At 72.3% G+C, this 56873-nt stretch carries 51 protein-coding genes (2 of these 51 running past the window's edge); 17 read left to right on the plus strand and 34 right to left on the minus strand.

Going from position 1 to position 56873, the window contains the following annotated elements; genetic code table 11:
• Together ABZ321_RS24310 and ABZ321_RS24315 are read right to left on the minus strand one after the other, a co-directional pair.
• On the minus strand, positions 1-706 hold the 5' portion of the coding sequence (locus ABZ321_RS24310; protein ID WP_354894860.1) for a phosphotransferase family protein. Its footprint begins 329 nt before the window's first position; only the first 706 of its 1035 coding nucleotides appear in the window; its start codon is at positions 704-706; the stop codon falls past the left edge of the window.
• A 4-nt stretch (positions 707-710) separates the two neighbouring features.
• Positions 711-1769 carry a methyltransferase gene (locus ABZ321_RS24315; protein WP_354894863.1) on the minus strand — a complete coding sequence of 353 codons (1059 nt, stop codon included), beginning with the start codon at positions 1767-1769 and terminating at the stop codon, positions 711-713.
• A 117-nt stretch (positions 1770-1886) separates the two neighbouring features.
• On the opposite strand from ABZ321_RS24315, the gene ABZ321_RS24320 reads away from it, so the two are divergent.
• A complete protein-coding gene (locus ABZ321_RS24320) occupies positions 1887-2729 on the plus strand; it encodes an NAD(P)H-binding protein (protein WP_354894866.1) in 843 nt (280 codons plus the stop codon).
• A 168-nt stretch (positions 2730-2897) separates the two neighbouring features.
• On the opposite strand, the gene ABZ321_RS24325 is transcribed toward ABZ321_RS24320, so the two are convergent.
• Positions 2898-4415 (minus strand): MFS transporter, encoded by a 1518-nt coding sequence (locus tag ABZ321_RS24325; RefSeq protein WP_344511034.1) that lies wholly within the window; start codon positions 4413-4415, stop codon positions 2898-2900.
• Positions 4416-4538: 123 nt separating this feature from the next.
• On the opposite strand from ABZ321_RS24325, the gene ABZ321_RS24330 reads away from it, so the two are divergent.
• The gene (locus ABZ321_RS24330) at positions 4539-4838 is read left to right on the plus strand and encodes an antibiotic biosynthesis monooxygenase family protein (RefSeq protein ID WP_344511036.1); all 300 of its coding nucleotides are present in this window, start codon (positions 4539-4541) and stop codon (positions 4836-4838) included.
• A 46-nt stretch (positions 4839-4884) separates the two neighbouring features.
• Positions 4885-5778, plus strand: coding sequence for an MBL fold metallo-hydrolase (locus ABZ321_RS24335; protein WP_354894871.1), 894 nt, complete (start codon positions 4885-4887; stop codon positions 5776-5778).
• A gap of 61 nt (positions 5779-5839) precedes the next feature.
• Here ABZ321_RS24335 and ABZ321_RS24340 read toward each other — a convergent pair whose 3' ends face one another.
• Positions 5840-6925 carry a glycoside hydrolase family 19 protein gene (locus ABZ321_RS24340; protein ID WP_354894874.1) on the minus strand — a complete coding sequence of 362 codons (1086 nt, stop codon included), beginning with the start codon at positions 6923-6925 and terminating at the stop codon, positions 5840-5842.
• A gap of 315 nt (positions 6926-7240) precedes the next feature.
• On the opposite strand from ABZ321_RS24340, the gene ABZ321_RS24345 reads away from it, so the two are divergent.
• Positions 7241-10327 carry a hypothetical protein gene (locus ABZ321_RS24345; RefSeq protein WP_354894877.1) on the plus strand — a complete coding sequence of 1029 codons (3087 nt, stop codon included), beginning with the start codon at positions 7241-7243 and terminating at the stop codon, positions 10325-10327.
• A gap of 45 nt (positions 10328-10372) precedes the next feature.
• Here the strand turns inward: ABZ321_RS24345 and ABZ321_RS24350 are convergent, their stop codons facing one another.
• On the minus strand, positions 10373-11032 hold the full coding sequence (locus ABZ321_RS24350) for a response regulator transcription factor (protein ID WP_354894880.1): 660 nt from the start codon (positions 11030-11032) through the stop codon (positions 10373-10375).
• Complete coding sequence (locus ABZ321_RS24355; protein ID WP_354894883.1) at positions 11029-12993, minus strand: histidine kinase; 1965 nt, start codon at positions 12991-12993, stop codon at positions 11029-11031. The genes ABZ321_RS24350 and ABZ321_RS24355 overlap by 4 nt, the downstream gene beginning before the upstream one ends.
• A gap of 194 nt (positions 12994-13187) precedes the next feature.
• Between ABZ321_RS24355 and ABZ321_RS24360 the strand changes: the two genes are divergently transcribed.
• From ABZ321_RS24360 to ABZ321_RS24370, 3 genes are all read left to right on the plus strand, one after another.
• Positions 13188-14120, plus strand: coding sequence for a septum formation family protein (locus ABZ321_RS24360; RefSeq protein ID WP_354894886.1), 933 nt, complete (start codon positions 13188-13190; stop codon positions 14118-14120).
• Positions 14117-15067: a septum formation family protein gene (locus ABZ321_RS24365; protein ID WP_354894889.1), complete on the plus strand. Its 951-nt coding sequence runs from the start codon at positions 14117-14119 to the stop codon at positions 15065-15067. Before ABZ321_RS24360 ends, ABZ321_RS24365 begins: the two co-directional genes overlap by 4 nt.
• Positions 15068-15169: 102 nt before the next feature.
• Positions 15170-16111 (plus strand): septum formation family protein, encoded by a 942-nt coding sequence (locus ABZ321_RS24370; protein WP_354894892.1) that lies wholly within the window; start codon positions 15170-15172, stop codon positions 16109-16111.
• 6 nt (positions 16112-16117) lie between these two features.
• Here the strand turns inward: ABZ321_RS24370 and ABZ321_RS24375 are convergent, their stop codons facing one another.
• The 10 genes from ABZ321_RS24375 to ABZ321_RS24420 all read right to left on the minus strand — a co-directional run bounded on the left by ABZ321_RS24375 (position 16118) and on the right by ABZ321_RS24420 (position 25089).
• Entirely contained in the window at positions 16118-16540 is a 423-nt protein-coding gene (locus ABZ321_RS24375; protein WP_344511054.1) for a nuclear transport factor 2 family protein, read from the minus strand.
• Entirely contained in the window at positions 16537-16965 is a 429-nt protein-coding gene (locus ABZ321_RS24380) for a nuclear transport factor 2 family protein (RefSeq protein ID WP_354894895.1), read from the minus strand. Before ABZ321_RS24380 ends, ABZ321_RS24375 begins: the two co-directional genes overlap by 4 nt.
• Complete coding sequence (locus ABZ321_RS24385) at positions 16962-17870, minus strand: aromatase/cyclase (protein ID WP_354894898.1); 909 nt, start codon at positions 17868-17870, stop codon at positions 16962-16964. The genes ABZ321_RS24380 and ABZ321_RS24385 overlap by 4 nt, the downstream gene beginning before the upstream one ends.
• A 16-nt stretch (positions 17871-17886) precedes the next feature.
• Positions 17887-18696 (minus strand): SDR family NAD(P)-dependent oxidoreductase, encoded by an 810-nt coding sequence (locus ABZ321_RS24390; RefSeq protein ID WP_354894901.1) that lies wholly within the window; start codon positions 18694-18696, stop codon positions 17887-17889.
• Positions 18693-20057, minus strand: a complete 1365-nt coding sequence (locus tag ABZ321_RS24395) for an acetyl-CoA carboxylase biotin carboxylase subunit (protein WP_354894904.1) — start codon at positions 20055-20057, stop codon at positions 18693-18695. Before ABZ321_RS24395 ends, ABZ321_RS24390 begins: the two co-directional genes overlap by 4 nt.
• 5 nt (positions 20058-20062) lie before the next feature.
• Positions 20063-20545, minus strand: a complete 483-nt coding sequence (locus tag ABZ321_RS24400; RefSeq protein ID WP_354894907.1) for a biotin/lipoyl-containing protein — start codon at positions 20543-20545, stop codon at positions 20063-20065.
• Positions 20542-22182, minus strand: a complete 1641-nt coding sequence (locus tag ABZ321_RS24405) for an acetyl-CoA carboxylase carboxyltransferase subunit alpha/beta (protein WP_354894910.1) — start codon at positions 22180-22182, stop codon at positions 20542-20544. Before ABZ321_RS24405 ends, ABZ321_RS24400 begins: the two co-directional genes overlap by 4 nt.
• On the minus strand, positions 22179-22442 hold the full coding sequence (locus tag ABZ321_RS24410) for an acyl carrier protein (protein WP_344511068.1): 264 nt from the start codon (positions 22440-22442) through the stop codon (positions 22179-22181). The genes ABZ321_RS24405 and ABZ321_RS24410 overlap by 4 nt, the downstream gene beginning before the upstream one ends.
• Entirely contained in the window at positions 22439-23686 is a 1248-nt protein-coding gene (locus ABZ321_RS24415; RefSeq protein WP_354895170.1) for a ketosynthase chain-length factor, read from the minus strand. Before ABZ321_RS24415 ends, ABZ321_RS24410 begins: the two co-directional genes overlap by 4 nt.
• Before the next feature lie 80 nt (positions 23687-23766).
• Positions 23767-25089, minus strand: a complete 1323-nt coding sequence (locus ABZ321_RS24420; RefSeq protein WP_344511070.1) for a beta-ketoacyl-[acyl-carrier-protein] synthase family protein — start codon at positions 25087-25089, stop codon at positions 23767-23769.
• A 107-nt stretch (positions 25090-25196) separates the two neighbouring features.
• Here ABZ321_RS24420 and ABZ321_RS24425 point away from each other — a divergent pair, with 107 nt between their 5' ends.
• From ABZ321_RS24425 to ABZ321_RS24435, 3 genes are all read left to right on the plus strand, one after another.
• Positions 25197-25898, plus strand: a complete 702-nt coding sequence (locus ABZ321_RS24425) for an SDR family NAD(P)-dependent oxidoreductase (RefSeq protein ID WP_354894916.1) — start codon at positions 25197-25199, stop codon at positions 25896-25898.
• Positions 25899-26027: 129 nt separating this feature from the next.
• Positions 26028-26642, plus strand: a complete 615-nt coding sequence (locus ABZ321_RS24430; RefSeq protein WP_354894919.1) for a TetR/AcrR family transcriptional regulator — start codon at positions 26028-26030, stop codon at positions 26640-26642.
• A gap of 202 nt (positions 26643-26844) precedes the next feature.
• Entirely contained in the window at positions 26845-27645 is an 801-nt protein-coding gene (locus ABZ321_RS24435) for an AfsR/SARP family transcriptional regulator (protein ID WP_344511076.1), read from the plus strand.
• On the opposite strand, the gene ABZ321_RS24440 is transcribed toward ABZ321_RS24435, so the two are convergent.
• The 13 genes from ABZ321_RS24440 to ABZ321_RS24500 all read right to left on the minus strand — a co-directional run bounded on the left by ABZ321_RS24440 (position 27623) and on the right by ABZ321_RS24500 (position 47222).
• Positions 27623-29245: an ABC transporter ATP-binding protein gene (locus ABZ321_RS24440; protein ID WP_354894921.1), complete on the minus strand. Its 1623-nt coding sequence runs from the start codon at positions 29243-29245 to the stop codon at positions 27623-27625. The genes ABZ321_RS24435 and ABZ321_RS24440 overlap by 23 nt on opposite strands.
• Positions 29242-30078 (minus strand): ABC transporter permease, encoded by an 837-nt coding sequence (locus ABZ321_RS24445; RefSeq protein WP_354894923.1) that lies wholly within the window; start codon positions 30076-30078, stop codon positions 29242-29244. The genes ABZ321_RS24440 and ABZ321_RS24445 overlap by 4 nt, the downstream gene beginning before the upstream one ends.
• The gene (locus tag ABZ321_RS24450; RefSeq protein ID WP_354894926.1) at positions 30075-31019 is read right to left on the minus strand and encodes an ABC transporter permease; all 945 of its coding nucleotides are present in this window, start codon (positions 31017-31019) and stop codon (positions 30075-30077) included. The genes ABZ321_RS24445 and ABZ321_RS24450 overlap by 4 nt, the downstream gene beginning before the upstream one ends.
• Complete coding sequence (locus tag ABZ321_RS24455; RefSeq protein ID WP_354894929.1) at positions 31004-32641, minus strand: ABC transporter substrate-binding protein; 1638 nt, start codon at positions 32639-32641, stop codon at positions 31004-31006. Before ABZ321_RS24455 ends, ABZ321_RS24450 begins: the two co-directional genes overlap by 16 nt.
• A gap of 314 nt (positions 32642-32955) precedes the next feature.
• Positions 32956-33813: a metallophosphoesterase gene (locus ABZ321_RS24460; protein ID WP_354894931.1), complete on the minus strand. Its 858-nt coding sequence runs from the start codon at positions 33811-33813 to the stop codon at positions 32956-32958.
• A gap of 86 nt (positions 33814-33899) precedes the next feature.
• Positions 33900-35387, minus strand: coding sequence for a family 43 glycosylhydrolase (locus ABZ321_RS24465; protein ID WP_344511088.1), 1488 nt, complete (start codon positions 35385-35387; stop codon positions 33900-33902).
• A 9-nt stretch (positions 35388-35396) separates the two neighbouring features.
• Positions 35397-37853 carry a beta-L-arabinofuranosidase domain-containing protein gene (locus ABZ321_RS24470; RefSeq protein ID WP_354894934.1) on the minus strand — a complete coding sequence of 819 codons (2457 nt, stop codon included), beginning with the start codon at positions 37851-37853 and terminating at the stop codon, positions 35397-35399.
• Positions 37854-37927: 74 nt separating this feature from the next.
• Positions 37928-38710, minus strand: coding sequence for a carbohydrate ABC transporter permease (locus ABZ321_RS24475; RefSeq protein WP_344511092.1), 783 nt, complete (start codon positions 38708-38710; stop codon positions 37928-37930).
• A 12-nt stretch (positions 38711-38722) separates the two neighbouring features.
• Positions 38723-39649 carry a sugar ABC transporter permease gene (locus tag ABZ321_RS24480; protein WP_354894937.1) on the minus strand — a complete coding sequence of 309 codons (927 nt, stop codon included), beginning with the start codon at positions 39647-39649 and terminating at the stop codon, positions 38723-38725.
• A gap of 102 nt (positions 39650-39751) precedes the next feature.
• Positions 39752-41023 carry a sugar ABC transporter substrate-binding protein gene (locus tag ABZ321_RS24485; RefSeq protein WP_344511096.1) on the minus strand — a complete coding sequence of 424 codons (1272 nt, stop codon included), beginning with the start codon at positions 41021-41023 and terminating at the stop codon, positions 39752-39754.
• Positions 41024-41061: 38 nt separating this feature from the next.
• Positions 41062-42093, minus strand: coding sequence for a LacI family DNA-binding transcriptional regulator (locus ABZ321_RS24490; protein WP_354894940.1), 1032 nt, complete (start codon positions 42091-42093; stop codon positions 41062-41064).
• A gap of 18 nt (positions 42094-42111) precedes the next feature.
• Positions 42112-45420: a discoidin domain-containing protein gene (locus tag ABZ321_RS24495; RefSeq protein WP_354894943.1), complete on the minus strand. Its 3309-nt coding sequence runs from the start codon at positions 45418-45420 to the stop codon at positions 42112-42114.
• 26 nt (positions 45421-45446) lie between these two features.
• Positions 45447-47222, minus strand: coding sequence for a beta-L-arabinofuranosidase domain-containing protein (locus tag ABZ321_RS24500; RefSeq protein ID WP_354894946.1), 1776 nt, complete (start codon positions 47220-47222; stop codon positions 45447-45449).
• Positions 47223-47415: 193 nt separating this feature from the next.
• On the opposite strand from ABZ321_RS24500, the gene ABZ321_RS24505 reads away from it, so the two are divergent.
• Both ABZ321_RS24505 and ABZ321_RS24510 read left to right on the plus strand, forming a co-directional pair.
• Complete coding sequence (locus ABZ321_RS24505; protein ID WP_344511104.1) at positions 47416-48441, plus strand: LacI family DNA-binding transcriptional regulator; 1026 nt, start codon at positions 47416-47418, stop codon at positions 48439-48441.
• A 13-nt stretch (positions 48442-48454) separates the two neighbouring features.
• Entirely contained in the window at positions 48455-48628 is a 174-nt protein-coding gene (locus ABZ321_RS24510; protein WP_354894949.1) for a hypothetical protein, read from the plus strand.
• On the opposite strand, the gene ABZ321_RS24515 is transcribed toward ABZ321_RS24510, so the two are convergent.
• The 4 genes from ABZ321_RS24515 to ABZ321_RS24530 all read right to left on the minus strand — a co-directional run bounded on the left by ABZ321_RS24515 (position 48622) and on the right by ABZ321_RS24530 (position 51755).
• A complete protein-coding gene (locus ABZ321_RS24515; protein WP_354894952.1) occupies positions 48622-49746 on the minus strand; it encodes an SMI1/KNR4 family protein in 1125 nt (374 codons plus the stop codon). The genes ABZ321_RS24510 and ABZ321_RS24515 overlap by 7 nt on opposite strands.
• 364 nt (positions 49747-50110) lie before the next feature.
• Positions 50111-50542 (minus strand): GntR family transcriptional regulator, encoded by a 432-nt coding sequence (locus ABZ321_RS24520; RefSeq protein WP_344505712.1) that lies wholly within the window; start codon positions 50540-50542, stop codon positions 50111-50113.
• Positions 50539-51327, minus strand: coding sequence for a hypothetical protein (locus tag ABZ321_RS24525; protein WP_354894955.1), 789 nt, complete (start codon positions 51325-51327; stop codon positions 50539-50541). The genes ABZ321_RS24520 and ABZ321_RS24525 overlap by 4 nt, the downstream gene beginning before the upstream one ends.
• Positions 51328-51383: 56 nt before the next feature.
• On the minus strand, positions 51384-51755 hold the full coding sequence (locus ABZ321_RS24530) for a helix-turn-helix domain-containing protein (protein ID WP_344505714.1): 372 nt from the start codon (positions 51753-51755) through the stop codon (positions 51384-51386).
• Positions 51756-51909: 154 nt separating this feature from the next.
• Here ABZ321_RS24530 and ABZ321_RS24535 point away from each other — a divergent pair, with 154 nt between their 5' ends.
• The 5 genes from ABZ321_RS24535 to ABZ321_RS24555 all read left to right on the plus strand — a co-directional run bounded on the left by ABZ321_RS24535 (position 51910) and on the right by ABZ321_RS24555 (position 55908).
• The gene (locus tag ABZ321_RS24535; RefSeq protein ID WP_354894958.1) at positions 51910-52467 is read left to right on the plus strand and encodes an NAD(P)H-dependent oxidoreductase; all 558 of its coding nucleotides are present in this window, start codon (positions 51910-51912) and stop codon (positions 52465-52467) included.
• Between the two features lie 177 nt (positions 52468-52644).
• A complete protein-coding gene (locus tag ABZ321_RS24540) occupies positions 52645-53928 on the plus strand; it encodes a sugar ABC transporter substrate-binding protein (RefSeq protein WP_354894961.1) in 1284 nt (427 codons plus the stop codon).
• Between the two features lie 2 nt (positions 53929-53930).
• A complete protein-coding gene (locus tag ABZ321_RS24545) occupies positions 53931-54773 on the plus strand; it encodes a sugar ABC transporter permease (RefSeq protein WP_354894964.1) in 843 nt (280 codons plus the stop codon).
• Positions 54770-55561 (plus strand): carbohydrate ABC transporter permease, encoded by a 792-nt coding sequence (locus ABZ321_RS24550; protein WP_344505718.1) that lies wholly within the window; start codon positions 54770-54772, stop codon positions 55559-55561. The genes ABZ321_RS24545 and ABZ321_RS24550 overlap by 4 nt, the downstream gene beginning before the upstream one ends.
• 17 nt (positions 55562-55578) lie before the next feature.
• The gene (locus ABZ321_RS24555; RefSeq protein ID WP_354894967.1) at positions 55579-55908 is read left to right on the plus strand and encodes a hypothetical protein; all 330 of its coding nucleotides are present in this window, start codon (positions 55579-55581) and stop codon (positions 55906-55908) included.
• Between the two features lie 8 nt (positions 55909-55916).
• Here the strand turns inward: ABZ321_RS24555 and ABZ321_RS24560 are convergent, their stop codons facing one another.
• Positions 55917-56873, minus strand: the 3' portion of a protein-coding gene (locus ABZ321_RS24560; protein ID WP_354894970.1) for an Hsp70 family protein. 2232 nt of this gene lie beyond the right edge of the window; 957 of the gene's 3189 nt are visible here — the last part of the coding sequence; its start codon lies off the right edge, out of view; it ends in the stop codon at positions 55917-55919.

Below are 56873 nucleotides of genomic sequence, written 5' to 3' on the forward strand. Positions count from 1 at the left end.
GGACCGCCGCGACTGCGGCACCGTCGAAGACGATGTTGCCGAGCCGCGCGTCACCCCACAGCAGCACTGGCGGCCCGGCCTGCGCCGGCACGGTGGCCCGGAGCACACCGATCCCGGCCCGGATGTGCGGGTTCGTCGCGCAGCCGTAGAAGTCGAGGTCCGCGGCGAGCTCCTCGACCTGCGACGCGGGGCCGAGATCGAGCGGCAGCGGGGGCACGCGATGGATGCGGGCGAGCACCTCGACGGCGTTGCGCCACGCTGCCGCCCGCATGGGTGCGGGCGCGTCGTGCAGCCAGCCTTCGCGATGGTACGAGGGGAGGTCCGCCGGGACGACCCCGGCGACGTGGCCGAGCACGCAGAACGGCGCGCCGAGGACCTCCGGGTCGGGCTCGAAGCCGAGTGCTGGCGCGACCGGCACGTCGGTGCGCTCACCGAGGAGTCGCTGCACGTGGTACTGCTGCCAGAACCGCGGCCGGGGATGCAGCTGATAGGTGGTGGGCGCGACGCGCACGACCAGCCGTCGCCGGGCCGGACCCCCGGGGCCGGTCCAGGTGGCGTTGACGACCAGGTTCTCCGCGGAGAAGCCGGTCGACGGCGGCACCGTCACCGGCCCGAGCCGCAGGTCGGGCGCGCCGAACCGGCCGGCGAGCCACCCGGTGAGGGTCTTGCGCGTGACGTCGGGGTCACGGGCGACGCGGACGGCCACCGCCTCACTCCTTCCGCGCCGTGAGCAGGCTCGTGGTCGCGACGAGCGGGGCGTGCGACACGGTGGCGAACCCGGCGTCGGTGAACCAGGTCGCGGCGTCGGCGAAGGTGTACTCGGCGCCGCCGGCGGACCAGACGAGCATGTTGAGGCTGGCGAGGACGTTGGGCAGCTGCGGGCGGTCGGGGTCGAGCATCGGGTCGTAGACGAACGCGGCGCCGCCGGGCCGAACGGCGCGGAAGGCCGCCTGTGCGAGGAACCGGCGCCGCTCCACGGGCCAGTTGTGCAGCACATGTCCGAACAGCACCGCGTCGGCGGCCGGCAGCGGGTCGGTGAAGAAGTCCCCGCCGGCGAAGGTGACCCGGTCGTTGTCGACGACGTGCGCCTCGAAGGCCGGCCGTACGTCCGGCAGGTCGAACACGGTGACCCGCAGGTGCGGGTGCGCCTTGACCAGGTGCACGGCGATGTTGCCGCGGGCGCCGCCGACGTCGACGACGTGCTCGAAGCCGCTCCAGTCCAGCTCGGCGAGGGCCGCGCCGATCGGCGCGTTGAGCACGTCCATCGCGTCGAAGAACGCGGTCCGCGAGGTGGGGTCGGCGTGCACCGGCGCGTAGGGGTCGCCGGCGCCGGCCTGCGCGTTCGCGGGTTCGCCGGAACGGAGGCTGGTGGCCAGGCCGTCCCAGGCCGGGTGCAGCGTGTGGTCGAGGAAGTCCAGGAACCCGCCGAGGAACTCGGGCCTCCCGGGCACCAGGTAGCGGCCGGCGGCGGGACCGTTGTGGTAGCGGCCGTCGCGGCGCTCGACGAGCCCGAGCGCCTCCAGCCCGGCGAGCAGGTCGCCGGCGCCCTCCCGGTGCAGCCCCAGCCTCGCGCGGACCTCCTCGGCGGTCGCGGGCGCCTCGGCGAGGGCGCCGAAGACGCCGACGTCGGCGGCGGCGAACAGCAGCCGCGCGCGGCGGGCACCCGACGCGATGTCGAGGATCGGGGCGGGACTCAGCTCCACTGTGGACTCCCAGGTGTCGTCGGACGCGGCTCCCCCGACGCTAGGAGCGGCCACTGGAGCTGCCATGGAGCCCGGCTCCACTCCGGCCACGCCGCGCGAGACCCCAGCCACGCCGCACGAGACTCCGGCCGCGCCGCACGGGGCTCCAGCGGAGCTGGAGGGGGTGCGGTTAGACACGGACGCATGACGATCCTGTTGACCGGTGCCACGGGCACCGTCGGACGCGCGGTGGTGCGGCAGCTGCTGGAGGCGGGCGAGCCCGTGCGCGCCCTGACCCGGGACCCGGCACGGGCGGCGACGCTGCTGCCGGATGTCGAGCTCGTCGCCGGCGACCTGGGCGACCCGGACAGCCTCCCGTCCACGTTGGACGGTGTGGACCGGGTGTTCCTGCTGTCGGTGGGGCCGGACAAGGCCGTGCACGACGCGAACCTGGCGCGGGCCGCCGCGAAGGCAGGGGTGACCCGGCTCGTCGCGCTCTCGTCCCTCGCCGCCGAGGAGGACCCCGACGGGGTTCTGGGCCGCTGGCACGCCGACGGGGAGCGCGCCGTGCGGGACGCCGGGCCGGCCTGGACGATCGTCCGGCCCGGAGGGTTCATGTCCAACGCGTCGGAGTGGGCGCCGTCGGTGCGGCAGGCCGGCGTCGTCCGTGCGCCGTTCGGGGACCTGCGCGCGTCCATCGTGGACCCGCGGGACATCGCCGCGGTGGTGGTCGCGGCGCTCGGGGGCGGGCACGACGGTGCGGTGCTGCCGCTGAGCGGACCGGCGGCGATCAGCCCCGCCGAGCAGGTCGCGGTCCTCGCCGAGGTCCTGGACCGGCCGCTGCGCTTCGAGGAGCTCAGCCTCGAGCAGGCCCGGACTGCGATGGCCCGGCGGGTGCCCGCGGAGGTGGTCGACGCGGTGCTGTCCGCACGCGCGGTGGCCGGCCCATTCCGCGCAAGAGTCCTGCCGACGGTCGAGGACGTGACAGGCCGGGCGCCGCGCAGCTTCCGCCAGTGGGCCGAGGACCACGCCGACACCTTCCGTTAGAGACGGCCGTTCAGGGATGGCGGTGCCGGCCGGCGAGGCACGGCCGGCACCGGGCTGTGGAGCGATGGCACCGGGCACTCGCGTGCCCTGCCGGTCGCGGGCTGTCGCGGCCGGCGGCACCCGGCCCGGGAAGGCCGGCAGGACCCGGCCCGGGCAGGTCCGGGCGGGTCAGGACGCGGACTTGGCCGCGGCGGGCTCGGCGGCGGCGGGCCCGGAGGCCGGTTCGGCCGCCGGTTCGGGGGCCGCGGCAGGCGCCGGGGCCGGGCCGGGGGCCGCGATCGACGTGAGCGCGCCGACCACCGCGAACGCCGCACCGACCAGAAACGCCAGGCGGTACCCGGAGACGACCGCGTCGGCCTGTGCCGTGCCCGCGGCGAGCAGGTGCTGTGCCCGGGTCGCGCCGATCGTGGCGAGCACCGCGAGGCCGAGCGACCCGCCGACCTGCCGGGTGGTGTTGATGACGCCGGAGGCGAGGCCGGCCTCGTGCCGCGGGATGCCCGACGTGGCGGTGATGGCGAGCGGGGTCATCGCGATGCCCGCGCCGAGCGTCACCAGGATCATCGGCACGAGCAGGTCGGCGGCGTACGAGCCGCGGACCGGGATCACCGACAGCCAGGCGAGGCCGATCCCGGACAGCAGCGGCCCGCCGATCAGCAGCGGCCGGACGCCGACCCGCTTGAGCAGCACCGGCCCGGCGTAGGCACCGGCCGTCATCGCGATCGCGCCGGGCAGGAACGCCAGCCCGGCGGCGAGGGCGTCGTAGCCGAGGACGTTCTGCATGTACAGCGACAGGAAGAAGAAGTGGGCGATGACGGCGCACCCGAGCCAGAACATGACGAGGTTGGCCACGGTGATGCCGCGGGAGGCGAACAGCCGCAGCGGCACGACCGGGGCCTCGGCGACCTTCGCCTCGTGCAGGACGAACCAGGCGAGCAGCACGACGCCGACGGCGAGCGGGCCGAAGGTGACCGGGTCGCCCCAGCCGTGGGCCTGGCTGTTGACCGTGCCGTACACGACGGCGACGAGACCGGCGGTGACCAGCAGCGAGCCGAGCAGGTCGAGACGGCGCGGGCCGGCGGCCGGGTCGGGGCGGCCCAGGGGCAGCACCCGCAGCGACGCGACGATCGCGGCGAGGCCGATCGGCACGTTGACGAACAGGATCCAGCGCCAGTTGATGAGGTCGGTGAGCACGCCGCCGAGCAGCGAGCCGATCGCGGCACCGCCGCCGGAGACCGCGCTCCAGGCCGCCATCGCCCTGGCGCGCTTCGGCGCCTCGACGAAGGTGGTGGTGAGCAGCGTCAGCGTGGCCGGCGACAGGATCGCGCCGCCGAGGCCCTGCGCGCCGCGGGCGATGATGAGGGTGAGCTCGTCCTGGGCGAGGCCGCCGACGAGGCTCGCGACGGTGAAGAGCACCAGGCCGGTGATGAACATGCGGCGCCGGCCGAAGAGGTCGGCGGCCCGTCCGCCGAGCAGCAGGAAGCCGGCGAAGGTCAGCGTGTAGGCGTTGACGACCCACTGCAGGCCGGAGTCGCTGAAGCCGAGGTCCGCCCGGATGGCGGGCAGTGCGACGTTCACGATCGACACGTCGAGCACCACCATCACCTGCCCGAGGCAGAGCAGCGACAGCACGGCCCAGTCCGGTCCACGGTGCCCGGTCTCCCCCGGTGGGGCCTCGGCGACTGCCATGATCACTCCCGTTGGTTCAGTTGGACTTGATAGTCCATTACGTTAGACCTACGCGTCTAGTAGGGCAAGCATGGTGCAGCGTGACTCCAGGGCGACTGGAGGGGAACGGTCCAGGGTCGGTCCATGACCACCGTCGTGTTCGTCAACACGTTGCGGCTCACCGGGCCCGCCGAGGACCTCGAACGGCTCTACGCCGGCGTCGCCGCGTTCTTCCGTGCCCAGCCGGGCCTGGTCCGCTACCAGTTGGTGCGCTCCACCACCGACCCCGACGTCTACGTCAACATCGCCGAGTGGCGCGACCTCGCCGCGTTCCGGACCGCCACGTCGCAGGAGGCCTTCCGCACCGCGCTGCGGGTCTCCACCGTCTCCACCGGCGACCCGCACGTCTGCGAGGTCGTCGCCGCCGGCACAGGGCCGGCGTGAAGCGGCCTGATGCCGGACCTGGGGCCGCCACGGCGGAGGTGACGGCATGGCGCTGATCGAGGTGGGCGACGGCGTGCACGCGTACGTGCAGCCGGACGGCGGCTGGTGCGTCAACAACGCCGGGCTCGTCCACGACGGCACCGCCGCGCTGCTCGTCGACACCGCCGCGACCCTCGCCAGGGCATTGGCGCTGCGCGACGCGGTGCGGCGGGTCACCCCGGCACCGCCGGGCGTCGTCGTCGACACCCACCACCACGGCGACCACACCCTCGGCAACGCCGTCTTCGCCCCGCCCGCCACGATCGTCGCCCACGCCACGGCCCGCGCGGACATGGCGGCCCGCGGCACCGCGCTGCGCCAGGTCTGGCCCGGCGTCGACTGGGGCGACCAGCCGCTGCTCCTGCCGGACCTGACGTTCACCGACCGGCTCACCGTCCACGTCGGACGGACCGAGGTGCGCCTGTGGCACCCGGGCCCGGCCCACACCACCGGCGACGTCGTCGCGTGGCTGCCCGTGCAGCGCGTGCTCTTCACCGGCGACGTGGTCATGCCGGGGCACACGCCGTTCGTGCTGATGGGCTCCGTCCACGGCAGCCTGCACGCCGTCGCCGCCCTCGCCGCACTGGAGCCCGAGGTGGTCGTCGGCGGGCACGGCCCGGTCGCGGGCGCCGCGGCCCTCGACGCGACGACGGCCTACCTGCGCTGGCTCGACGACCTCGCCGACCGCGGCCTCGCCGCCGGCCTCACCCCGCTGGAGGCGGCCCTGGAGGCCGACCTCGGCGAGTTCGCCGGCTGGGGCGAGCCGGAGCGTCTCGTGGCCAACCTCCACCGCGCCTACGCCGAACGCACCGGCACTCCCGCCGGCGCCTACCTGCCCTCCGCCCCCGTCTTCGCCGAGATGGCGAGCTGGAACGGCGGGCCCCTTCCCTGCGCCGCCTGAGGCGTGCCTGCCGGGTGGGGTCCGCTGCGGCTCGACCCCACCCGGCAGACGCGCCCGGGGCTCAGCAGGTGAGGTTGCCGCCGGCGGGGACGCCGAGGATGGCGGTGAACTGGTTGTACAGGTTGACCCGGCTCTGCACCTGACCCGGGTTGCCGCCGTTGCACTCGATGCTGTTGATCGCCCGGATCGTGGTGCCGAAGCCCTGGCCGTTGACCATGGCGTTGTGCGAGGTCGTGCCGGCGTTGCCGGTGCCGGTCATCCAGTACCAGAGGCCGGTCTGCCAGGAGATCGACGAGTTGGTGGCGACCAGGTCCGGGTTGTTGAGCAGGTCGACGCCGAGCGCGTCGCCCGCCGCCTTGTAGTTGAAGTTCCAGCTGAGCTGGATCGGGCCGCGGCCGTGGTACGCGGACTGGCCGGCCGGGCAGCCGTAGGGCTGGCTGTAGTCGCAGTAGTGCGGCCAGTTGGCGGTGTTGATCTCGTTGATGTAGACGAGGCCGCCGGTCTCGTGGCCGACGTTGGCCAGGAACGCGGCCGCCTCCTGGCGCTTGACGGTGTCACTGCCGGTCTTGGCGAAGGCGGGGTACTTCGCCATCGCGTCGGTCAGGCCGGCGTAGGTGTAGAAGCCGTTCCGGCTCGGGAACATCTGGTTGAACTGCGCCTCGCTGACCACGAACCCGGTGGTGCCGCCACCACCGCCACCGCCACCGCCGGAGCACGCGTACGGGCTCCAGAACCACGTGCTGATCGTCGGGTCGTAACCGGGGTTCTCATGGGTGGCCTGGTAGTAGAGCCCGTTGGTGTAGCGCACGATCGCGCCGACCGCGTAGTACTGCCCGGCGACCCAGGCGGGGTAGTTGCAGGCCGTGCCGCCACCGCCACCGCCGCCGGACCCGCCGCACGAGCCGTTGTCGGCCCACACGCCGGAGCCACCGGTGCTCGGCGCCTCGTACTGCGTCCACCACTTGGCGGTCCAGTTGTGGCTGTTGTACGAGACCTGCATGCCGCCGGTGTAGACGGCGGAGTTGTTGTACGCGGCGGCGCAGGCGGTGGCCGCGTTGGACGCGGTCGCCGGCAGGATCGCGGCACCGGCGGCGGCCAGCGCTATGCCGGCCGCGGCGAGGAGCGCAAGAACACGTGGTCTGGGCATGGGGGGTCACCTTCCGACCATGGGGCTACCACAGATGGACGTCTGTCCATGCCTATTTGTAAACAAAACTTCTTCAGTTGTAAATACTGTTGCCAGAAGCGTCTATGGTTGCCTGCGATTCGTGTCCGCCAGCCGACAGCGGCGGTCCGGGGTGGCAGGGACAGCCGTCCCTGGTGCCCGGGCCCACTCCCCGCTCAGGGTCGGGCTGGCCTGCGGCGAGCGGCGCCCGACCGGGCACGCCGCCGCGGCCGGAAGGGAAACACGATGGTCAGAACACGACGGCAGCGGCCGCGGTCGAGATTGTTCACCGGGCGAATGCGGCTTCTGCTCGCGGCGATGCTGACGCTGGTGACGGTCGCCGGTGGCAGCGTCGGGGACGCCGGTGCCGCGTACGCGGCGGTCCAGGTACAGATCGACCCCCTCGCACTGAGGGATCGGCTCTTCTCGGCGCACATGCGTAACCGGGCGCAGGGCGTGCAGGGGCTGGAGCACATGTTCCTCAGCGCCGAGATGGTCGGCTACCGCCAGACGCACCCCAACGCCACCGCGAAGGACCTGATGGACCACGCGGTCATCATGGGCAACTGGTACGACAGCCAGCTGCGGGTGGAGGACCTGGAGCGGCCGGCGTACGAGTTCGTCGTGAAGCTGATCGAGCTGTCGGCGAACCACCCGGCCGGGGAGGTCACGGCGCCGATCATGCAGGCGCTGATCGAGTCGACGCTCGGCCCGCAGCTGAGCGTCCATGGCAACATGGTCGACCAGGTCGCGGCGTCGCAGTTCATGTACTCGTTCTTCGACCAGGTGTACGCGGTCGAGGACCGGGTTTGGGGAGCCGTGGCCCGGCTCGGCATGGACGATCCGACGTTCGCGGCGGCCTGGGACGGCCAGTTCGGCGTCAGGTACAACGTGTCGTCCAAGGCCGGCTCGGACCAGTTGCAGGCCGACCCGGTCATCGCGACCTACGTCAACGTCAAGGGCCTGCTGGACCACGGGTACAACGCGCAGGACTACGTCAACGACGGCAACGGCCAGCTCAAGCAGCTGCTGGACAAGATCAACGCCCGGCTCGCCGAGTCCACCGCGGCGGCCAACGCGCTGAACGCGCAGTTCCCGATCAACGGCGGCAACCCGACGCAGGCGGCGCTGGACCAGGCCAAGGCGCAGGCGGCCCAGCGGCAGCAGTGGATCCACGGCGCCGCCGGTGCGGTCCAGCTGCTGTCGACGCTGATCGGGTTCGCCGACTATCGGGCAGGTCAGATCGCCGCCGTCACCGGGAAGGCGGCGGTCCAGATCGCCACCGCGGTCAACGCCTGGCTGCCGACGATCGCGTCCAAGGGACTCGTCGCGGCGCTGACGTCGATGAGCGCGCTGACGATGGCGGGCAACGTGCTCGGCGCCGTCCAGACGCTGGTGCCGCTGTTCAGCGGGTGGCCTTCGCCCGACCAACAGATCTGGGACGAGCTGTGGCAGCTCCGCCAGGAGGTGGTCACCATGTCGAACCAGATGAGCGAACGGTTCGACCGGATCGAACCCGCACTCACCGAGATCTACAGCCAGATGCTGTCGCAGTTCGGAATCCTGCTGCAGCTGCACGACGCGACGAGCCAGCAGCTGGCCGACATCACCAGCCGGCTCGCTGCCCTGACGTACAAGGTCGAATTCTGGGGACTGGCGATCTTCGAGGCGGAACGAGCCGATCGCTCCATCCCGGTCGCCGACTGGTTCAACGGGGCGGTCGGCTTCAAGGCGATGCACGGGTACGACCTGCCGTGGAATGACAAGAAGCCCGCCACCTATCTGGGCGCGGCCACCGACCTCTTGACGTCGGCCGACACCGTCGCCAAGAACGAGCCGATGGCCCGCACGATCCCACTGAACCTCAACGATCCCGACACGGACGCCAACACGGTCCTGGACGGCTACCACGCCTCCGGAGCGATCCAGTACCTCAACGCCTATGCCCGCCAGTATCTGGGCATGCCCGGCACCGACGAGGTGGGCCTGACGCCCAACGCGGAGTTCTGGCTGGGGGCCACGGAGCCGTACAAGATGCTGATGACGCAGAATCCAGGCCATTCCAGAACCCAGCCGGGCCTATCGGACGGATTCATCAAGTCGGGCAACGCCATCCTCAGCGGTGCGGCGACGTTCAGCAAGCCGCGCACGCCGACCGGCGACAACCCGGCCCGGCTGAACCCGATCATCGAGAGCCTGATCAAGCGGTACCGGGCTGGATCGGACGGGCTCCTCACCGAGCTCGAAAAGCTGCGGGACGTGCCGCGGGTGGGGCACCCGGCGTACAACCAGTTCGGCCCGGCGAACCAGGCGGTGCCGAACAAACCGACGGCCGAGCCGACCATCGTCGAGGACTGCACGCGGGCGGGCGCCCCGAAGCGGAACCGACCGGCCAACGTGCAGCTGCTGGCGCTTCCGCAGGAGCTGTGGGTCGCATCGTACGCACGGGCGAACACCTCGGTCCGCGTGTGCTACGACACCAACTGGGAGAACATGGTCCAGCCGGAGGAGCCGGGCGGCGACAAGCCGTACGCCATCTACGCAGACCTGAAGGTGACCATGCGCATCCAGCAGGGCTGGGACGGTCAGTTCAGCACGGTCCGGCAGTGGGAGAAGGTGTTCCCGTACGGCAGGATGGGCCAGTACTACCCGCCGCGGTCGGGACAGACGTCCTGGCAGACGTCGCCCGACCAGGCGCTGAGCGAGAAGTGGGACCCGACCTACAAGGCGCAGTTCGAGACGTCGGCACCGATGACGGTCTCGGCGGACGCCGCCGCCATCACCCGGGTCCGCAACTGGCACAACTCGGTCGCCGGCAACTACTACGCCGAGGTCGAGCGCAGGATGACGACGGCGGGTGATCAGCTGAACACGTACGTACGCCAGATGACGACGGCGGCCCGGCTGCTCGACGCGTACGTGCGGCTCGGGTTCGGCCGCTCGCTCCAGCAGGACGAGCAGCTGGCCCTGTACCTGGTCGGCGTGGACAAGCTGCCGTCCGAGTACCGCTGGTCGCAGGTCGTGGCGCCGTTCAGCAAGGCGCGCAGCACCTACTGTTCGGCGGTCCAGAACAACCAGTGCGTCGTGCGGCCGGACGGGACGTTCGACCCGCGTACGGGCCAGAACGAAGGCAGGTACAAGCTGCTGTCGTGCGGCTGGACGACCAACCCGGACCGTCCCGTGGTCAACCCCGACCCGGTGGCGGACTGCGTCTGGTGGCTGTCGGCCTTGCGCTCGAACCGCGTCCGGGACTCGCTGGAGGCCGCGAGCGTGCGCCTGGCCACGCATCCCGGCTACACCGAGGGCATCCCGGCCGTGGAGATGATGATGCAGAGCCTCGAAACGGCAAAGGCCATCGCTCAGCACGCCGCACCCAGTTCCTGAACGGCACCGCGTGGGGCGGGCGAGCGCCCGCCCCACGCGGTGGGACTACCGTCCGCCGAGACCGGCCTCGCGGGCCCGGATGATGGCCTGGCCGCGGTCGGTGGCCCGGATCTTCGTCAGTACCCGCGACAGGTGGTTGCGCACGGTCTTGGTGCTCAGCGCCAGCCGCCGGGCGACCGCCGTGTTGTCCAGCCCGGCCGCGACCAGGTCGAGGATCTCCAACTCGCGCCCGGTGAGCTGCGGAAACGCCGCCGGCGCCCGGTGCGCGGCCGGGCTGAGCAGCCGCACCGCCCGCGCCGCAACCCCGCGGCCCAGCAACACCTCGCCGTCCGCGACCGCGTGCACCGCCCGCTCGATCTCGGCGGGTGAGGCCGTCTTCAGCACGTAGCCGCGGGCGCCGGCGCGGAGCGCGGCGAACACCGAGTCGTCGTCGTCGAGCATCGTCACCACCAGCACACCGAGCTGCGGGTCCGCCTGCACGGCGGCCCGCGTCGCCACCACCCCGGACCCGTCGCCCAGCCTCAGGTCCATCAGCACCACGTCGGGCCGGTGCTCGGCGATGACCGCCGCGCCGGTCGCCGCGCCGTCGGCCTCCCCCACGCAGCTGATGCCGTCGAGCGTGGACAGCAACGCGACCATGCCCATCCGGAACACCGGGTGGTCGTCGACGACGACCACCCGCACCGGCGAGCTCACCGCGGTCATGGCCGCCGCACCGGGATGGTCAGCCGGACGGCGGTGCCGCCGGCTCGGCCGTCGACCGTCAGCACGCCGCCGAGGCCTTCCGCCCGTTCACGCATCGACTGCATGCCCACCCCGGCACGCGCCCGCGTCCCGAAACCGTTGCCCTGGTCGAGCACCGACACCTCCACACATTCAGACTGCCTGTGCACCGCGACCGTGCACGCGTCGGCACCGGAATGCCGGTGCACGTTGCGGACTGCCTCCGTCACGACCGCATAGATCGCCACGACAGCGTCCTCCGGGAGCGGCACCGCCTCCGCGTCCACCCGGACCGTCAACCCGGCGGCGGCGTACCGGTGACTCAGCTCCTGCAGCGCGGGCAGCAGCCCATCCGTGTCCAGCACCGGCGGGACCAGGTCACGGGCGAGGTCCCGCACCTGTCCCGCGTAGCGGGCGGCCTCGTCGCCCAGCCCCGCGAGCAGCCTGTCGGCCGCCGCGACTGCGGGCCGGTCCAGGTCGGCCCGCAGGAGGTTGCGCGCCCCCGCGAGCGCGAACCCCATCCCGCTCAACGCCGGGCCGAGGCCGTCGTGCAGGTCGCGGCGAAGCTTCCGCCGCTCCGAGTCGCGCGCCTGCGCCACCCGGGCCCGCGACCGGGTCAGCTCGCGGTCCAGCCGGGTCAGGTCCACGAGCGCGGCCACGACCGGCGCCAGGCCGGCCAGGGTCGCCGCGGACCGGCCGTCGAGCCGCTCCCCGGCCGGGGGCCACGCCACGAGCTCCCCGATGGTCCGCCCGTCGCGGGCCAGGGGCACGCTCATCGGTTCACCGGCCAGTCCCGTCACCAGGACGCCCACCGCCGCGCCGTCCACCGTCACGACGCACCCGACGAGCCGCATCGACGCCGCGATCCCCTCCGCGACGTCGCGGAGCTGCCGGCCGGGCTCCGCCGCGCCGTGCAGGCCGTCGCTGACGGTGCGGATCAGGTCGGCGGTGCGCTCGCCGTACACCAGCCGGTCGACGCGACGCTGCGCCCACTGGCGCACCGGCGAGAACGCGATCGCGACCGCGGCCGTCGCCAGGATCTGCGGCGTCGGCGCGCCGGTGGCACCGACCAGCGCGACCGAGCCGGCGTAGCCCGCCACGACGAGCGTGGTCATCAGCAGCCACAGCATGGTGCGCCGGACGGCGATGTCGACCCGCCACAGCCGCAGGCGGAGCACGACCGCGAAGACCGCCGCCGGGAAGAGCGCCTGGGAGGCGAGCATCAGCAGCGGTGGCGCGACCCCGCTGGCCGCCGGCGCGACCGCGAGCGGCAGGAACGCCAGCGACAGCAGCACGGTCGCGCACGCGAGCCAGCCCAGGCCGCCCTGCTCGGTGGCCGGGGCGCGGTGCCGGCGCAGGAACACCCCGGCGGCGGCGGCGAGACCGAGCAGCACCAGCACCGGCTCGCTCCACCCGAACACCGCCAGGCGGAGCCCCTGCGGCACCGCACCGCCGGCCCGGGCGATCCACGGGTCCGTCGCCACGACCACGGTGACGATCCCGATGAACGCGACCCCGCAGGCCAGCACCGCCCGGACCCCGGCGGTCGGCCGCCGCGGCGGCAGCAGCCACGGCAGCAGGATCAGCAGGCCGAACAGTCCGGGAATCCAGGCCCACGACCAGGCGTCGGTCAGCAGGCGATGGGTCCACAGCCCCGGCATTCCGGCGGCGAGCAGCCCCCAGGTGCGGCTGAACCCCGACACCGCACCGCCGACCCCGGCCGCGACGAAGATCCAGCCCGCCGCGTGGGAGGCCCGGCGGAGCACCACCCATGCGGCGGCGCCGTAGACGGCACCGTCCAGCACATCGACGAGGACGTAGAGCTGGACCGTGTCCAGCGGCGGCCGGGCCACCGACCAGGCCGCCACCGTCGCGGCGGTGAGGCCGAGGGTGAGCACGAGGACGGCCCAGGCCAGCGCCGGGCGGCGTCGAACGATCGCCATGTACGGCAGCGCCTCCTGCGGACTGTGACTCGATCCGGCGGCCCGAGCGTAGACCGCGGCGCAAAACCGTCGCGGGCACGGCGATCTCTTCGGCGGCGACATCGACCCGCACGGCTGTTGACATCCCGGCCGGCGACCGCAGACAGTCATCATCTCCACCGTCCGGGTGGAGATCCACGGGGGAACGAGAGTCGATGAAGCGTGCTGTCCGGGCGGCTGCCGCCGCCGTCCTCGCCGGGCTGCTGCTCGGCACGTCCGGCTGCGGCCTGACCGCCGCCGGTGTCGACGGCGAGCTCACCGACGACTGGCCGCCGCTCGCCGCGCCGAAGTTCGACCTGCCGGCCGTCGGGGCGTGCCTGAGCACCACGACGAAGACCCCGTTCGACCCGGCCTACACCGTGGCCACCCCGATCGAGTGCGACCGGGCCCACACGCTCGAGGTCGTCCTGGTCGGCACCGTGAAGGGCAGCGCCGCGCAGGCGCCGGCGCCCCCGAAGCCGGGCAGCGAAGGCTTCCAGGCGTCCTACACGGCCTGCGGCAAGGCGGTCGCCGGCTACGTCGGCGGCGAGTGGCACACCGGCCTGCTCGGCATCGATGTGCGGCAGCCGACCAGCCAGGCCTGGCAGGGCGGGCTGCGCGACTACGTCTGCTCCGTCGTCGCGCTCAGCGACGCCTACGGCGTCATGCAGATGAACACCGGGTCGCTGAAGGGCTCGCTGACCGGCGCCGCGCCGAGGGCGCTGCGCTGCCTGGCGGCCACGGGCACCACCAGGTCCGACGGCTGGTGGGAAGACATGTCGACGCTGACCCCGATCGACTGCGCGCAGCCGCACGAGGCCGAGTTCGCCGGCACCATCCAGGTGGGCCCGGCCACCGGCTCCCTTCCCGCCTCCGACGTGCTGCGCAAGCGGTCGCTCGGCCCGTGCTGGGACGTCGTGGCCAGGTTCGTCGGTCTCAGCGGCAACGAGCTCGACGCCCGCGAGGAGTTCTGGGCCGCCTGGGACGGCATGGGCAGATACCAGTGGGAGGCCGGCGACCCGTACCAGCGCTGCTTCGCCCTCTTCCGCCCGGGCAAGAAGGCCCGCGCCACGGTCAAGGGGCTCGGCAAGAAGGGATTCCCGGCATGACGGCACGTACCCGGGCGGCGATCGCCGCCGTGCTGGCCGGCGTGCTGCTCGGCGCGTCCGGCTGCACCCTGCCGCCCGCCGGCGCGGACGGCGACCTGATCGACGACTGGAAGGCCCTCACCGCGCCGAAGTTCGACCTGCCGGCCGTCGGGACGTGCCTGGAAGGCAGCGCGGCGACGACGACCTTCAGCCCGTCGACGGTGCGCGACGCCGAGACCCCGTGCGACCGCGACCACACGTTCGAGGTCGTCCTGGTCGGCACCGTCGACGGCAGCGCCGCCCAGCGGGCCGTGCCACCCGAGCCGGGCGGTGGGCCGGGCGGCGAGGCGTACCGGGCGGCGTACAAGACGTGCAGCCCGGCGGCGGACGCCTACGTCGGCGGCGACTGGCACACCGGCCTGTTCGGCGTCACCATGCAGATGCCCGCGCGCCGCTCCTGGGAGGGCGGGCTGCGCTCCTACGTCTGCTCGGTCCTCGTCCTCAGCGACTTCTTCGGCCGGATCGGGTCGTCCACCGGCTCGTCGAAGGGCTCGCTGACCGGCGCCGCGCCGAAGGCGATGCACTGCCTCGACGTCAACGGCGACAAGGGCTCCGACGGCTGGTGGGAGGAGGTCCGTGCGATGACCCCCGTCGACTGCGCGCAGCCGCACGAGGCCGAGTTCGCCGGCACCGTCCAGGTCGGCGCGGACATCGCAGGCGAGCTCCCTTCCACCGATCAGCTGCAGAAGCTGGCGGGCGAACGCTGCTGGCCCGCCGTGGCGAAGTTCATGGGGCTCACCGGGGCCCAGCTGGACTCGCGCCGCGACATCGGGGTCTTCTGGGACGGCTTCGACAAGGCGATGTGGGACGCGGGCGACCGCACCCAGCGCTGCGTCGCCCTGTCCTACCCGGGCAAGAAGCTCCGCGCGTCCGTCAAGGGGATCGCGACGAAGGCACTTCCGGTCTGACCTGGGCAGGTGTGACCGGATCGGCATTGACATCCCGTCGCGCGGCGAAGACAGTCGTGGTCGCCACCGAACGGTGGCGCTGCAACGGGGGAACGAGAGAAGATGTTGACGCCTGCCCGGACGGCGATCGCCGCCGCCCTCGCCGCCGTGCTGCTCGGATTGTCCGGTTGCGGCGTCAAGGTCCCGGGAGTCGACTCCGACCTGGTCGACGACTGGCAGCCCCTCGCCGCGCCGCGGTTCGAGCTGCCGGCCACCGGGGCGTGCCTGGACCGGGACGCGCAGCCGTCCTACAACCCGTCGTCGCTGCTCGGCGCCCGGGTCGCGTGCGACCGCCCGCACTCGCTCGAGGTGGTCATGACCGGCACCGTCGAGGGCGGCGCCGCGCAGGCCTCGGAGCCACCCGCAGCCGGCAGCGAGGACGCCAAGGCGGCGTACGCGGCCTGCGGCAAGGCCGTCAGCGACCACGTCGGCGGCGACTGGCACACCGGCATGCTCGGCATCAACGTCCAGATGCCGAACCGGACACCGTGGAGCGGAGGCCTGCGCACCTACGTCTGCTCCGTCTACGCGACAAGCGACGTCTACGTCTACAGCTCCGGCTCCCTGGTCAGCTCGTCCCTGAAGGGTTCGCTGACCGGCGCCGCACCGAAGGCGCTGCACTGCATCGAGGTCAACGGCGACAAGGGCAAGGACAACTGGTGGGGTGACATCCGGGCGCTCACCCAGATCGACTGCGCGCAGCCGCACGAGGCCGAGTTCGTCGGCACCGTCCAGGTCGGCGCCGGCGTCGGCGGCGCGCTGCCCTCCCACGATCTGCTGAAGAAGTGGACGACCGACCGCTGCTGGCCCGCCATCGCGAAGTTCATGGGCCTCACCGAGTCCCAGCTGAACACCCGCAGCGACATGGGCATGGCCTGGGACGGCTTCACCAAGGCCGACTGGGACGCCGGCGAGCGCAACCAGCGCTGCTTCGCCCTGTTCAACCCCGGCAAGAAGGCCAAGGCCTCGATCAAGGGCCTGGGCAAGAAGGCCCTGCCCGTCTGATCACCGTCAGCTGACGGCGTCGTGGGTGATCCGGCGGGCGGCGACGAGCCAGCCGCCCGGCGCGGGCACCAGCAGGTCCTCGCCGGTGGTGCTGTTGTGGACCACCGGGCGGCCGGCGGCGGGCGTCTCGACGTTAAAGGCGGCGAACCTCGTCCGCAGCGCACCGCCCGGCGCGGGGTCGACGACGAGCATGTCCAGCCAGTACCGGCGGACGACGGCGGAGCCGGCGCGCTTCGCCACCGCGGCCCGCAGCGCACCGGCGATCGCCGCCCGCCCGCGACGCTGCGCCGGTGCCCCGCCGGCGAACGTCCTGCCGGCGGGGGCGACCTGGGTGAAGACCGCGTCGACGGTGAAGGTGGCCGCCCACGCGTCCACCTCCCCGGCGTCGAGCAGGTGCAGCTGCCGCACGTAGAAGGGGAGCAGCGTCACGGGGTCCAGCCGTCGTGCACCACGTGGCGGCGGCGGACCAAGAAGGTGTCGCCGTCGGGGACGAGGACGTCGTCGGCCGCGGTGCTCAGGTGCAGCGCGGACTGCCCGCCGGCCGGGGTCTCGATGACGAGCGCGTAGTAGCGGGTGGTGACGGTGCCGTCGGGCTGCGGCTCGACGGCGAGCATGCCGAGCCAGTGCCGACGGACCACGCCGCGGGCGGCCAGCGCGTCGGCGGCCTTGCGCAGCCGCCCCCCGATCTCCGCCCGGCCCCGGCGCGGTGCGGGGCGGCGGTCCTGGCCGAACTCGCCGTCCTCGGTGAAGGTGTCCGCCCACTCCTCGGCGCGGCCCTCGTCCAGCAGCCGCATCTGCACGGCGTAGAACTGCTGCACCCGCTGGTAGAGACCGGTGTCGACGGCGGTCGTCATGCGGTCACCCCGGCGACGTGCCGCAGGGTGGCGAGGCTGTTGGCGCCGAGCGCCTCGCGCACGAAGGTGCGGGCATCCTCGACGGTCCTGCCCTCACCGAGCACCGGGACCACGGCCGACGGCCGCAGCACCACCCGGTGCTGGGACGTGGCGGTCACGTGGCCGTCGCGCTCCTCGAACGTCCATCGTCCCGTGTGGACGCTCAGCAACGCCGGCGGCCGGGTCTGCTTGTAGACGATGCGCAGGCCCGGCAGGCCGACCCGGATCGACTCGGTCGTGTGGCTGGAGCCGTCCTTCGCCAGGGTCTCCATCCGCAGGCGCTGCACGCCGGCCGGCTCCTCGCCCAGCTCGACGCCGACGACGTGCGGCAGCCGTGCGGGCCAGTGCTGCGCGTCCCAGATGAAGGCGTGCGCGTCCCGCGCGGAGCCGGCGAACTCGACGGAGTCGGAGAACGTGAAGTCGATGCCGGGGTCGGCGAGCGCCCCGGCCTCCAGCGCGGTGAGCTCGGCGACGCTGTTGCGTTCGACCGCCTCGGCGATCCACGCCAGCCCCGACGGGTCGTCGTCGATCGCGCGGTACGTGTGGGTGAGCACGACCCGGCTGTGCCCGTCAGCGGCTTCCTCGACGTGCCACTCGCCGCCCATCGACGCCACCGGCGGCGCCGACACCTCCTGCCGGAACGTGATCCTCCGGGCGACGGGGTCGAGGGTGCGCAGCGAGGTCCACGACTTCACCGCACCGTTCGCGGTCGCCCACAGCTGCAACCGCTCCTCACCGTCGGACAGCGGGGTCGCCACGGCGTGCACGGTCGGCGGGAACAGCGCCGGCCATCCGGCCGCGTCGGCGAGCAGCGCGTACACCCGGTCCGGCGGCGCGGCGACCGTGATCTCATGGGAGACAGTCATCGTCGGTCCTCGTTTCCTAGTAGTTGCCGAGCCCGCCGCAGACGTTGATCGCCTGGGCGGTGATGGGGTCCGCGGCCGGCGTGACGAGGTACCCGACGAGCGCCGCGACCTCGTCAGGCGTCGAGTACCGCCCGAGCGGGATCTTCGCCTGGAACCGGTCCAGGACGTCGTCCTCGGTGGTCTGCCACGCGGCGGCGTAGCCGGCGCGGACGCGCTGCGCCATCGGCGTCTCGACGTAGCCGGGGCAGACGGCGTTGACGGTCACCCCGGTGCGGGCCAGCTCCAGGCCCAGGGCCTTGGTGAAGCCGATGACGCCGTGCTTGGAGGCGGAGTAGGGCGCGCCGAGCACGACGCCCTGCTTGCCACCGGTGGACGCGATGTTGATGATGCGGCCGCCGGGGCGCCTCTCGAGCCCGCCGGCGGTGAGCGCCTCCCGGGTCACGTGGAAGACGGCGGTGAGGTTGGTGGCGATGACGTCGTCCCACAGCTCGTCGGCGATCGCGGAGGTGACGCCGCCGCCGCTGCGGCCGGCGTTGTTGACGAGCACGTCGACGGGTCCGAAGCGTTGCACGGCGCCGGCGACGAGGGTGCGGATCTGGCCGGTGTCGCGGACGTCGGCGGCCTGCCCGTCGACGTCGAGGCCCTCGTCGCGCAGTTCCTTCACGGTGAGGGCGACGGCGTCGGCGTCGCGGGCGCACAGGTACACGCGATGGCCGGCTCCGCCGAGGGCACGGGCGACGGCCAGGCCGATCCCGCTGGTGGCCCCGGTGACCAGCGCATGCCGGGGCCCGGCGGGCGCCTTCGGCTTCGCCGCTGTCTCGGTCATGAATCCTCCTGAGTCTCGGGCTGGGACTGCAGCCGGGCGACGAGCCCGGTGTCGTGGGTGCCGGCGCGGAACGACGCGTCGGCAAGGACGTCGCGGAGAAAGCCGGCGGTGGTGTGCACGCCCGGCCCGTCGACCCGGAAGTCGGCGAGGGCCCGGCGGCCGCGCGCGATGGCGGTGTCCCGGTCGGGCGCCCACACGATGAGCTTGGCGAGCAGCGAGTCGTACGCCGACGGGACGCTGTAGCCGGGGTACGCGTGCGTGTCGACCCGCACGAACGGCCCGCCGGGCACGGTGAACGCGTCCAGGCGGCCAGGTGCGGGCGCGAAGTCGCGGGCCGGGTCCTCGGCGTTGACGCGGCACTCGATCGCGACGCCGCGGGGCGCGACGTCGGCCTGGGTGAGGCCGAGCGGCTCCCCCGCGGCGATCCGCAGCTGCTCGGCGACCAGGTCGAGGCCAGTGACCGCCTCGGTGACCGGGTGCTCCACCTGGATGCGGCAGTTCACCTCGAGGAAGAAGAAGTCCCCGGCGTCGTCGAGCAGGAACTCGAAGGTGCCGGCGCCGACGTAGCCGGCCGCGAGCGCGCCACGGACGCTGGCCTCGCCCATGCGCGCGACGACGTCCCGCGGTACACCGGGCGCCGGGGTCTCCTCGATGAGCTTCTGGTGCCGGCGCTGCACGGAGCAGTCGCGCTCGCCGAGGTGCACCGCGTTGCCGTGGGCGTCGGCGAGGACCTGGATCTCGACGTGGCGGCCGTTGGGCAGGTACCGCTCGATGTAGACCCGGTCGTCGCCGAACAGCGCCTGCGCCTCGGCACGGGTGCGCAGGTAGGCGTCGGCGAGGTCGGCCGCGCGCTCCACGACCCGCATGCCGCGCCCGCCGCCACCGGCCGCTGCCTTGATGATGACGGGGTAGCCGACACCGCCGGCGACGGCGGCGGCCCGCGTGACGTCGTCGACCGGCTCGCCGGGCAGCAGCGGCAGGCCCGCCGCCGCCATCAGCGCCCGCGCCGCGGTCTTGTCGCCGAGCGCGGCGATGACCTTCGGGGGCGGGCCGATGAACGTGAACCCCGCCGCCTCGCACGCCTCGGCGAACGACGGATCCTCGGACAGGAAACCGTATCCGGGGTGGATCGCGTCGGCGCCGACCCGTTCGGCGGCGGCGAGCACGGCGGCGTAGTCGAGGTAGCTGCGCCGCGCCGGCCCGGGCCCGATCTGGACTGTCTCGTCGGCGTACCGCACGACCGCCGACTCCCTGTCCACTGTGGAGTGCACGGCGGCGACGCGGATGCCGAGCTCCCGGCAGGTCCGGGCGACCCGCAGCGCGATCTCGCCACGGTTGGCGACGAGGACGGTCCCGAACACCGCCGTCACCCGCCGTCGAGGGCGAAGAGCGGCTCGCCGTACTCGACCGGCGCACCGTCGGCGACGAGCGCCTCGGCGATCCGGCCGGCGCGCTCGGCGTGGACCGGGATCATCAGCTTCATCGCCTCCACGATGCCGATCTGCTGCCCCTCGGTGACGGTGTCGCCGACCGCGACGAACGGTGCGGCGTCGGGCTCCGGCGCCCGGTAGAACACGCCCACCGCAGGCGAGGTCAACGCCGCTCTTGTCGGCGTTTGCGGCGTCGGTACGACGGAACCAACGTTGCGGTCCGCGGTCGGCACGGCGGCCGGGACGGGCGGCACGGCGCCGAACGAGATCTCCACCGCGACGTCACCGACGGACACCCGCACCAGCTCCGGTCGCGCCCCTGCCTCGTTGGCGAGCAGCAGGACGGTCCGCCGGACGGCGTCCAGCACCCCTGCCGCATCCGGCCCGGCGCCGTCCCGGGCCTCCGCCAGGGTCGTCATGCCGCGACCTGGTCGACCGGGGCGCCGAAGCGGCGGAAGCGGGCGTGGCGGCCGACGATGAGCCGAGGCGCGTTCAGCGGCAGGAGCGACCGCAGCTCGGTGACGAGCGCGGCCCGCAGCAGCCGCGCCGCCTCCGCGTGGTCGGCGGCCGCACCGTCGGGCGGCTCCGGCACGACGCCGTCGACGACGCCGAGGCGCAACAGGTCCGCCGGGCGCAGCCGCAGCGACCTGGCCGCCCGCGGTGCCTGCGCCGGGTCGTTCCACAGGATCGCCGCGCACCCCTCGGGGCTGATGACGGAGTAGACGCCGTTGGCCAGGACGAGCACCCGGTTCGCCAGGGCCAGGGCGAGCGCCCCGCCGCTGCCGCCCTCGCCGGTGACGACGGCGACGACGGGCACGGGCAGGCCGGCCATGAGCCGCAGGTTCTCGGCGATCGCGACCGCCTGCCCCTGCTCCTCCGCCTCCGGACCCGGATACGCGCCTGGAGTGTCGACGAGCGTCACCACGGGCAGCCCGAGCTTGGCGGCGAGCCGCATCAGCCGGGCCGCCTTGCGGTAGCCGGCGGGCGTCGGCATGCCGTACCGGCTGCGGGACAGCTCCTTGGCGGTGTGCCCCTTCTGGTGGCCGATGACGACGACCGGGATCCCGTCGAGCCTCGCCAGTGCGCCAATGACGGCCGGGCACTCGCCGGAGATCCGGTCGCCGTGCAGCCGCACGACGTCGGTGAAGATGCGGTCGAGGTAGTCGGCGGTGCTGGGCCGGCCGATGTCCCGCGCCAGCCGCACCGTGTCCCACGCGTCGCGGTCCTCCAGGTGGTCGGCGTCGCGGATCACGACGTCGCCGGCGGGCACCGGGTGCGGCGGCCCTTCGCGGCGGCTGCCGATGGCGACGATCCGGGCGATGGTGTCGCGCAGGGTCGCCCGGGGCCGGACGGCGTCGACGAGGCCGTGCTCGAGGAGGAACTCCGCGGTCTGGAAGTCGGCGGGCAGCCTCCGGCCGATGGTCTGCTCGATGACGCGCGGCCCGGCGAACCCGAGCCTCGCCCCCGGCTCGGCGATCGTGACGTCGCACAGCGAGGCGTAGGAGGCGGCGACGCCACCGTACGTGGGGTCGGTGATGAGTGCGACGGTCAGGATCCCGGCCTCGTCGAGCTGACCGATCGCCTGGCTGGTCTTCGCCATCTGCATGAGCGCGACGGCGCCCTCCTGCATGCGGGCGCCGCCGGACGCGGGCACCAGCAGCAGCGGGCAGCGCTGTGCCAGGGCGGTCTCGGCGGCCCGGGTGACGAGCTCGCCGACGGCTGAGCCGAGGCTGCCGCCGAGGAACCGGAAGTCCATGACGGCCGCGACGACGGCGACCCCGCCGATGGTGCCGCGCACGCAGACGACGGCCTCGGCGAGCCCGGACGCGGCGCGCGCCCGATCCACCTTGCCGCCGTATGAGGGGAACTGCAGCGGGTCGGCGTCGGACACCGGCGCGTCGAGCGCGTGCATGCTGCCCGGGTCCAGCAGCTGGGCGATCCGCTCGTGGGCGGTGAGCCGGTGGTGGTGCCCGCATTCGGGGCACACCCCGAGGTTGCGGGCGAGCTTCGGCTCGTACAGCGGGATCCGGCAACCGGCGCACAGGGCGAAACTCACCGCGCACCGGCCCGGGCCTGGTTGACGATGCCGACGAACTCGTCCGGGGTGCGGGCCTGCACGACGGTGTCGTCGGCGAGCCGCACCCGGTAGTCGCGTTCGACCCGCCCGGCGAGCTCCAGCAGCGCCAGGGAGTCGTAGCCGAGGTCCTCGAACGGCACGGCGCCGATGTCGCCGTCGAGGCCGCCGGTCTCGTCCTCGCCGGCGACCTCGCGCAGGAGCTCGCGGACCCCGTCGACGGTCAGTTCTCTGCTGCTCATGCTGCTGCTCCTTGTCGGTGCGCTGCGGTCGGGTGGTGCAGGACGACGGCCGCGTTGAAGCCGCCGTACCCACGGGCGACGACGAGGGCCGTGCGCAGCCGCGCCGGGCGCGCCGACGTGACCAGGTCCAGGTCGTGGGCGAGGGCCGGGGCGTCGACGTTGACGGTCGGCGGGATGACGCCGTCGCGCAGGGCGAGGGCCGCGGTGGCCACGTCGAGCGCGGCGCCGCCGGAGGCGAGCCGGCCGGTCATCGTCTTCGGCGCGGTCACCGGGGTGCCGCGCGGGCCGAACACGGCGGCGAGCGCGTCTGCTTCGGCCCGGTCCAGGGCGGGCACCCCGGCCGCGTCGGCGAAGACGACATCGACGTCCGCGCCGGCGGCACCGGCGTCCGCGAGGGCGATCTCGATGGCGCGGCGCAGCGTGCCGGGCCGCCCGCTGTCCTGCGGCGGGTCGAAGGTGGCGGCGTACCCGGCGACGACGGCCAGGGGTGCGGCGCCGCGGGTGGCCGCCGCGGCCGCGTCCTCGACGACGAGGATCGCGCCGCCCTCCCCCGGCACGTAGCCGGCCGCGTCGCGGTGGAACGGGCGGAACGCGGTCGCGGGGTCCTCACCGGTCGCGACCCGGCCGTTGGCGACCTGCGCGATCCAGCCCCACGGGCACAGCGCGCTGTCGACACCGCCGGACAGCACGACCGGGATCCCCTTGCGGATGTGCCGGCGGGCCTGCGCGAGCGCGTCGAGGCCGCCGGCCTGCTCGGTGACGAGGACGCCGCTGGGGCCGCGCAGGCCGTGCCGGATCGAGATCTGGCCGGTGTTCACCGCATAGAACCACGCGAACGACTGGTAGGCGCTGACGTGCTCGCCGCCGAGGCTCCACAGCTTCTCCAGCTCTCGCTGGCCGAACTCGAAGCCGCCGGAGGCGCTGGCGGTGACCACCCCGGCCGCGTACGCGGGCAGGGCGGCGGGGTCGAGTCCGGCGTCGGTGAGGGCGAGGTCGGCGGCGACGAGCGCGAGGCGGGTCATGTGGTCGGTCTGCGGCAGCAGCCGGCTCGGCAGGTGCCGGCGCGGCTCGAAGCCGCGGACCTCGCCGGCGAGCCGGGCCGGGTAGCGCTCCGGGTCGAAGCGGGTGATCCGGCCGATGCCGTTGCGCCCGTCGAGGGTCGCCCGCCAGTAGTCCTCGGTGCCGAACCCGTTCGGCGCCACCACACCGATCCCCGTGATGACGGCGCCCCGGCCTCCCGTGATGCCGGCGTCCCGGCCTCCCGTGATGCCGGCGTCCCGGCCTTCCGTGATGCCGGCGCCCCGGCCTTCCGTGGTGGGCGCGGTCACGGCCGCACCAGGACCATGGCGCTCTGGAAGCCGCCGAAGCCGCTGCCGACGGACAGGACGGTGTCGGTGCGCTGCTCCCGGGCGTGCAGCGGCACGTAGTCCAGGTCGCACTCGGGGTCGGGCTCGTGCAGGTTGGCGGTCGGCGGAATGACGCCGTGCTCGATCGCGAGGGCGCTCGCGGCGATCTCGATGGAGCCGATCGCGCCGAGCGAGTGCCCGACCATCGACTTGATCGAGCTGACCGGGGTGCGGTACGCATGCGCGCCGAGGCTGAGCTTCGCCGCCGCGGTCTCGTGCCGGTCGTTCTGCTTGGTGCCGGAGCCGTGCGCGTTGAGGTAGTCCACGGCGGTCGGGTCGAGGCGGGCCTCGTCGAGCGCGACCCGGATCGCCTCGGCCATCTCGACCCCGTCGGGGCGCAGGCCGGTCATGTGGAAGGCGTTGGCGCGCCCGGCGAACCCGGCGATCTCCGCGTACACGCGGGCGCCGCGGGCCCGTGCGGCGGACAGCTCCTCCAGGACGAACACCGCCGAGCCCTCGCCGAGCACGAAGCCGTCGCGGCTGCGGTCGAACGGGCGCGACGCGTGCTCGGGGTCGTCGTTGCGGGCGGTGGTGGCCTTGATGGCGTCGAAGCAGGCGACCGTGATCGGGGAGATCGGTGCGTCGGTCGCGCCGCCGATGACGACGTCGGCGGAGCCCTCGCGGATCAGGTCGGCGGCGTGGCCGAGCGCGTCCAGGCCCGACGTGCAGCCGGTGGAGACGACCGCGGCGGGGCCCTCGGCGCCGGCCGCCCAGGCGACCTCCGCGGCCAGGGAGCTCGGCACCAGGTAGTCGTACAGGTGCGGCACCGCGTACCGGGGGTCGACGTGCCAGTGCCGGCCGGCGTCGCTGACCACGGCGTACTCGCGCTCGAGGCTGGTGGTCGCGCCGACGGCGCTGCCGATGACGGTCGCGGTCCGGCCGGGGTCGCGGGCGTCGAAGTCGAGACCGCTGTCGGTGAGCGCCTCACGGGCCGCGACGACGGCGAACTGCGCCGCCCGGTCCATGCGGCGGATCTCCTGCTGGGTCAGTCCGGCGGCCACCGGGTCGAAGTCGCACTCGGCGGCGACCCGGGAGCGGAACGCCCCGGCGTCGAACGCGGTGATGGTCCGGGTCGCGGTCCGCCCGCTGGTGAGCAGCGCCCAGAACGCCTTGGTGCCGACCCCTCCGGGGGCGACCACGCCGATGCCGGTGATCGCCACCCGGCGCCGGTCCCCCGCCGCATGCGCCCCGTCACGTGGAACGCCGGCGACCCGGCGCCGGTCTCGCCTCGCATCTGCCATGCCGAGAACGTTGACAGCGGCCGATGGAGCGGCGACCACGACCGGCCTGGAGGCGGGCTCCAGGTGTTGTGTAGCACCCGTGGACGGGGGCTGCGGAGGCTGTCCGCATGAGTCTGGACGGGCGGGTGGCGGTGGTGACCGGGGGTACCCGGGGCATCGGCAGGACGATCGCGGCGGCGTTCGCAGCGCGGGGCGCCAAGGTGGTGGCCGCGGCGAGGTCCGCGGAGCCGCCGGACGAGCGGGTCGACGTGACGGACCCGGGCTCGGTCCGGGACCTCTTCGACCGGGTCGAGGCGCGGTTCGGCCGCGTCGACATCGTCGTGGCGAACGCCGGGGTGAGCCGCCCCGGGCCGGTCGCCGGGCAGGCGCCGGAGGCGTTCGCGGACGTGCTCGCCACGAACGTGGCCGGCACGTTCCACACCGTGCAGGCGGCCGTCCCGGCGCTGCGGCGGGCCGGCGGCGGCCGGATCCTGACGCTGTCGTCGGCGCTCGCCACCCGGGCGACGCCGGGGGCGGCGGCCTACAGCGCGTCGAAGGCGGCGATCGAGGCGCTCACCCGCACCGCGGCGGTGGAGCTGGCGCCGCACGGCATCACGGTGAACTGCCTGTCCCCGGGGATCATCGCGGAGGGCATGGGCGAGCAGCTCATCGGCAACGCGGCGGTGTGGGCGAGGTACGGGCCGCGGCTCGCCGCGGGGCGGCCGGGCACCGGCGAGGAGGTCGCGGCGGTCGCGGTGTTCCTGGCCGGCGCGGGCGCGGGGTACGTCAACGGCAGCGTCGTGGACGTGCACGGCGGTCTGGACTGGTAGCGGTCTGGACTGTACCGTCTAGTATGATCGACGGGCGACGGAGGGGTGGTACGCGTGGCGGGTTCGAGCACGACGGTGGCACCCTCCGAGGTCGCGCCCCGCGGACTGCCCGGCAAGCGCACCGCCATCATGCGCGCGGCGACCCGGATCTTCATCACCGCCGGCTATGAGCGGGCCAATCTCGACACGATCGCGGCCGAGGCGGGCGTGTCGAAGCAGACCATCTACAACCACTTCGGCGACAAGGAGCGGCTGTTCGTAGCGGTGGTCGACGAGGCGCGCACCGGCGCCGACCGTGACACCGAGCTCGACGAGTCGCTGCTGACCGACCCGGCCGCGCTGGAGCAGGACCTGCTGCGGCTCGGCCGGCAGTTCCTCGCCGCGACGCTCGACCCCGAGGTGTCGGCGCTGCGCCGGCTGATCATCGCCGAGGTCTCGCACCACCCGCAGCTGCACCGCTCCTGCGGCGCGGACGAGCCGCAGTCGGGGCCGAAGCTGCTGGGCTGGCTGATCCAGCGGGTGGCCGTGCTGACCGCCCAGGGCGTGTTGAGCGCGGACCGTCCGGACCGGGCGGCGGCGCATTTCGTGTCCCAGCTCACCTATGAGGGACAGCAGCGGTCGAAATATGGCACGCTCGCTTTGGCGCCCTGGGAAATCGATGAGATCTGCGCCGACGCCACCGATCTTTTTCTCCGCGCGTATCGGGTTGCACCTGCTCAGGGGCGCACGAAGAGCCGCAGATAGCGCCTGATTTCCTACCTTGACCGTAGTATTTACCTACGATACGCTTCAATGTAAGCGGTAAAAGCCGCAGCGACGACCGCGCCCAATCCCTGCAATGACGCAAGCGGCGAAGTCGGACCAAAATCCTATTAATCCGATAGGAGACGCAGTGAAACTGGGAGTTCTTGGCCCGCTCCTCCTTTGCGCTGACGGGGCGATCCAGGTGCCGACCGCACCGAAGCAGCGGCAACTGCTCGCGCTGCTGCTGCTCAACGCCAACCAGGTGGTGCCGGTGAGCCAGTGCATCGAGGAGCTGTGGGAGTACAACCCGCCGGCGAGCGCCGTGTCGACGCTGCACACCTACATCATGCAGCTGCGCCGCATCCTGCGGCTGGGCAACGAGCGGGACGCCACCTGCGCCGGCCGCCTCGTCACCCGCGACCGCGGCTACCTGTTCGTGTCTCGGCAGGGCGAGCTGGACGTCGACGCGTTCGAGGACCGGCTCCGCGACAGCCGGCAGGCGCTCGGCGACGGCGACGACCCGGCGGCCGCGGCGGCGCTGCGCGACGCGCTCGCCGTCTGGCGCGGCCCGGCGCTCGTGGACGTGCAGCCCGGCCCGGTGCTGCGCACGTGGCTGGCCAGCCTGGAGGAGAGCCGGCTGTCCACCATCGAGCGCCGCATCGAGGTCGACCTGCGCCTGGGCCGGCACCAGGAGCTGATCGGCGAGCTCAGCGCGCTGGTCGAGCGGCACCCCGTCCACGAGAACCTGCACGCGCACCTGATGCTGGCGCTGTACCGCTCCGGTCGCCAGGTGCACGCGTTAGAGGTCTTCACGCGGCTGCGGACGGTCCTGTCCGACGAGCTGGGCCTGGAGCCGTCGCCGGCGCTGCGCCGCCTGCACCAGGCCGTGCTCTCCTTCGACCCGGCGCTCGACGCGCCGCCGGTGCACGTGCCGTCGCGCTTCTCCATCGACCTGGACCTCGGCCGGATCCGCCGCGTGCTCAGCGAGCCGTGCCGGGTGTGACGACCTCCAGCCGCGGCACCGCGTCCAGCAGCTGTCGGGTGTACGGGTGCCGCGGCGCGGCGAACACGGTCTCGACCGGCCCGTCCTCGACGATCTCGCCGGCGCGCATGACGGCGACGCGGTCGCTGAGATGGTGCACCACCCCGAGGTCGTGCGAGATGAACAGCATCGCCACCCCGAGCTCCGCCCGCAGGTCGATGAGCAGGTCCAGGACCTGCGCCTGGATCGACACGTCGAGGGCGGACACGGGCTCGTCGCAGACCAGCAGCGCCGGCCCTGGCGCGAGGGCGCGGGCGATGGCGACCCGCTGCCGCTGCCCGCCGGACAGCTCGACCGGCCGCCGGTCGAGCACCGCGGCGCCGAGCCCGACCTGGTCCAGCAGCCGCAGGACGCGGCGGCGCCGGTCGCGCCGGGAATGGCCGATGACGCCGAGCGGCTCGGCGACGATGCGCTCGACCGGGTGCCGCGGGTCGAACGAGCTCAGCGGGTCCTGGAAGACGACGCCGATCCTGCGCCGCAGCGGCCGCCGGTCCCGCTCCCGCAGCGCGCTCCACGGACGCCCCTCGAGGAGCACCTCGCCGCCGTCCGGTGCCAGGAGCCCGAGCGCGACCCGGGCGACGGTGCTCTTGCCCGACCCCGACTCGCCGACGAGGCCGAGGATCTCGCCGGCGCGCAGCGTCGCCGACACGTCCCGCACGGCGTCCCGGGTGCCACCACCCGGCAGGCGGAACCGTTTCGTGACGCCGCGGAGCTCGAGGACGGGCTCCCCCGGTACCGACGCCGCCGACGCCACCTGAGCGGCCTGACCGCCGGAGAGCCTGGTGCCGCGGGGGTGCGCGCCGGGGACCGCGGCGAGCAGCTGGCGGGTGTAGGGGTGCTGCGGATCGCCGAGCACCTGCGCCGTGGGGCCCGACTCGACGATCACGCCGTCGCGCATCACCGCGGTGCGGTCCGCGAGGCCGGCGACGACGGCGAGGTCGTGGCTGATCAGCAGCAACGCGGTGCCGGTCGCCTTGCGCTCGGCGAGCAGGGCGAGGATCTGCGCCTGGACGGTGACGTCGAGCGCGGTGGTCGGCTCGTCGGCGACGAGCAGCGACGGCCCGGCCGCGATCGCCGAGGCGATGAGGGCCCGCTGCCGCAGCCCGCCGGACAGCTCGTGCGGGTGCTGCCGGGCGCGCTGCTCCGGCTCGGGCACGCCGACCTCGCGCAGCAGCTCCAGCACCCTTCCCCGGCGGTCCTTCACGTCCACGCGCAGGGCCTCGGCGATCTCGGCGCCGACGGTGCGCAGCGGATCGAGCGAGACGAGCGCGTCCTGCAGCACGAGACCGATCCCCCGGCCGCGGACCTCCCGCCAGCCGCGAGGCCTCAGCCTGCGCAGATCCCGCCCGGCGAACTCGATGCGGGCGGCCTCCACCTCGGAGGACGGCCCGGTGAGGCCGACGAGGGTGCGGGCCGTGACGCTCTTGCCCGACCCGGACTCGCCCACGACCGCCAGGCACTCCCCCGCCTCGATCTGGAACGACACGCCCCGCACGGCCTCGACCCGCTCGCGTCCACTGTGGAACGTCACCCGCAGGTCGTCCACTCGCAACAGTGTCATCGGAGCCCTTCGAATCGTCGTTGCCAGCGGCGGCCGAGGACGGTCACCGCGACGACCGTCACGGTGATGGCCAGGCCGGGGAAGACGCCCACCCACCAGGCGGTGGACAGGAAGTCACGGCCGTCGGCGAGCATCGCGCCCCATTCCGGGGTCGGCTGGCGCGGGCCGAGGCCGAGGAAGCTCAGCGACGAGCCGATGATGATGGCGCTGCCGGTGCCGAGCGTCGCCAGGACCAGCACCGGGCCGAGCGAGTTGGGCAGCACGTGCCGCCAGACGAGGCCGATCGGGCGGACGCCGACGGCGACGGCGCTGGTGACGTAGTCGGCGCGGCGCACCGACAGCGCCTGCCCGCGGATCATGCGCGCGTACCCCGGGACCGCCGCGAACGCGATCGCGACGAGCTCGCTGACCGGGCCGGGTCCGAGCACCGCGATGACCAGCAGGGCGAGCAGGATGCCGGGCAGCGCGAGCAGCACGTCGACGGCGCGCATGAGCACCTCGTCGACCAGCCGCCCGCCGAGCGCCGACAGCAGCCCGAGCAGCGTGCCGGCCACGACGGCCAGGACGGTCGCGGCGACGCCGGTGACGAGCGAGATGCGGGCGCCGTGGACGATCCGCGCGTAGACGTCCCGGCCGAGCTGGTCGGTGCCGAGCCAGTGCGTGCCGTCCGGCGGCCGCAGCGCGATGAGCGGGTCGACCTCGTCGGGCCCTGTGGCCAGGCTGTCCGGCACGAGCACCGCGACGAGCAGCGCGGCGAGGACCACGCCGGCGACGACGACGCCCGCCGCCGGCACCCGTGGCCTTGCTTTCGCGGTGACCGCGATGTCGGTCATGGAGCCGCTCCCCGCAGGCGTGGGTCGATGACCCGGTACAGGCCGTCGACGAGCGTGCTCACCACCACGAACACCACCGCGACGAACAGCACCATCGCGATGACGACCGGGAAGTCGCGGCTGCTGATGGCGGCGAGCGTGACCCGCCCGAGGCCCGGGCGGGCGAACACCGTCTCGACGAGCACCGCCCCGCCGAGCAGGTGCCCGACGAGCCAGCCCGACAGGGTCACCGCCGGGCTCAGCCCGTGCCGCAGCACGTGCCGCGCCCGCACGCCGAGCTCGCCGACGCCCCTGGCCCGCACCGACACCACGAACGGCTGCCGCAGCGCCCCCTCCATCCCGTCGCGCAGCACCTGGGTGAGGATCGCGCCGACGGGGACGGCGAGGGTGACGGCGGGCAGGATCAGCGCCGCGGGGCCCTGGTCGACGCCGACTGGGACCAGCCGCAGCCGGAACGCGAACACCGACAGCAGCAGCAGCCCGAGCCAGAAGCTCGGCGTGGACACCGCGACCAGCTCGACCGCCTGCGCGACGCCACGGGCGACCCGCCACCGGCCGGCGGTGAGCGTGGCGACGAGCACCGCGCCCGCGAAGGCGAGGAGCGTCGCGGCGAGCGCCAGCTGCACGGTCGGCCACACCTGCTCGCCGATGATCGCCGACACCGGTTGCTGCAGCTGGTACGAGCGGCCGAGGTCACCGCTCGCGAGCCGGGCCAGGTAGTGCCAGTACCGCACCGGCAGCGGCAGGTCGAGGCCCATCTCGTGCCGGATCAGCGCCATCGTCTGCGGTGTGGCCGGCGCGCTGCCCACCAGGGCGCGCGCCGGGTCACCGGGGATGAGCTCCATCGCGAGGAAGGTGACGGTGGCGGCGCCGAGGAGCACGCCGAGACCACCGGCGAGCCGGCGCAGCAGCCACCGCACCCTGCTCACTTCGTCAGCCACACGTCGTAGAGCAGCGGGAACGAGGCCGGGTCCGACCGCAGGCCGTGCACCTTCGTCGACGCCGCGAGCAGGTACGCGGGCACGTAGACGGGGAACGCGGCGGCGTGCTCCTGCACCCACAGCTGGGTGCGGCTGTATGCGTCCTTGCGCTTGGCGTCGTCCGCGGTGGCGGACGCGCCGTTCACCCAGCCGTCGACGGTCGCGTCGTTGACCCACGAGATGTTCTGGCCGGTGAGCGGCTTGCTGGTGGAGGCGAAGAAGATGCGCAGCAGGTCGGGGTCGGCGCGGGTCCAGCTCTCGTCGAAGATGTCGTACTGGGCCTTCGCGACCAGCCCGAACAGCTCGGCGGTCTGCACGCTGGTCCGCACGACCTCGATGCCGATCTTCTTCTCCGCCGCCTGCACCGCCTGGGCGAACGTGCCCCGCTGCTGGACGGCGGCCTGCTGCTGCGTGTACGGCCAGACCACGGCGAGCCGTTTGCCGTTCTTCGTGCGGTACCCGTCCGCGTCGCGGGTGGTCCAGCCGGCCTCGTCGAGGAGCTTGTTCGCGGCCGCCTCGTCGTACTTCGTCTTCTGCTCCAGCGACGGCTCGTAGTACTTCGTGTTGGGCGACAGGACGCCCCATGCCCGCTTGTACTGTCCGAAGTAGACGCTCTTGACGAGGGTGTCGACGTCGAGCGCCTGCTGGAACGCCTTGCGGACCTTCTCGTCGTCGAACGGCGCCCGCGACGTGTTCGGGTACAGCGTGTAGACGGCCCCCTGCGCGTCGGTGCGGACGAGCTGGAGTGCGGTGTTCGCCTGCACCGCCGCGACGTTGGGCACCGGCACGGCGCTGATCCCCTGGACCTCACCGCTGGTGAGCGTGCCGAGCCGGGTGGCGCTCTCGGACAGGAACCGGATGACGACCTTGTCCAGGTGCGCGGGCCCGGCGTGCTTCGCGTTCGGCGGCGCCGAGGTGTAGGTCGCGCTGCGCGTCAGCGTCACGTTCTGCTGCCGGGTGTGGCTGGTGAACACGAACGGTCCCGACCCGACGACGTGCTCGCACAGCGCCCCCGCGTAGTCGGTGAACGCCTTCGGCGACTGGATGCCGAGGTACGCGGTGCTCGCCGCCTGCAGGAACGGCTGGAACGGCGCGCTGAACCGCACCTCCGCGGTGTGCTCGTCGACGACGGTGGTGCCGGTGTACGGCCCGATCAGGGTGCTCGCATACTGCGACTTGGTCTCCTTGGCCACGATCCGGTCGAAGTTCGCCTTCACCGCCGCCGCGTCGAACTTCGTCCCGTCGTGGAACGTGACGTCGGTCCGCAGGTCGAACGTGTACGTCTTGAGGTCGTCGGAGACCTTCCACGACTTCGCCAGCCACGGCTTGAAGCCGCCGTCGGCGTCCTGCACCACGAGCGAGTCCACGACCCCGCGGGTGATGAACGCGGTGGCGTCGGCGAGGCTGACGTGCGGGTCGAGGCAGCTGGGCTCGGAGTCGATCGCGTAGTTGAACGTCCCACCCGCGACCGGCGCCCCCTCCCCTGCGGCGCCCTCACCGGACGCGGGCGTGGACCCGCACCCGGCGGCGGCTAAGAGGCTGAGCGCGGTGGCGGCGGCCGCCAGAGTACGGAGCTGTCGCATATCGGGAGGTCCTGTCGTCGATGCCAGCGGGGGACGCGATGTCGCCCAGCGTGATCGAACCGGGTAGATCTTCCGCACAGTTCCGCTACAGTCCGCGTGGAGCCTCGCTGGAGGAGCCTCCCAGCCGCCGCGGTACCGCCACTGCATCGACCACCGTCAAGCTCCGTGGCATGGACTTTCTCCGTCGCCTCGGCGCCTACCTTCTGCGCGCCATCGTCGACCTCGGCCACGACATCAGCCCCGTCCCCCTCCCGCGCAGGGAAGACCTCGACGACGCACCGTGACCATCGCCCCGTCCCGCACAGCGCTGAGCTTCAGGTGCGATGCACCGGCCGGGCGCCGGGGTGCAGCCGTCGCAGGCCGTCGCGGGCGACCTCGGCGGCGCTGCCCGCCGGGCGGGCCAGATCCCACTCCAGGTACACCTTGTCGCCGTCGTAGCACCCGAAGCTGCTGGAGACGCACAACAGCGGCTCATGCTCGATCCAGTGCCCTTCCCGCACAATGTCGTGGCCGAACACCGCCACCTTGCACCCGACGTGCAGGGCACGAAGGAACGCGAAGCCCCGCTCGGCGGGCGTGGTCCGGGCCCACAGCAGCGCCCCGAGCGGCCCGGTCGACGCCATGTCGGCCAGGGGCACCGATTCGTACCCGGTCAGCGCCAGGTCGTCGAGGTCACGAGGCCCGGCGATCTGCGCGTGCGGCGCGGCGTGGGTGAAGGCGATGCCCGCGCCCGGCGCGACGGCCGCGAGCGGCCAGCCCGCCATCCACCGCCGGACCGGGGCGAACCCACCCGGGGCGTACTGCCGCTCCAGGTGGGCCGCCTCGTCGGTATGGAACTTGTCCAACCGCGGGCCACCCAGATGGGCGTGCTCGTGGTTGCCCAGCAGGAAGTGGACCTGTTGCGGGTAGGCCTCCTGGAGTTCACGGGCTTCGGCGAGCAGCCGCGGCGTCTGGTCGACATAGAAGTCGCCGAGATGCTCCGGCCACGCCTGCGGCTCGATGGCCGGCCCGTGCACGAGGTCGCCACAGAACAGCAGGTGCGGCCGCGGCCCCCCAGCGTCCACGATGGCCCTGAACCGGGCCACGATCGCCTGGAAGTCCGCGAGGTTACCGTGCAGGTCGGTGACGGCAAGCAACCTGCCCACCGCCGGCAACGTCACCACCCGTGACATCCGCCCACGATGGCACACCGGCCACCCGCAGTCCACCGCGAGACGGGCGGGACCGGTCGGTCCCGCCCGTCGTGGACGCGGGACGGTCAGGAGGCGGGTTCGCCTGAGGGGACGGGGAGTTGGGTGCCCAGGGCGACCGGGACGCCGAAGTTGGGGGTGCCGTCGGCGTTCCAGGTGAACTTCTGGGCGCGGGTGCTGCGGTTCATGTCGCAGCCGCCGCTGGTGGAGCTGTTGGCGTGGTAGACGATCCAGTCCTCGGTGCCGTCGGGGGACTTGAAGAAGCCGTTGTGGCCCGGGGCGTAGACCGAGTTGGCGTTGGAGCGCTGGAAGACCGGGTTCGGGGACTTCACCCAAGACGACGAGTTGAGCGGGTCGCCGCCGTTCCAGGTGAGCATGCCGAGCTTGTAGTCCGGGGTAGAGCAGTGGCTGGCGGAGTAGATGATGAAGGTCTTGCCGCCGTGGGTGATGACCTCGGCGCCCTCGTTGACGGCGCCGCCGACCGTCTCCCAGCTGTAGGTGGGCGTGGAGAGGATGCGGCGGGTGCCGCTGGCCGTCCACGGGTTCGACAGCGGACGGATGAACATCGGTTGTGAGCCGTTGTAGAACGTGCCGAGCAGGTACAGCTGGCCGTTGAGCTGCAGGATGCTCGGGTCGAGCTCCCACGTGTTGTCAGAGGTCGGGTCGAGCAGGTCGGCCTTGAACGTGTACGGGCCCATCGGGTCGAGGCCCGCGCTCTCGAGGACGTGGATGCGCTGCGTGCCGAGGTTGTACGGCTCGGCGCCGGCGGTGTAGTAGAAGTACCAGCGCTGCCCGTTGGGGCCGTTCAGCAGGTGGAACTCGGGCGCCCACATGGTGCCGGCGCCGTTGGGCCGGGTGAGGTTGAAGATGACGGTCTCCGGCGCGGTGGCCAGGCCGCCGAGCGTGCGGCTCTTGCGCATCGTGATCGTGCGGTTCCACGTCGTGGACGCCAGGTAGTAGTAGCCGCTGTAGTACGTGAGCCACGGGTCCGGGCCCTGCGGGTCGAGCGGGTTGGTGAAGGTGCGCGTGGTCGTCGTGCCGCCGTTGTACGACGGCAGCCGCCACACCTGCGTCGCCGCCGTGGAGCAGGTCAGCTGCACGAGCCCGGCCGACGCCGGCGCGACGCACTTGCCGGACTCGACGGCGACGAGGTTGAACGTGTTCGTGGCGCCGGAGACGGTGACCGCCTGCAGCCGGAACTGCTGGTTGGTCTGGCCGTTGCAGGTGTACTGGATGATCGTCGCGTTGTCCGCGGTGGACCGGCCGGTCACGTCGACGCAGGAACCGGAGGTGAGCGTGTTGACGGTGTAGGTGCCGGTCGCGTTCGCCACCGGGACGAAGGTGAAGTTCTGGCTGGTGGCGCCGTTGCAGGCGGCCTGCACGAGCTGCAGGACGTTGGTGGGTGCGCCGCCCGGCACGTTGGCGCACTGCCCGCTGGACTGGTTGACGACGGTGCTGGCGAAGGTGACCGGCGCGGCGGCGGCCACGCCCGGCCAGTTGAGCACGGAGACGGTCGTCGCCGCGAGCACGGCGAGCACGACTGGTCGATGCAACATCAAAACCTCTCAGGTTCCGTTGGCGGCGAAGCCGGCGACCTCGGCGGCGGTCAGCGCGCGGCTGTAGATGCGGAGACTGTCGACGGCGCCGTCGAGGTACGGGTCGGCGTACTGCGAGCGGCCGACCCAGTTCTGCGTGGTGGCGCCGAGGCTCGACGGGCTGAGCGTCAGCCCGGTGTTGCGGGCCACCTCGGCGCCGTTGACGTAGAGCACGCCGAGGTTGCCCTCGCGGGTGACGGCGACGTGCGTCCAGGCACCGGCCGGCAGCGCGGACGGGGCGTCGATGCGCTGCTCGCCGCCGGCGCCGGTGGCCGTGATCGCGAACCGCGCGGTCCCGGAGCCCGACCTGGCGACGAGGAACATGTTGACGCCCGTACCGCTGCCGAAGTCGAAGACGCGGGCCCAGTTGGTGATCGTGTCGATGCGGACCCACAGGGCGACGGCGAAGTTCGTGGCGCCGGCCAGGATCCCCGACGGCAGCGCCACGTATCCGTTGGTGCCGTTGAGGTTGACGGCGCTGCCGGTGCGGCCCGTCACGTAGGTGCCGTTGGTGACCGTGGCGGTGCGGCCGTTGCCGGTGGCGTCGGTGCCGTTGTTCTCGAACTGGTAGTGCGCGACGAACTGCGGCAGCGGCGGGTTGGTGTTGACCGACCAGTAGACGCTGTAGCGCTGGCCGTGCACCTTGTAGAACGGCTGGAGGGTGACCCCGCCGGCGGTGTACTGCAACGGGGTCGCCGTCGCGGTGAGCGTGGCCGGGTTGAGTACGGGTAGTGCGCTGAGATTGTTGGTGCCGAACAGCCCGCCGAGGACGATCGGGCCGACCTTCACCGCCTGCACGCTGCTGTTGTCGTTGGCGGACTCGCGGGTCAGCGCCATCGGCAGGGTCACGTCGATGACGTCGCCGGAGGCCCAGGTGCGGGCGATCGTGGCGAACGAGCCGGGTGCGGGCGCGGCCTGAGCGGCACCGTTCACCCGTACCGACGCCGAGGACGCCCACGACGGGATCCGGACCTTCACGGTGAACGTGCCGGACCCGGTGACGGTCAGCTTGGTCGAGCCGGCCTCCGGGAAGCCGGTCTCCTGCCGGATCGTGACGCCGCGCGCGGACCACGTCAGCACCGACGGGATGAACAGGTTCACGTACAGGGTGCTGGCGCCGTCGTGGAAGTAGATGCTGTCGCCGAACTTGGTGTTGCTCTCCATGCCCGTGCCGTGGCAGCAGACGAAACTGTTGTAGTCGTTGCTGTAGGTCTTGATCCCGCCGGCGCGCAGCGGCACGTAGTAGCACTGGAAACCGTGCGCGGAGTTCGGGTCCTGCGAGGCGAGGATGTGGTTGTAGAGCGCCTTCTCGTAGTAGTCGAGGTAGTCCACCCGGGACGGGTCGGTGAAGAACAACTGCCGGGTCAGCTTCAGCATGTTGTGCGAGTTGCAGCACTCGGCGGTCGTGTCGGACAGCTCGCTGGCGATGCGGTCGGGCGCCTTGAAGTACTCGCCGTTGGAGTTGCCGCCGATCGCGTACGTGTGCCGGCGGGTGACGATGTCCCAGAAGTTGACCGCGATCGTGCGGTAGCGAACGGTCCCGGTCGCGTGGTACTCGCGGATCGCACCGATGATCTTCGGGATCTGCGTGTTGGCGTGGTAGTTGTTCAGGCTGTCGGTGCCGGCCGCGAGCGGGTCGAAGATCTCGGCGTGGTCGAACTGCTGCGCGGCGGCCAGGTGCGCGGCGTCGCCGGTCAGCTGGTAGAGGTTGGTGAGGACCTCGTTCATCCCGCCGAACTCGGTGTCGAGCATGTTCTGCCGCTGGGTCAGGGTCAGCCGGTCGTTGCGGAACTTGACCCACGCCGCCATGCCGGTGAGCACGGTCAGCGCCTGCGCGTTGCCGGCGAGCTGGTGCATGTCCAGCAGACCGGCCATGAGCTTGTGCAGCGTGTAGTAGGGCGCCCAGACGGACTGCCGCGCCTCGACCCGGTCGATGAAACTTTCCGGGAACGCGCTGAGGTAGCCGGTGTTGTAGCCGGCGGTGGCGGCGCGCGACTGGCACTGGGCGAGGACGGTGACGAGCTGGTCGCCCTTGGTCTTGAAGGCGGTGTTGCCGGTGCTCGCGTACGCCTGGGCGAGGGCGGACAGGATGTGGCCGGTCGAGTGCCCGCGCAGCTCGGTGGTCGGTGACTCCCAGCCGCCGCAGGGGGTGGCGGAGGAGGAGAGCCCGACGTTGAGGCGGAACGTGTGCAGCAGCCGGTCGTTGTCCAGGAACAGCAGGTAGGAGTGGATGCGCCCGGCCGCGGCGGTGAACGGGCTGGTCAGCAGCTGCACCGCGGTGAGCGGGAACGCGTAGGCGGAGACGCCGGTGTCCGGGCGGGCGGCGCCGGCCGCCTCGGAGAACAGGAGCGGGGCGACGGCGGTGGCGGCGCCGGCGACGGCGGTGGTCCGCAGCACGCTGCGGCGGGTCACCGGTGGTGAGGACATGGGTCCCTCCCGAGGGTATGGGGTGTCCGCGGACCGTCCGTCCGTGGACGGTCCGCCGTGGTGCCGAGGAAGCGCTAGCCGCGCAGCGCGCCCGACATGAAGCCCCGGACGTAACTGCGTTGCAGGACGAGGAAGAGCAGCAGGCAGGGCACCGCCATGAACGTCACGCCGGCCTCCAGGGCGGCGTAGTCGATGGCGCCGAACGAGGCGGTGCGCATGTTGACCACGGCGAGCATGACGGTGAACTTGTCCGTGGAGTTGAGCAGGATGAGCGGGGCGAAGAACTCGCTCCACGAGGTGAGGAACGCGAACAGCCCGACGGTGATCAGGCCCGGCCGCACCGCGTGCAGCATGATGCGGGTGAGCGCGCCGAAGCTGGTACACCCGTCGATCAGGGCGGACTCCTCCAGCTCCTTCGGGATCGCCTCGAACGCGTTGCGCATCATGAAGATCGAGAACGGCAGCTGGAACATGATCAGGACGAGGCTGAGCCCGAGCAGGGAGTCCTGCAGCCCGATCCACCCCAGCAGCACGTACAGGGCGATGAGGATGGTCGCGTAGGGCACCATCAGGATCGCGAGGGTGAGCAGGAACAGGGCGTTCTTGCCCGGGAACTGGAACCGACCGAACGCGTAGCCGCCGAGGGTGGCGACCAGCAGCGTGCCACCGACGGTCAGCGCCGACACGGTGACGCTGTTGACGATGTGCTCGAAGCGGATGCCGTTGTCCGAGGTGAACAGCCGGCTGTAGTTCTCGAGGCCGAAGCCGGACGGGGTGCGCACCGACGCCCACGCGCTCCACAGCAGCGGGAACAGGAAGAGGACGGCGAGGGCGGCGGCACTGATCTTGCGGGGCATGAGCACGGGTCCCTACTGCGATCGGCGGCGCAGGACGCCGAGCTGGATGGCGTTGAACACGATGAGCACCCCGAGCAGCACGACCGAGATCGCCGCCGCCGAGCCGAGATCCAGCTCGATGAACGCCTCCCGGTAGATCACCATGACCAGCGACGTGGTGCTGTTGTCGGGGCCGCCGCGGGTGAGGATCCAGAACTGGTCGAAGGCGAGCAGCGAGCCGGTGATCATGAGCGTGAGCACCAGCGCAATCGTCGGGCGCATCAGGGGCACGGTGATCCGCCGGAAGACCTGCCAGCGGGTCGCGCCGTCCAGGCGGGCCGCCTCGTACACGTCCAGCGGGATCGCCTGCAGGCCGGTGAGCAGGATCAGCATGTTGAAGCCGGCGAAGCGCCACAGCACGAGCACGACCGCGGAGCCGAGCGCGGAGTTGGGGCTGCCGCTGGTCCACGACACGTACCCGTCGACCAGCCCGACCTTCTCCAGGACCCGGTTGACGGGGCCGATCTCGTCGCTGAGCAGGCCGAGGAACAGCAGCGACGCGCTGGCGAAGCCGACCGCGGCGGGCAGGAAGAACGCGGTGCGCAGCAGCCCGACACCGCGCCGGCGGTGCTGCACCATGAGCGCCAGGCCGAACGACAGCACGAACAGCAGGACCGTCACGACGACCGTGTACTTGAGGGTGAACCACACGGCGGTGCGCAGCAGGTCGTCGTCGGCGAGCCCGGCGTAGTTCTCCGGCGCGTTGATCGTGGGCGCGCCGAGCAGCGGCCAGTGGTGCAGCGACATCCACACGACCAGGCCGAGCGGCACGACGAAGAACATGCCCACCACGAACGCGGTCGGCGCGGCGTACAGGGCGCCGATCCACTGCCTGTTGCGTTTCCTTCGCGGCGACGCCGACGGCAGGACCGTCGGTCGCGTTGGCGCCAGCAAGGTCATCATCTTCTCCGGTGCGACCGTGTTCGAGGGGTTTCCTGGTTCGAGGGGGTATCGGTGGGGCGGGCGGCCCGCCCCCGCTCGCGCAGGGGCGGGCGGGCACGGCTACTTCTTCAGTGAGGCGGTGAGGGCGGTGGCGCCGTCACCGAGTGACTTCTGCGCGTCGCCGAACAGGGCACCGCGGAACGCGGTGTTCCACGGGCTCTGCGGGTCGTTGTAGGTGGCGTTGAAGTTCTTCGCGTACGGCGTCTTGCCCTTGCCCATCAGGTTGTTGATGGTCACGATCCGCGGGTCGGCCGAGGAGTACTTGTTGGAGGCCAGGTCGGTGCGGGTCGGCACGCCCTTGTTCTTCGCGACGACCTCGACCTGCGCCTCGTCGCCGAGGGTCCAGGCGAGGAAGTCCCAGGCCTGCGCGGCGTGCTTGCTGGTGGCGCCGATGCCGATCGAGTCGCCGCCGACGAACGTCGACTCGCCCCCGTTGATGCCGCTGATCGGCGCGATGCCGACCTTGAAGGTGGCCTTCTCCTCGATGATGCCGAGCCACGCCGACGGCGCCGGGGCGATGCCGATCTTGCCGCTCTGCAGCGCGCCGAGCCAGGTCGGGCCGGCCTCGTCCTTCGACGCCGGCGCGGCGACGCCCTCGTCGTACAGCTTCCGGTAGAGCGCGAAGACCTCCGACATCTCCTTGGAGTCGATGGTCGAGGCGGTGCCCTCGGCGTTCATCACGTCGCCGCCGGCGGCCCACACCGACGGCCACAGGGTGAAGACGTTGCAGCCGCCGCAGTTGCCGCCGAAGTAGGTGCCGTTGATGTCCCCGCCGAGCTTGTCGATGGCGCGGGCGGCCGCGGCGAACTCGGTCAGCGACGCCGGCGGCTTCTCCGGGTCGAGGCCGGCCTTGGTGAACAGGTCCTTGTTGTACAGCATGACCGACATGTCGATGGTGTGCGGGACCGCGTAGTTCTTCTTGTTCCAGGTGCCGTTGCGCACGTGCGCGGGGGCGACCTTGTCCTTCATCGGCAGGGCGTTGAACTTGTCGGTGATGTCCAGCCACAGCCCCTGCGAGGCGTACTGCGGCGCGAACACCACGTCGGAGGCGAACAGGTCCGGCAAGGCCTTGGCCCCGGCGGCCGAGGCGAGCTTCGCCGGATACTCCTCGTTCGGATACGCGGTGACCTGCACCTGGTTCTTGTGGGTGGCGTTGTAGGCGGCGGCGTACGCCTTCGACACGGACTCGGTGGCGGCGCGGGTCCACAGGGTGAGCGTGGCCCCGCTGTCCGCGGCCTCGCCGGTCGCCGCCGGGGAGTCAGCGGAGTCGCCGCAGGCGCCGAGCGCCAACAACAGGGTGGCGGCGACGGTGCCGCTCAGTAAACGCTTCAAGGTCGGTCCCTTCCTGGACACATTGTTTGTGAGCGCTATCAAAGAGCAAGAGCGGAGGTGCTTTCACGCACGACGAGGTCGGGGGCGGACCGGTGCTGACCGGTCTGCCGCACGCCCGCCGCGATCTGGGTGACGAGCAGGTGCATGCTGCGCCTGCCGAGCTCGGCGAAGTCCTGCCGGACGGTGGTCAGGGGAGGCTGCAGGTAGGGCGCCTCCGGCATGTCGTCGAACCCGACGACGCTGACCTCGTCCGGCACCGCCCTGCCGGCCTGGTGCAAGGCGCGCAGCACGCCGATCGCCATCTGGTCGTTGCCGCAGAACACGGCCGTCACCGACGGGTCGGCGGCGAGCGCCCGGCCGGCGGCGTAGCCGGACCGGGCGCTCCAGTCGCCGGGCAGCGGGACGGGCACCGGCAGACCGGCGTCCTCCAGCGCTGCCTGCCAGCCGACGAGCCGTTCGCGGGCCTCGGGCCACTCGGGCGGGCCCGCGACGTGGTGCACGGTGCGGTGACCGAGCGCGATCAGGTGCCGGGTCGCGAGCCCGGCACCCGCCGCGTTGTCCACGGCCACCATCGGCACCTCCGGCATCGCCGCCACGTCGATGCCCATGCCGACGATCGGCACGTGCGCGGGCACGTCGAGCAGCGAGCGGCCGAGCGCCGTCCAGGCCGCGGCGACCGGGGCGAGGGTGATGATCCCCTCGACCGCCTGTTCCCGCAGTCGGCGGATCGCTTCGGACACGGAGGGCACGTTCAGCTCCCTGGCGCTGGCGATACTGACGAAGTAGCCCGCTTCCCGGGCCGCGCGTTCGATGGCGTGGACCATGAACGACGGCCCGAACAGCGTGGTGTCGAAGGTGACCAGGCCGACGGTCTGCGACCGGTTCGTCGCCAGGGTCCTGGCCGCGACGTTGGGCTGGTAGTCCAGCGCCCGCATCGCGGCGAGGACCCTGGCTCGGGTCTCGGACCGCACACTCGGGTGGTCGTTGACCACCCTGGACACGGTCTGGTGGGACACCCCGGCGAGGTGGGCGACGTCCCGCATCGCCGGGGGCCTTCGTACGCTGTGCACGGGCGGACCTTTCTGGGGTTACGGGCCGGTCACCTTGACTTCCAGCAGACCGACCGACGCGGTGCCGCTCTGCAGGAGCACCCGGAGCCTGGTGGTGCTCACCGCGGTGAACGTCACGTGGTTGTACTGGTTGATGCCGAGCGGGTAGCCGGATGCGCCGGCGACGTCCACGTAGGCGGTGCCGTTCCAGTACTGCAACTTCCACGACGCGGGCAGCCGCACCCCGCCGTTGTCGTCGAAGAAGTAGACGTCGGCGGCGTTCACCGTCTGCGCGGATGACCAGGTCAGCAGGCCCCACTGCTCGCCCGTGTTGGGCCAGGTGCCCCAGCGCGGGTTGACGGTGTCGTTGGAGCTCGGCGGGTCGATGCCGTCGTTGAGCGCGGCCACGCTCTCCCACGACGAGGTGTAGGACGCGCTCGGGGTGGCGCTCAGGGCGAGGTTGCCGCCCGTCGGCGGGGGCACGGTGCCGCCGCCCCGGTTGTACACCTTGACCTCGGTCAGGGCGGTCTTGAAGCCCGACGCGTGGGTCACCTGTACCCGCAGCCTGGTGGTGTTGACGGCGGTGAAGTTGACGACGTTGTAGTTCGCCCGTGGCGTGCCCGGCGTCTTCACCGGCGCGGCCACGTTCACCCACGCGCTGCCGTTGTAGTACTGGATCTGGTACGAGCTGGGCTGCCGGTACCGGTTGGTGGCCCGGTCGTTGCGGAACCACAGCCGCACCTCGTCGACCGTCCGCGCCTGACCCAGGTTGAGCTCCAGCCAGTCGGTGGCGTTCGGCGAGCCGTAAGTGCCCCACGTCGGTTCGTTGATCGGGAACCCGTCGACCGCGTTGGCGCCGGCGGTGCCGCTCGCCGTGTAGGACGCGGAGGTGGCCACGCCCTGCGCGTAGTTCGGCAGGGTCGAGGTCAGGTCGACGCCGGCCTTGTTGAACATGTCGACCATCTGGGCGCTGGTCTGGCTCACCTGGGCCGGCGCCTGCAGGCCCGAGTACGCCGCGCTGAACTGCACGGTCGCGCCGCCGCCGGCCGGGAACGTGACCGCGCCGGTGGCCGGGTTCCACACCAGGCGGACCAGCTTGTCGACGGTCGCCACGCGGGTGCCGTTGACGAAGATGGAGTAGCCCTGCGGGATGCCGCTGTACTTGACGACGCCGTCGGCCGGGTCGTCCCACACGACGCTGAGGTCGGCGTTGCGGTAGCGCAGGTTGTTGGCGGCGAAGTTGGGCCAGCCGATGTTGAGCGGGCTCAGCTCGACCTGGTTGTCGTTGCGGGGCCGCAGGCCCATCACGTCCTCGATGACGGTCCAGTTGCTGCTGCCGAGGATGTTGTGGTGGATCCAGGACCGGTAGTCGATGTTCTTCGTGCCGGCGTTCCAGTCGGCCCAGAACTCGTTGGCGTCCGGCCACTGGGTGTTGCCGCCGATGTACTGCGCCCAGGCGTTCCAGTACAGCAGCTTCTTGTAGTCCTCAGTGGACATCCACTGGTTGGGGTAGTTGCGCAGCACCGAGGAGTACAGGCGGAACTGCACCGTGGAGTTGATGGTGGAGAAGTTGTTGCTGCCCGGCTGGCCCGCCGCGGCGGCGGCCGCCTTGTCCTTCTGGTTGGCCGTGAAGAACGGGAAGACCGGGTACTCGGCGGGGTCGGCGAAGAGCCGCAGCGCCTGCTTGTACTCGTCGGTGTTGGGCATCGCGCCGACCGAGTACGGGTAGTAGTTGTTGATCTCTTTCCACGGCACGAGCGCGTTGGTGGAGACGTGCCGGTGCTCGATAAGCTTGTTGGTCGAGTCCCACAGCGTCGACACGATGGCGTTGCGGATGCGGTCGGCGATCGCCTGCATCTCGGCGGCCTTCGTGGTGTTGCCGATCGCCGTGTACGCCTGGACCGCGGCGAGCGCTCCACTGTAGACGTACGCGGACTCGGCCCGGTCCATGTTGCCGGAGCGCCAGTGGAAGGACACGGCGTCGGCGTCGTTGCCGGTGAGCGCGCCCCAGTCGTACTCGATGAGGCCGTTGTTGTTGTGGTCGTAGTAGGACAGCTGGCCCTTCACGTCGCCCTCGGCGTACTTCGCGAGGTTGCCGGCGATCGCGGGCTGCCCGCCGTGGATCTGGTAGCTGCGCCAGGCCGCCTCGGCGATGTACTGGGTGTAGCTGTTGGACCAGTTCTCCGGGTCGCCGGGGTTGTCCATGAAGCGGCCGCCCTTGGACGTCTGCCCGACCGACAGCCACGGCCCGTAGGAGAAGGCGGCGTTGCGCAGGTACTTGAGGTCGTCGATGTGCATCGGCTGGGTGAGCGCGATCGCGTTGTTGTAGCCCAGCGCGCCCTCGACCGAGACCGGGAACTGGAAGTCCTGCCCGGGGATGTCGACGTCGAGGTAGTTGAAGCGCATCAGCCACCAGCGGTAGTAGATGTTCTTCTTGATGGCCGGCTCGGGCACGTCGAGGTACGGCACGTTCACCGCCCACCAGCGGTTGTAGTCCCGCACATGGGTCGAGAAGGCGGTCGCCGCGCTGTAGCCCTTGTAGGCGTTGTACTCCGTGAGCGAGTCGGGGATCTCGTTGGCGACGAAGCCGAGCAGCACCTTGGTGGTGACGGTGGCGCCGGCCGCGATCGTCACCGACCGGTTGAGCCCGCCGCTGGTGGCGGTGAACCCGTCGGCGGACAGCCGCGGGTACAGGGTGGTGAGCGCGTTCTTCACGCCCACCTGACCGGTCAGCTCGTCGCCGCTGCCGGACGTGGCGTAGGGCGAGGTGACCCGCAGCGCGATCGTCTGCGAGGCGGTGCCGGTGTTGGTGATCGCCAGGTTGTCGACGGCGACGTTGTTGTGGGTGATGAACTTCGTCTGGTTGATCCGCAGGGATCCGTTGGTGTGGACGCTCTTCCAGTGGCTGGGCGCCTGCCAGCGCTGCGACACCTGCTCGGTCCAGGTGCCGGTGCCGGCGGTGACGGTGAACGCGCCCTGCCCGTTGATGCTCTCCCAGTACGCGACGTCACCGCCGAAGCCGAGCGTCGACGGCGTGTGCGTCTTCATGAACACGCCCCGGCCGCGGGTCATCAGCCAGGTGCCGGCGGGGTCGTTGCCGGGCCGTGCGAGCAGCCGGTCCATCCAGAAGTCCGTGCCGCCGCTCTCCGCGTCGAAGATGGCCTGCATGGTGTTGCCGGTGCTCATCGCGACCGGTGGTGCGGGCACGGCCGGCCCGTTGAACGTCGGGTAGCCGATCGTCTGTGCCGCGGACGCCGGGTTGGCGGCCAGCGTCGCGGCACCGATCGAGCCGGTCAGGGCGGTCGTCAACGCGATTGCCAGCCTGAGTTTCCAGCGGGGGTGTGGCATCGCGTCACCTCCATTTCGGGTGGGGGTCAGGTGGTGGGCAGCCAGATCCGCATCGTGGAGGGCCCGCGCCGGGCCCAGCGGTGGTAGGGCACAAGGGTGACCACGATCGGATCGGAGCTTTCGGGACTGTCCTCGCGGCTCTGGTACGGCCAGCCGCGCTCGGCCCGGTGCAGCAGCCGCCCCTTGACAGCGGTGGCCTCGGGGGCGACCGACGTGTCGACCTGGAGGTCGTCGAGGGTGACGCCGTCCTCCTGGTCGACCGACTCGGCACACATGACGACCGGGCCCACCTCGACGGCCGCGCAGCCGCGGGTGGCGTCGACGCGGGCGTCGGGGAACGTCCAGCGGGGCTTCATGGGCAGGTCCAGGCGGACCTGGTCGCCGTCGCGGGTCGGCGTGGCGCCGTCCGCCCAGGCCGGCACCCGCACGGTGACGGGCCGGTCGGCGGTGACGACGACGGTGCCGCCTTCGGGGTAGTCGGTCTCGACGGTGACCCGCTCCCCGTCGACGGTCATCGGTGCGTAGTGGTGCAGCTGCACGCCCGTGTCGTCCTCCGTCACCAGGTAGGTGCCGAGCGAGGCGACGAGCCGGGCGACATTGTTGAGGCAGCAGGAGACCTCGAACCACGGGGCGCGCGGCCCGCCGCCGAAGCGCAGCTGCTCCCGGTCCGGCGGCACCGCCTCGGTCGGGGTCCGCTGGTGCAGGGTGTTGGCGTAGAAGAAGGACTGCCCGTCGTCGGCGACCGCGGTGGCGATCACGTTGTGCAGGACCCGGTCGACGATGTCGCCGTAGCGCAGGTCACCGGTCGCCAGCAGCAGCCGGTGCGCGAGCATCACGGTGGCCACACCGGCGCACGTCTCGGAGTACGCGCGGTCCGGCGGCAGCACGAAGTCGTCGCCGTAGGACTCGTCGAGGTGCCGCGAGCCCATCCCGCCGGTGATGTAGGTGCGCCGGGCGAGGGTCCGGTCGAACTGCCCCACCACGGCGCCGAGCAGCGCGTCGTCGCCGGTCTCCACGGCCACGTCGACGGCGCCGGCGGCGAGGTAGAGCGCGCGGACCGCGTGGCCGGCGAACGCCTCGCCGTCGCGGACCGGCACGGCGTCCTGGAAGTACCGCCAGCCGAACTCGTGCTCGGGCAGGCTGCGGTGCCCGCGCCGCTCGACGAACCGGGCCGCCTGGTCGAGGTAGCGCTGCTCGCCCGTGACCCGGAACAGCTCCACGAGGGCCGTCTCGATCTCCGGGTGGCCGCACAGCCCTTCGTCGCCGAAGGTCGCGCAGACGTGGTCCGCGACGCCGCGGGCCACCTCGAGCAGGCCGCCGGCCAGGCCGGTGCGGGCCGCGGCGACGCCGGCCTGGATGAGGTGGCCGGCGCAGTAGAGCTCGTGGCCGAAGTTCAGGTCGCTGTACCGCTCGGGCTGGCCGGGCCGGCCGAACGCGGTGTGCAGGTAGCCGTCGGGGGCCTGCGCGGCGGCGATCATGGCGGTGAGCTCGTCCAGCCGCGCCGAGTGGTCGGTGCCGCCGGGGCGGACGGACTCCCAGCACATCGCCTCGACGTGCTTGTAGATCTCGGAGTCGGAGAACTCCCGGCCGCGGCGGCGCTCGGTGCCCGTGCCCGTCGTGGCGAAGTTGCCGGTCCAGCCGAGCCGGTCGAGCCAGGTGCGGCAGTGCTCGATCGTGGCGGTGCCGTTCACCGCCTGGCGCTGCGCCCAGAACCCGCCGGTGATGCGTACCCGTCGCGGATCGACGGGCCGCAGTACCCCGCGGGACGGGAGCACCGGCCCTCCGCTGGCGTCCGACGTCACTGCGGTACCCACCTTTCTGTGTTACGAAAACCTTTTCGGAAGGATGGCAGCATGGCCTCGTCGTGTCAACGGTCGATTTCCTGCGCGCGGCGATGCTGATCTGACCCGAATGTCGGTTTGTGACAGTTGTGACACGCAACCGAGCATGTGTATGCTCGCCGAAAAGTTTTCGGATGCTTGAGAAGGGCCGCTGGTGAGCAGGAAACGCGCGCAGGTCACCCTCACCGACGTCGCCAAGCTGGCCGGCGTCTCGGTCGCGACCGCCTCCAAGGCGCTCAACGCCCGCGACGAGGTGGCCCCGGCGACCCGGCGGCGGGTCCAGCAGGCCGCGGAGGAGCTGTCCTTCCAGCCCAACGTGCTCGCGCGCGGCCTGATCTCGGGCAACACCCGCACGATCGGCCTGCTCACCGACGAGCTGTCGGCCGCCCGCTTCGCGATCCCGGTCCTGCTCGGCGCCGAGAACGCCCTCGGCAACGAGCAGATGAGCGTCCTGCTCTGCGACGCCCGCGGCGACGCCATCCGCCGCCAGCACTACATCCGCACGCTGCTCGCCCGGCAGGTCGACGGGTTCATCATCCTCGGCGACGCCAACGACCTGCGCCCGTCACTGACCCGCAGCATCCCCGTGCCGGTCGTGTACGCGTACTGCGAGTCCGACGACCCCGCGGACCTGTCCGTCGTCGCCGACGACGCCGGCGGCGCCCACCTCGCCGCCGAGCACCTCGTCTCGCTGGGCCGCCGGCGCATCGCCCACATCACCGGCGACCATGGCTACCGCGCCGCCCGCGACCGCGCCCTGGCCTTCGCCTCGGGCCTCTCGTCGGCAGGCCTCTCCCTGGTCGGCGAGCCGCTCTTCGGCCAGTGGTCGCAGCGCTGGGGCCGGCACGCCACCTCGCGGCTGCTCGCCTCGCACCCCGACATCGACGCCATCTTCTGCGGCAACGACCAGATCGCCTCCGGCGTCACCGAGGCCCTGCGCGACCTGGGCCGCACCTGCCCCGACGACGTGGCCGTGGTCGGCTACGACAACTGGGAGGTCTTCGCCACCGAGTGCCGCCCCCCACTGACCACGGTGGACCTCAACCTCGAGCAGCTCGGCGCCACCGCCGTCCGCCACCTCTTCGCCGCCCTCGACGGCGACCACCACTCGGGCGTCGTCCGCCAGCCCGGCCGCCTGGTCGTCCGCGAGTCCACGGGCGTCGCCCCGGTCACCCGCTGACGGCGCCGGCACCGTGACGAGCGTCTACGACAGCGAGCGGCTCGCGGCGGCGTACGCGTTCGACCGCCCGCCGGTCCACCAGCAGATCCTGCGATCGGCCCGCCTCGACCGACGCGCCCGCCGAGCGCTCGACGTCGGCCGCGGAGCGGGCCTGTCCACCGCCGCCCTGGCGTGGGTCGGTCAGTGACCGTCGCCGCGCGGGGTGGTGACGATCCAGGCGGCCCGCTCGGCGGTGACGAGAGGGCTCAGCACCGGATCGGTGAGCAGGGTCAGGGGTGCGATGCGCAGTGGGTCGTCGCTGTGCCACCCGGGCACCGCGGCGGCCACGACCGACCAGGCTTCCCCGGCGTCGCCGCCGCGCGTGAGCTCGCGGGCCTCTTCGAGCGCGGCGGCGAACTCTGGCGGGTCCGGCAGTCCCGGCACCTCGCCGGGCTCGCCGACGGTCTGTGTCACCAGGCGCCGGGCCCACTCGCCGGGCTCGCGGCGCAGGAGCAGCGGGACGAGTTCGGCGCGCACCCGCCCGGCGCCGACCGCCTCGACCACGTGCGGATGCCCGAGCACGTCGTTGCGGATCCTGTGGTGCACGTCAGGATCCAGGAACGCCGCGACGACGACGGCGAGGTACCGGCCCGCTCCCGACCCCTTGCGGGCCGCCGCCTCGAACCGCCCGGCCGCCCCCTCGGCGTCGCCCTGCAGCGCCATCCGCCGCCCCTCGGCGACCAGCTCGGCCGCCCCCGCAGGCTCGAGCGCCCGCCCGTCGCGGGCATTGAGCTCCTCGAACGACGCCCGCTCGGCGGCGACGAGATCGGCGAACGAGTCGTGGCGGTCGCCGAGGCCGGGGTACCACGAGGCCCAGTCGTACGCCGCCCACTCCCCGTCGTCGCTGACGTCCTCGGGATCGAGGAGCCAGTAGCAGGCGTCCGCGTCGGCGGACACCAGCAGCGCCCGCGCCATCAGCTCGTCGTCCTCGTCGCCCGCGTCGCACATGTCGGGCTCGAGGTCCCGCAGCCAGCCGACGTCGGCGGTGGTCCGCATCGTCCACACGAACGGCCCCATCTCCAGCCACCCGTCAGAGGCTTCCAGGAACGCCCGGTACCCGGGCGGGAGCGCCACCCCGAGCCGCTCCTCAACGGCGGCGAGCGCGTCCTCGCCCGCACCGTCGAACCCGAGCCACCCAGAGGCCCGCCGTTCCTCCCCGAGCCGGTCCAGCCGATCGGCGTCGGCGACGCGGAAGAAGTCCGCGCTGTACCCGGCGAGGTAGACCCGCCACTGCTCGGCTGTGTGGGGCCGCCCGGTCGAAGTCACGCCCCACTTTAGGCACGGTACGCCGGGCGCCGCCGTCACGATGGCACAGAAGGGACGCATGCAGCGGTCACGCCGGCTGCGTGAAAGCTGAGCTGGTCAAAGGCTGGTCGGCCGGATCGTCCACCGGCCGGTCGCACGGCCCGATCGCACGGGCCCGCACCCCGGACCGCGAGCCGAGGCGCTTGCGACGGCACCCGACCGGCCCGCCTTTCGTGACGCCGCAAGGGCACTCAACCTGGCCGCCTGCCGTGACACGGCGAAGGCACTCGACCAGGCCGCCTGCCGTGACACGGCGAAGGCACTCGACCAGGCCGCCTCCCGCGACACGGCGGGGGCGCTGGCGGCCTCCACGACGGAGCGCCGGTCACGTGGCGGAGGTGGCGCCTGGACCGGGGGCGCTCGGCCGGGCCAGCGGCGGGGCAGGCCGGGTGGCGGTCGGGGCGGACGCGGTGAACGCCGCCTCCACGATGTGCAACGCCTCGTCGAGATCGATGCCGACGCTGATCGCCACGGCGGCGTAGTCGGCGGCGGCCTGCCGGGCGCGTTCCCGGCCCGCCTCGCCCGCGGCGGACACGAACGAGCCGGCGCGGCCGCGGGTCTCGATCAGGCCGGCCTCCTCCAGCTCCCGATACGCGCGGGCCACCGTGTTCGCGGCCAGGCCCAGGTCCGTCGCCAGGCTGCGGATCGGCGGCAGGCGGAACCCGACCGGGAGCGTGTGGTCCTGGATCTGCCCAGCGAGCTGGGCCCGTAACTGCTCGAACGGCGGGACGGCCGAGGCCGCGTCGATGACGATCATTGGACGATCATCGCCTGCCGGGCCGTGGCGAGGCTCCCCGGCGTCCGGGCGTGGAGCAGGACGAGCGCGGCGACGCCGAGGACGACGGCGGCCACCGCGGCCGCACTCCACCAGGCGGGGGCGAGGCCGAACAGCAGGACGACCGGCAGCGACCACAGCACGGCCGGGGCCGTCGCGTCTCTGGCGTCCTCGATCCGCATGATGACGTCGGTGGTCAGTGACATCTCGTCCTCGGCCACCACAGGCCGGGTCAGCAGCTGCCGCAGCTGCACGGCGCTTCCCGCGCCGACGCCGAGCACGGCCACAAGCAGGATCACCGCGCCCTGCCGGACCGTCGGCTCCTCGACGGTCAGCGCGCCGAGCGCGAGCACGACCGCTACCCCGAGCGTGGCGAGGTCGAACACGGCGTGCGGAAGGCCGAGCACCACCCGCCAGCCGGGCTTCACGGAGTGGGCCGCCCGGCGCGGCAGCGCCGCCCCAGCCCGCCGGTCGGCCGCGGCCAGCCATCGCGCGATGAGCAGCCGGGCGACCAGCAGCCCCGCGGTCGCCGCGGCCAGGACCACCAGCAGCACAGGCCGGCCCGACGACGACCCGGCCTCGGCCGAGAAGTCGGCCACGTGCGCCAGCGCCGCCACGATGAACACCGCGGCCAGCACCACGTGGTCGGCGAGGCGCGCCCGCCGCCGGGCCGCGAGCCGGGCGACCAGCAGCTCGCTCACGGGCGCGTCGGGCAGCCCGTTGCCGACCAGCCAGGCGCGCGCGGCCCGCTCTTCTGCCGAAGTCATGAGCACTCCCGAAAAATTGTCGCAAGTGTTGTACCGCCATCATGGTACAACACTTGCTACAACGTCAAGCGGGCCCGGTTGGCCAGCACGGTCCGGCCGTGCTCCCCCACCCAGCGAACCAGCCCGTCGACGGGGTCGAGCAGCGTGCGGCCGAGGGGCGTCAGCTCGTACACCACCCGCGGCGGCACCTCCGCATGCGCCTCGCGTGACACGAGGCCGTCGCGCTCCAGGTCGCGCAGCGTCTTCGCGAGCATCCGGTGCGAGATGCCGTCGATCCCCCGCTGGATCTCCGTGAACCGCCTCGGCCCGGCGACCAGCGTGGCGATGACCACGAGCGTCCACTTGTCGCCGATCGTCGTCAACAACCCACGGACCACCACCCGAAGGTCGTCGTCCTGACATGTGGACAGGTCATCGGAAGTGGTCATTCCAGTTCCCCCTGAGAGAAGCCAAGACGCACTTCAAGGTGCGCGACGCACCCCAAAGTGCCGAATTCAGACCGGAAATGCAGCGTATTGCAGAACCGCTGACACCACACAGAGGCCGCGACAGGCGCGGCGTCGAACGTGAGGAGTGCAGCCCGTGACCAGCATCGCCATCATCGTTGGGAGCGTCCGGCCCGGCCGGTACAGCCGGCTCGTCGCCGACTGGGTGCTCGAGACCGCCGCCCGGCGGGACGACGCCGAGTTCGAGATCGTCGACCTCGCCGACCACCCGCTGCCGCACCTCGACGAGCCCGTCCCGGCGTCGGCGGGCCAGTACGCCAACGAGCACACGAAGGCGTGGTCGCGGGTAATCGACGGCTTCGACGGCTACGTGTTCGTCACGCCGGAGTACAACCACTCCACGACCGGGGTGCTGAAGAACGCCATCGACTACCTGTACGCCGAGTGGAACAACAAGGCCGCCGGGTTCGTCGGCTACGGCGTGGTCGGCGCCGCCCGTGCGGTGGAGCACCTGCGGCTCATCGCCGCCGAGCTGCAGCTCGCCACGGTCCGCTCGCAGGTCGCGCTGTCGTTCTACACGGACTTCGAGAACTTCACCCGGCTCACTCCGGGGCAGGCGCAGCTCGACGCCCTGGACGCCACGCTCGGCCAGGTCGTCGCCTGGTCCGACGCCCTGGCGAAGCTGCGCGTCTGACCCACCCCGGCCCGGCGGCACGAGGGGCGCCGCCGGGCCACCCCGGCGACCCCGACCAACGCGGGTTATCGCTCACATCGCCACAAACCCAGTGCATCGCCGAGATTTAACGTCCAGACGGTGGTGTTGACAACGTCGATGTGATCGCTAACATGCCGCGAGGAGCGGAGGCGATCAATGGGCTCATGCAAGGCCGGAGTGGTGGGGCTCGTCGCCGTGCTCGCCCTGGCCGGGTGCCAGCGGGCGCACGACGTGCCGGTGCCGGCGGGGACCGCGGCCACCGACGACGGGACGGTGCTGACCATGTGGACGCGCTCGCTCACCGGGGCCTTCAGCCGGGCCCTCATCGACCAGTACAACCGCAGCCACCGCAACAAGGTCAAGCTCACGGTCATGCCGGGGGACTCCTACCAGCAGCGCGTCGGCGCGGCCGCCGGCACCCGCCAGCTGCCGGACCTGCTCGCCGTCGACGTGGTGTACGCGCCGAACTACGCCGCCCAGGGCGTGTTCGCCGACATCACGGCGCGGGTCGCCACGCTGCCGTTCCGGGAGGACCTCGCGCCGTCGCACATGCGGGCCGTGCGGCACGCCGGCCGCACCTACGGCGTGCCGCACGACATCGACCTGGCCGCGTTGTTCTACAACAAGGACCTGTTCATCCGGGCCGGGCTCGACGGCGACCGACCGCCGACCAGCCTGCGGGAGCTGCGCGAGTTCGCCACGAAGGTCAACGGGCTCGGCGGCGGCGTGCACGGGTTCAACTTCGGCGGCGCGTGCCCGGACTGCATGTTCGCCACGGCGTGGCCGATGATCTGGGCGTCCGGGTCGAAGGTCCTCAACGAGGACGGCACCGCCGCGATGCTCAACAGCGCCGACGCGACGCGGGTCTTCCAGTTCTACCGCGGCATGTACGCCGACGGCCTCGTCCCCCGGTCGGCGAAGAACGAGAGCGGCCCGTCGTGGACGCAGGCGTTCAGCGAGGGGCTGATCGGCATCCAGCCGATGGGCGCCACCGCCCTGCGCAACATCGAGGAGGCGTCGCGGCTGCAGGTCGGCGTCGCCGCGATCCCGGGCCTCGAGGGCGGCGCGTCGTCGTTCGTCGGCGGGGACGTGCTCGGCATCGGCTCCAACAGCCCGCACGCGGACCAGGCGTGGGACTTCATCGCCTGGACGCTGTCGGAGCAGGCGCAGGTCGACGTCGTGGCGAAGAACCGCTACGTGCCCGTCCGCAGCGACCTCGACAACAACGTCCACGCCCAGCAGGACCCGCGGCTGGTGACGTTCACCGCGATCGCACGGAAGGGTCAGACACCGTACGCCGTCGCGTTCGGCAAGACGTTCAACGACCCCAACGGCCCGTGGATCGAAGCGGTCGCCGACGCGGTGTTCGGCGCAGGTGACGTCGGCGCCGCCCTCGACCGGCACAACGGGAGCATCACCGCCTCGTTGGAAGAGGGCTGACCATGCGGCGCACCGGAGGTCTCCTCTACGCCGTGCCGATGGCGCTGCTGGTGGCGGTGCTGTTCGTCGGACCGCTCGGCCTGATGGCGTGGATGTCGCTCAACCACTGGCCGCTGCTGGGCGATTCGGCCCCGAACGGTGTGGCGAACTACGAGGCGCTGCGCGAGCCCCTGTTCACCCGGGCGATCGTCTTCAGCATCAAGTACACCCTGGTCGCCACCGTGCTCGTCGGGCTGATGGCGTTCGGGCTCGCCCTGCTCGTGCAGCGCCCCGGGCCGGCCGTGACCGTGTTCCGGACCGTGTTCTTCCTGCCCGCCGCGGTGGGGCTGGCCTCGGCGAGCCTGCTGTTCTACGGCATGTTCAACCACGACGCGTCGCCGCTCAACGCGTTCGCCGCGCTGCTCGGCAGCGACGGCGTCGACTGGCTCGGCGACGGCGACAACGCGCTCTACTCGACCGCGGTCATGATCACGTGGAAGTTCGCGGGCTACTACATGGTCATCATCATGGCCGGGCTGCAGTCGATCAATCCGCTCCTGTACGAGGCGGCGACCATCGAGGGCGCGACCCGCTGGCAGATGATGCGGCGGATCACGCTGCCGCTGCTGCGCCCCACCATCGCCCTCGTCCTGGTGCTGCTGGTGACCAGCTCGCTGCTCGCGTTCGACCAGTTCTTCATCCTCACCGGCGGACGCCACGGCACGGCGACCGTCGTCATCGGCATCTACCGCGAGGCGTTCACCTCCCAGGACCTCGGCCGCGCCGCCGCCATCTCCGTGGGCATTCTCGCCGTCCTCTACGCCGTCAACGGCGCACAGGTCCGATTCCTCAGGAGCGCCCGATGAAGGCCCGCATCACCACCTGCGCCGCGCTCGCCGTGCTGTTCCTGACCCCGATGCTGTGGGCGCTCTGGGCGTCGGTGCACGGCCGCACCGGCACCGGGCAGCTGGGGCTCGACAACTACCGGCGGCTGCTGGTGTACGGCAGCGGCCTGCCCGTCTACATGCGCAACACGGCGTTCGTCGCCCTCGTGACGGTCGCCGTCACCGTGGTGGCCACGACCCTGGGCGGCTACGCGATCGCCCGCTTCTCGTTCCGCGGCCGGAACCTGCTCTTCATGGCCACCCTGAGCATCCTCATGGTGCCGCACAGCACGATCCTGATCCCGCTGTACATCATGCTCGACTGGCTCGGCCTGCAGAACTCGCTGGTCGGCCTCGCGCTCGTGCTCGCCATGTTCCAGCTGCCGTTCGGGCTGTTCATGATGCGCAACTCGTTCGAGGCGCTGCCCGTCGAGCTCGACGAGGCGGCCCTCATCGACGGCTGCGGCCCGGCCGGCGTCCTGCGGCACGTCCTGCTCCGCGGCGTCGTCCCCGGCATCGTGACGGTCGCGCTGTTCTCGTTTCTCGCCTCGTGGAACGAGTTCGTCGCCCCGCTCATCTTCATCACCGACGACGAGAAGTTCACGCTGCCGGTCGCCCTGTTCAACCTGCAGTCCGGCAGCCTCGGCGCCGTCGACCACGGCACCCTGCTCTCCGGCGTCGTCACCGCCGCGGTGCCATGCGTGCTCCTGTTCCTGTTGCTGCAGCGGTACTACGTGCGCGGCTTCGTCAAGGGTGCCCTGAAGGGCTGATCGGGTACCGTGGCCCGGTGACCCCGCCGGACCGCTTCGACGCGCTCGCCGACGAGCTCAGCACCGAGCCGGGCGTCACCCTCCCCGGCGCGACCGGCGGCACCGGCTTCGGCGCCGCCGCCCTGCGCGTCAACAACAAGATCTTCGCCATGCTGGTCCGGGACCGCCTCGTCCTGAAGCTCCCCAAACCCCGCGTCGACGCCCTCGTCTCCGCCGGCCACGGCGACCGCTGGGACGCCGACAAGGGCAAACCGATGCGCGAGTGGCTCACCCTCTCCCCCACCACCGACGAGCCCTGGACCCCCCTCGCCCACGAGGCCCTCACCTTCGTCGCCGGCTGCCGCTGAGCCCGGGGTCAGCCCGTCCGGTCGGGGGCGGACCTGGCCAGGAGCAGGCCGGTCGTGAGGGTGGCGAGGACGGCGAGGCCGAGCATGATGCCGGGGGTGTCGTCGATCGTGCGGTACACGGTGAGGAACTGGTCGCCGAGGGTGCCGGCGGCGACGCCGAGGAGGGCGCCGGCGGTGACCACGCCGCCCTTCCACACGATTGTGGCGGGGATCGCGACGAACACCAGGAGCATCAGCCACTGGTCGCCGCGGTCCAGGCGGTTGTACGGCACGGCGGACGTGGTCCACGTGATCAGTAGCAGGCACGCGGCGGCGACGGCGAGGTGCGGCCAGGACAGCCGGGTCGGCACGGAGCGGATCAGCACGGCGGCGAGCACCAGCGTCGCGGCGCCGAGCAGGACCAGGCCGACGCCGTTGTTCCAGTTCAACGCGTCGGCGGTCGGGCCGGCGAGCACGCTGACCGGTCCGGCGGCGGCGCCGACGAAGTACGCGGCCGCGCCGGCGCTGCGCCTGGCGACGAGCAGCAGCGCCCCGCCGATCAGCACGACCGTGCCCGCGGCGACGGAGAACACCGAGGCGTTGATGTTCGGGGCGGCCTGGTAGGACCACCGCTCCAGCTGGTCCCACAGGATCGACGCGAACCCGGCCGCGGCGATGCCGGCGGCGACGAGCGCCGCGGTGGCCGGGCCCTTCGCCAGCCCGGCGGCCGGGCGGGCGGCGCCACGGTCGGCGCGCAGCTGCACCAGCAGCAGGACGGCCGCCGCCGCCAGGAGCAGCAGCGCCGGCGCCACCCACTGGGTCTCCAGGCCCTGGTCGCGGTCGCCGAGGTCGGCGCCGGCCAGCCACACCAGCGCGCCGCCGATCCACGCGCCGACGGTCCAGCCCGCCCACGGCCTGGCGCCGGCCGCCGCGTAGATCAGCAGCGTGCCGAGGCCGACCGCGAGACCGAACCGGAACACCTGGCC

Source organism: Dactylosporangium sp. NPDC006015, from assembly GCF_040614215.1.
GTDB classification, from domain to species: Bacteria; Actinomycetota; Actinomycetes; order Mycobacteriales; family Micromonosporaceae; genus Dactylosporangium; species Dactylosporangium maewongense.

Bases quoted from the DNA above. Each gene is read 5' to 3' on its own strand.
- ABZ321_RS24315 (WP_354894863.1), bottom strand. From the start codon at position 1,769: ATGGCAGCTCCAGTGGCCGCTCCTAGCGTCGGGGGAGCCGCGTCCGAC.
- ABZ321_RS24320 (WP_354894866.1), top strand. From the start codon at position 1,887: ATGACGATCCTGTTGACCGGTGCCACGGGCACCGTCGGACGCGCGGTG.
- ABZ321_RS24325 (WP_344511034.1), bottom strand. From the start codon at position 4,415: ATGGCAGTCGCCGAGGCCCCACCGGGGGAGACCGGGCACCGTGGACCG.
- ABZ321_RS24330 (WP_344511036.1), top strand. From the start codon at position 4,539: ATGACCACCGTCGTGTTCGTCAACACGTTGCGGCTCACCGGGCCCGCC.
- ABZ321_RS24335 (WP_354894871.1), top strand. From the start codon at position 4,885: ATGGCGCTGATCGAGGTGGGCGACGGCGTGCACGCGTACGTGCAGCCG.
- ABZ321_RS24340 (WP_354894874.1), bottom strand. From the start codon at position 6,925: ATGCCCAGACCACGTGTTCTTGCGCTCCTCGCCGCGGCCGGCATAGCG.
- ABZ321_RS24345 (WP_354894877.1), top strand. From the start codon at position 7,241: ATGCGGCTTCTGCTCGCGGCGATGCTGACGCTGGTGACGGTCGCCGGT.
- ABZ321_RS24350 (WP_354894880.1), bottom strand. From the start codon at position 11,032: ATGACCGCGGTGAGCTCGCCGGTGCGGGTGGTCGTCGTCGACGACCAC.
- ABZ321_RS24355 (WP_354894883.1), bottom strand. From the start codon at position 12,993: ATGGCGATCGTTCGACGCCGCCCGGCGCTGGCCTGGGCCGTCCTCGTG.
- ABZ321_RS24360 (WP_354894886.1), top strand. From the start codon at position 13,188: ATGAAGCGTGCTGTCCGGGCGGCTGCCGCCGCCGTCCTCGCCGGGCTG.
- ABZ321_RS24365 (WP_354894889.1), top strand. From the start codon at position 14,117: ATGACGGCACGTACCCGGGCGGCGATCGCCGCCGTGCTGGCCGGCGTG.
- ABZ321_RS24370 (WP_354894892.1), top strand. From the start codon at position 15,170: ATGTTGACGCCTGCCCGGACGGCGATCGCCGCCGCCCTCGCCGCCGTG.
- ABZ321_RS24380 (WP_354894895.1), bottom strand. From the start codon at position 16,965: ATGACGACCGCCGTCGACACCGGTCTCTACCAGCGGGTGCAGCAGTTC.
- ABZ321_RS24385 (WP_354894898.1), bottom strand. From the start codon at position 17,870: ATGACTGTCTCCCATGAGATCACGGTCGCCGCGCCGCCGGACCGGGTG.
- ABZ321_RS24390 (WP_354894901.1), bottom strand. From the start codon at position 18,696: ATGACCGAGACAGCGGCGAAGCCGAAGGCGCCCGCCGGGCCCCGGCAT.
- ABZ321_RS24400 (WP_354894907.1), bottom strand. From the start codon at position 20,545: ATGACGACCCTGGCGGAGGCCCGGGACGGCGCCGGGCCGGATGCGGCA.
- ABZ321_RS24410 (WP_344511068.1), bottom strand. From the start codon at position 22,442: ATGAGCAGCAGAGAACTGACCGTCGACGGGGTCCGCGAGCTCCTGCGC.
- ABZ321_RS24420 (WP_344511070.1), bottom strand. From the start codon at position 25,089: ATGGCAGATGCGAGGCGAGACCGGCGCCGGGTCGCCGGCGTTCCACGT.
- ABZ321_RS24425 (WP_354894916.1), top strand. From the start codon at position 25,197: ATGAGTCTGGACGGGCGGGTGGCGGTGGTGACCGGGGGTACCCGGGGC.
- ABZ321_RS24430 (WP_354894919.1), top strand. From the start codon at position 26,028: ATGCGCGCGGCGACCCGGATCTTCATCACCGCCGGCTATGAGCGGGCC.
- ABZ321_RS24440 (WP_354894921.1), bottom strand. From the start codon at position 29,245: ATGACACTGTTGCGAGTGGACGACCTGCGGGTGACGTTCCACAGTGGA.
- ABZ321_RS24445 (WP_354894923.1), bottom strand. From the start codon at position 30,078: ATGACCGACATCGCGGTCACCGCGAAAGCAAGGCCACGGGTGCCGGCG.
- ABZ321_RS24455 (WP_354894929.1), bottom strand. From the start codon at position 32,641: ATGCGACAGCTCCGTACTCTGGCGGCCGCCGCCACCGCGCTCAGCCTC.
- ABZ321_RS24460 (WP_354894931.1), bottom strand. From the start codon at position 33,813: ATGTCACGGGTGGTGACGTTGCCGGCGGTGGGCAGGTTGCTTGCCGTC.
- ABZ321_RS24465 (WP_344511088.1), bottom strand. From the start codon at position 35,387: ATGTTGCATCGACCAGTCGTGCTCGCCGTGCTCGCGGCGACGACCGTC.
- ABZ321_RS24470 (WP_354894934.1), bottom strand. From the start codon at position 37,853: ATGTCCTCACCACCGGTGACCCGCCGCAGCGTGCTGCGGACCACCGCC.
- ABZ321_RS24475 (WP_344511092.1), bottom strand. From the start codon at position 38,710: ATGCCCCGCAAGATCAGTGCCGCCGCCCTCGCCGTCCTCTTCCTGTTC.
- ABZ321_RS24480 (WP_354894937.1), bottom strand. From the start codon at position 39,649: ATGACCTTGCTGGCGCCAACGCGACCGACGGTCCTGCCGTCGGCGTCG.
- ABZ321_RS24495 (WP_354894943.1), bottom strand. From the start codon at position 45,420: ATGCCACACCCCCGCTGGAAACTCAGGCTGGCAATCGCGTTGACGACC.
- ABZ321_RS24520 (WP_344505712.1), bottom strand. From the start codon at position 50,542: ATGATCGTCATCGACGCGGCCTCGGCCGTCCCGCCGTTCGAGCAGTTA.
- ABZ321_RS24525 (WP_354894955.1), bottom strand. From the start codon at position 51,327: ATGACTTCGGCAGAAGAGCGGGCCGCGCGCGCCTGGCTGGTCGGCAAC.
- ABZ321_RS24530 (WP_344505714.1), bottom strand. From the start codon at position 51,755: ATGACCACTTCCGATGACCTGTCCACATGTCAGGACGACGACCTTCGG.
- ABZ321_RS24540 (WP_354894961.1), top strand. From the start codon at position 52,645: ATGGGCTCATGCAAGGCCGGAGTGGTGGGGCTCGTCGCCGTGCTCGCC.
- ABZ321_RS24545 (WP_354894964.1), top strand. From the start codon at position 53,931: ATGCGGCGCACCGGAGGTCTCCTCTACGCCGTGCCGATGGCGCTGCTG.
- ABZ321_RS24550 (WP_344505718.1), top strand. From the start codon at position 54,770: ATGAAGGCCCGCATCACCACCTGCGCCGCGCTCGCCGTGCTGTTCCTG.